This is a genomic window from Pseudomonas sp. V88_4, assembly GCF_029967985.1.
Taxonomy (GTDB): domain Bacteria; phylum Pseudomonadota; class Gammaproteobacteria; order Pseudomonadales; family Pseudomonadaceae; genus Aquipseudomonas; species Aquipseudomonas glycinae.
In genome coordinates, this window is the sequence record NZ_JASCAF010000001.1 from 229,046 (window position 1) to 286,716 (window position 57,671).

Consider the following 57,671-nt stretch of genomic DNA (forward strand, 5'->3'; position numbering starts at 1 on the left):
GGCTGATCTGGCGTTATCGGGATTTTCTGCAAACCTTCGGCGGCCGCCGCCCGCATTTGCCCGAGAGGATCAAAAGGCCCTTCCCACAACAAGCCTTCGGTCTGGATCTGCAAATGGAAAGCCTGCCCGATGACATCGCCAGCCACGCGGAACAGCTCTGGCAAACCGAGCCGCGTGCGGCGTTGGGTCTTTTGTACCGGGCACTGCTCTGTCATCTGCTGCACGATTTCAACCTGACCCTGAAACCCGCCGATACCGAAAACGAAGTGCTGGCCCGGATCGAACAGTTGCAGCGTCCGGATCTGCTCGTCTACAGCCGTCACCTCACCGGCCATTGGCAGAACATGGCCTACGGGCACCGCGTACCGGCGGCACATCTGCAACAGGAATTGTGTGATGGCTGGCGCTCCCTGTTCGGCCACGGAGCCGCCCGTTGAACCGGCGCGCGCTCTGGCTTGCGGGCGGTGCGCTGATCGTCGCCCTGCTCGCTGCGCTGGGCATTTATCTGTACCTCAAGGCCACGCCTTACCAGGCCGAGGTCGATCACGGCCCGTCTCCCGCCGCGCAAGCCAACCCTTATCTGGCGGCGGAGATATTTCTGCGCGAGCGCGGGATCGACGTCACCCATGCTGAAAGCCTCGCCGTGTTACCTGAAATCGATCCGCGCCAGCACACGTTGCTGATGTTCAACGACCGCTCGAAAATGACTCCGCGTCAGGTTGACCAGGTATTGAACTGGGCCCGGGCCGGCGGAAGGCTGGTGTTCGTCGCCGAATCGATCTGGGATGAAAAGACCGGCCAGAGCAACGACCTGCTGCTCGACCGCGTGCAACTGCGTCAATCCTTCAGCAAGGATCTCAAGGATCCGCCGCCGGATGCCGCCGAAGACCCGTTCCCGAATCTGACCAAACTCTATCTGGAAGACGAAGACGCACCCGCCTACGCCGGATTCGACACCGCGTTCCACCTCGACGACCCGAAAAACCTCGCCCAGGCCTGGGCCAACAGCGCGAAAGCCACGCACATGATGCAACTGGCTTTCGGCCTCGGCACGATCACCGTGGTCACCGATGCCGATCTGTGGAAAACCCCGGCGATTGCGCAGCACGACAATGCCTGGCTGCTCTGGTACCTCAGCGCCGACACCGCCGTGACCTTGTTGTACAACACCGAACACGACGGTCTGCTGACCCTGCTCTGGTGCTATTTCCCGCAAGCCATTGTCGCCCTGCTGGCGTTGATCGGCTTGTGGCTGTGGCATGTCGGCGTGCGTCACGGCCCGGTGCAGACGCCCGCCCCCAGCGATCGTCGGCAGTTGATGGAACACCTGCGCGCCAGTGCCGCTTTCGTCCTGCGTCACAACGGCCAGCAGACCTTGCTGCAAACTTTGCAGCAGGACCTCCTGCGCCGTGCCCGTCACCGTCATCCCGGTTTCGACCAACTGAATGTCGCCGAACAATGGCTGGTTCTGTCGCGCCTGACCCGCCAACCAACCCGTGCCATCAGCCAGGCCCTGAGCCCGGCACCGAACCGACGAATGTCCAGAGCCGAATTCTGCCGTCAGGTCGCCCACCTGCAAGCCTTGAGGAACACGCTATGACCGAACACATCGAACCCGGCTCACCCAGCCACGTGGCCCAGCAACGCCAGCGCGCCAGCCAGTTGGCCCAAGCGGTGCGCGGCGAATTGCAGAAGGCGCTGATCGGCCAGAACCCGGTGATCGACGATGTGCTGACCGCGCTGATCGCCGGCGGTCACGTGCTGCTCGAAGGCGTTCCCGGCCTCGGCAAAACCCTGCTGGTTCGCGCCCTGGCAAAATGCTTCGGTGGCGAGTTCGCGCGCATTCAGTTCACCCCGGACCTGATGCCCAGCGACGTCACCGGCCACGCGGTCTACGATCTGCAGACCGAGCAATTCAAACTGCGCAAAGGCCCGTTGTTCACCCACCTGTTGCTGGCCGACGAGATCAACCGCGCCCCGGCCAAGACGCAAGCCGCCCTGCTCGAAGCGATGCAGGAACGTCAGGTCACCCTCGAAGGCCGTGCCCTGCCGATCGCCCAACCGTTCATGGTGCTCGCCACGCAAAACCCGATCGAACAGGAAGGCACTTATCCTCTACCGGAAGCCGAACTCGACCGTTTCATGCTCAAGGTGCGCATGGATTACCCCGACGCCGACCAGGAGCTGGACATGGTGCGTCAGGTCAGCCGCTCGACCCGCGCCGACATGCTCGATGTGCAACCGCTGCGCACCGTGTTGCAGGCCAAGGACGTGCAGGCCCTGCAACGCATCGCCAGCGATCTGCCGCTGGACGATCAGGTACTCGATTACGCCGTACGCCTGGCGCGCAGCACCCGCACCTGGCCGGGGCTGACCCTCGGCGCCGGGCCACGGGCCTCAATCGCACTGGTCCGTTGCGCCCGCGCCCGCGCCCTGTTGCGCGGCGGCGAATTCGTGATTCCCGACGACATCAAGGGTTGCGCACTGGCGGTCTTGCGCCATCGTGTACGCCTTGCACCGGAGCTGGACATCGAAGGGCTGCAAGTCGATCAAGTCCTTCAGCAATTGCTCGACCAGATCCCGGCGCCGCGCCTGTGAAACCCTCGCGCCTGCTGTTAATTTGGCTGGCGCTCCTGCTGGCCATCGGCATTGTGCTGGGCGCTTTGCAGGCGCTGGACGTCGAGGTGCCTGCGAGTCTGCTGTCGATCAACTGGGGATTGTTGCTGGCGCTGTTTGCACTGAGCCTGCTGGACGCGCTGCGCCTCAGGCGCCTGCCGTCGCCTCGGGTACACCGACAAATGCCCGGCAGCCTGGCACTCGGTCGTTGGAGCGAAGTGCGGCTGGAGGTCGAACACGACTTCCCGCAACCACTGAAGATTCAAATCTTCGATCACATCCCCGATGGCCTGGACTTTGAAAACCTGCCGCTCGCCACCGAGCTGCAACCCGGCCAGCGCAGCCTGATCGGCTATCGCCTGCGCCCGCTCAAGCGCGGCCACTTCTGCTTCGAAACCTGCGAGCTCAACCTGCCGAGCCCCTTCGGCCTGTGGTCCGGCAAACGCCTGCTGAACATCCCCGACCAGACCCGCGTCTACCCCGACTTCGCCCGCCTCTACGGCGGCCAACTGCTGGCGGTCGACAACTGGCTGAACCGGCTCGGCGTGCGCCAGCGCCAACGCCGAGGCCAGGGAATGGAATTTCACCAACTACGAGAGTTTCGCGAAGGCGACAGCCTGCGCCAGATCGACTGGAAAGCCACCGCCCGCCATCGCACACCGATTGCCCGGGAGTACGAAGACGAGCGGGATCAACAGATTGTTTTCATGCTCGATTGCGGGCGGCAGATGCGCAGTCAGGATGGGGACCTGTCGCATTTCGATCATGCGTTGAATGCGTGTCTGCTGTTGAGTCATGTGGCGTTGCGGCAGGGGGATGCGGTGGGATTCATGACCTTTGCCAGTGATCAGCCGCGATTTATTGCACCGATCAAAGGTGCGGGGCAGCTCAAGGTGTTGCTCAACGGTGTTTACGATCTGGATAGCACCCGGCGTTCGGCGGATTATCCGGCGGCGGTGAATCAGTTGCTGGCGAGGCAGAAGCGGCGGGCGCTGGTGGTGTTGGTGACCAATGTGCGGGATAAGGATGATGAAGAACTGCTGAGTGCTGTCATACGTTTGAACCAGCAACACCGCGTTCTGGTTGCAAGCCTGCACGAGGAAGCACTTGAAGACGTGCGGGACAAATCCGTACAAACCTTGCCAGAAGCACTGGCGTACTGCGGGACGGTGGAATACATCAATTACCGGGCCGGGCTCCATGAGCAGTTGATTACTCATGGTGTGCCGGCGCTGGACATTCGACCATCGAAACTCGGAGCCGAATTGGTATCGCGGTATCTGGCTTGGAAAAAAAGCGGAACGCTCTAGAGCGCCGCTCAGTTATCCAGAACGGTTACAGAGACACCTTGACTGACAGACGTGCCTCCAGGGTTGTCGACCTTGATGAAAAGGGACACCTGCTCCGTGGAGGATAGCGGTTTCCATCCATACTCGAATTCTCCCTTCGAATCGGTTTTCGACTCAATGAATGGCGCCCCGTTTCTGGACACCATTATTTTCCGGTCTGGCATGGGGAGCCGGGATCTGGTTCCTACGATCCGCGCTTTCAGCGTGAGCCAATTGTTCACATAAACCGGATCGGGCACGGCGGTGACAGACTCGATATCCGCATGATCGGGAGAATCAAGTGGATCAAGAACCTCGTAATTCAAGGTTTTCGATCCGCCGAAACCTTCCTGGGCATTGACAACCAACTGATGCAGGCCCTCAACCGTAGGCGTCACCTTCATTTCTGCCAGCCCATTTTCATTGGTCATGGAGGTTTGCGACTGAAGAGTCGGGAAACGCCACTTAACCGTAACACCAGGCGCAACGCCCCCTTGTTGCTCATAGATCACTCGGGCTTGTGCTGTCATGGTCTCCCCCAGCCAAAATCTGGTTTTGTCACTGGCCAGCTCTGCAACGACCATCTCATCCGGCGGGGCTGACAGTATCAGCGACTTCACACTGCTACCGGCCAGACCGCTTCGAACCGATGCGATCAATCGGGTTTCACCTGGCACCATCCAGAACTCGATTGTCGCCTTGCCTTGAGCATCGGTGAATATCGAAGGTAATGTTTGTCCGCCCTGCCGCCAGCCCACCTCGATCCCTGACAGCGCCTTCCCGCTGAGAGCCGAAACCACGAAAACATGCGCCGACACTTTTTGACCGGGATTTCCACTCGACGCATCAACGACCAACTCTTCAATCTGGCACGGTTCGCTCATTGAATAACGAAAGTTGACTGACGCCGAATCAGCGCCGCCCGCAACAGAAGCGATGACGATACCTGGCCCCGTTATTCCGGGAACGAAGCTGATCCGAGCGACACCCCGATAGTTGGTGGAAGTCACCCTCGTTTCCTGCTCCGACAACTCCCACTGGATCGGTAAACCTCTCATGGCCTTGCCAGTCAACGCATCGGTTACGGTGACTTCAGTGATCACGGCAGCTCTCCAATCAACGACCTGAAGCAGTGTGCTAGTCGCAGCAATGTTGGCGACAAGAGCTCGACTTCCCAAAGACAGGTGCTGCACAGGAGATCGATCCAACAAACGAGAGGCAGCCACCTGGAGAGACACACTGGCGTCCTTTACATCACCATCCTTGAACTCAAAATCCAGCCCCTGCCCATCCAATGCGTGGAATTCACCCAACTCCCGATTGAATTTGAGCCCGATTTCACTCCGGCCGGGATTAACCAGCCCCAGCGCTAACTGTTGATTGAGCAACGGGCTGCCATCCCTCGCTAAAAGACGGAAACCGAAATCTTCACCGCGTCTCGGAAACAACGCCGCAACTGCCCACGGATACCCCTGTGAAGCGCTCACGAAAACCTCCAGATCCTTCCAGGGATCCGTTGCGAGGGCACTGAGCTGCGCCCCGGTTTCCGCCGTTGACCCATCGTAAGGATTCGAAGCAACAACAGTAATGGGGCTTATACCGGCCTGACTCGGCAGAACATCGTGCCGCGCCCAGCCATCGGCTTCTGTCTGTATGGAAACAGGTTCGGCACTTCCGACTCGTAACGTGAGCTCTGCATTCTCTACCGGCTGATCCGTGAACGCCGACCCCATCCGAAACTCGACCCGGGCACGCTCACCTTTGCTCATGACAGGATCAATGGCCGGACCGCGCGAGGCCAGAATCTTGAGTTTGTTATGGCCCAGCATCAATCGAGTCTGCACCGTCAGCGGCTCCCCACCGATCTCAATGGTAGCGGTCTGAATCATCTCGACACCGACAGTGCTGTCGGTAAAGTCCAGTTGCCTACGGGCGCCGCCCGCCGCCATGAAGACATCTTCACTCAGTGGTGGACTGACTTTCATTCCCGGTGCCAATGGTGTGATGGCCATTTTCACAGGCAGTCCATGCAACGCACTGACCCCTTTTGGCATAAGCGCGGATGTGTGGGAGGCCCCAAGGCAGGGGTGCACCGCGTCAGTACCCGGCTCAGCCGAAACATGATCAAGCATCACCCGGAGTTCGTTCGCGAGATCGCTGCCCAGCAGCCTGGCGGGAAGCTCGTATACTTCCGGCGAATCGGAACTGCTGAACGCCAAAGTCGAGAGTCCACTGCCGACAGTGCCTGAATCGATCGCCCACTCAAGACCCAATTCACTCATCACTCGAGCGTCACCGGCTTCCGGATCCAGCTGAAGTCCCGGTAGAGGGGGCGTATTCCCATTCCAGTCCAATGCAATCGACTTGCCGATAAAGCGGCTATTCGCGACAGGATCAATACGCAATCTGTGTACTTTGCCATGTCGGCAAATCACCCCTTGAATGACCCGGTCAATCGGTTCCCCGTCCAGAGAGACATTGACCTGCCCTTTCCATGCGCTGGTGGGCAACGCCTTGACGGCGAATGAATGCTCCTCCACAGGCGCGTCTTCGTGGCGCTGCACCCGTGCGACGATCACGTAATCACCCGCATTGGCCGGCGTGTGATCCACGCTCCCCCAGCCATCCACACCCGTGAAAGACTTGACCGTTCCGGTTGGTGTCACAAACTCTACTTCAGCGTTGCTGACAGGTCGTCCATCACTCGTTTGCACCTTCACCATGCACGTCACAACGTCGCCTTCGTCCACCACCGGCAACTTGCTCGGCCCCCAGGTGTCGCCGATCACGACTCTGTTGTAAGCCAGCGACATGGCATTGCTACGGGATAGATGCTGCAGCCTGGAACAACCAAGGGTCCAGCCAAATACGCCGTCGCGCTTGTCCTCGAAGTTCGTTGTCCAGAGAACTGTACCGCCCACAACAGGCGCTGGAGCCCCAAAATCCGGTTGAGCAGTTGCCCCCACGTCCGCTTGAGGATCACCATTTGCCCAGTTCAGGAAAAACCTGGCGGCGCTCAGAGGATGTTCCGCCGGAATATCCAGATTGACAGGGAATGGCTCACCGCGCTCCGGATAGCGAGTTTTCGCCCCCCAAAGGGCCGGGGGCCCGCCATTGAACCGAGCCTGTAAGGTTTTGAACGGATCACTCGCAAACGCTCGAACCTCGAATGTATTCGTCGCTTCGCCATTGTCGGACAAAAGACTGGCCACCGAAGCGACAATCCTGCTTACCCCCTCCTCGGTTGGCGTGTAAATAAACGTCGACCGGCCTTGAGCATCGGTAGGGCCCCGGTGCAAAACCTTCTCCCCTTTGCTGTCTTCCCGCCAGATCACCTCACTCTCCACCGGTGTGTGGGTATAGGAGGATCTGGCCTGAACCTGCAGCTCCACCGATTGGTTGTACTCGATGACCGGATCCGTCTCGGCCTGTTTGAGCGCCAGCAACTCCAGGAGATGGTGCCCCCAGGAAACCAACAGTGAATACGCTGGCGCCGAGTATTTGCTGTAAATCTTTGCTTTCAGTTCATAAGGTTCTTTGCCTGTCGGCTCCGGACAATCCAGCAGCCAGTCCAGATTGATGCTCTGAGATTTCCCCAACTCGGGCTCAGCGGTAATGGCCTCCAGCGGGTTATCGTCCAGCCACAGGCTGGCCTCGAGACTTTTCCAGACACTCTGCGGCTCAACCACAAAAGAAACCCTGTGACGTTGATCACCGGTAGCACCCAGGCAGACCGGCAAAACACTGCCCGAGCCGAATACCCTGCCATCATTGATGACTGCCTCCAACGTCAACGCCGGAAGATTCAGTTTTATTTCTATTCCGGTCAGACGGATTTCCGCAGAGCTGGGGTCACCCGCAGCCCTCGCCGGGCTGCTCATATTGATCTCCAGTTCATCACCTGCTCGTAAACCCAACGCTTCCGGCAAATCCTTCTGAATTTCGGTCAGATCAACCGCCAAAGAGTCGGCATCCCGCAACTCTGCCTTCGCCGGCAATTGGATTTCCAGCTTTTCGTCACTGCCCTTTTTATTGAGCACCAGCAGTGCGGCGGATGACAAATAGGTGTTCTCGTAGAGAACACGCAGGCTATAACGAGCCTCAGCCTGCTGTCCGATCGGCACGATCATCCTCTGCCGAACCGCCGCGCGATGGGTGAGTGTCATGATCGATACGATTTTGTCTCCCCACCTGTCGGTTCGGATAGCGACACCGCCCGGATTGAGCACATCATCCCAGGCGGTGTAGCCCTCGGTCATATTGCCGTTCTTCACTAAGTTGTGATCCGTATCGATGCTTCTCTCGCTCATGATTGCGTCCCCTTGGACTCGACCTTGCGCTCAGCCTCGTTAACCAGCTCCTGCACTTTTTTGGAAAAAGCCAGATCCCCGACCTTGGCGGTGTAAAACACCTTGATCACGATATCGGTCAGCGACAGCAGCATCGGCTCTTGCTTCAGATGCCAGGGAAATACCATCTGCCAGCGCGATACGGCACCGGTGTTTTCGAACGGCAGCGTCATGCCTTCGTCAGCGCTGAGAGAGACAATGCCCATGTCGTCCAGCCCAGAGGACAGGGAAACCTGCTGCCCGCTGCTCAGGTTGATCAGCACATCGACCGGCGCCACACCCTCTCCGGAGTGCAGATACTCCAGCGATTCGCTCGATGGTTTTGTGGCGATATAGCTGCCGACCTGTATCAGGTTCGCCACCACATTTTCGAAAGGCCCGGTGAGCACTGGCAAGGTGACTTCAACGCGAAGAATCTGACGACAGTAATGGTCGTGGTAGTCGCGGTCGAACAGCAGCTGGGTAAGCTCGAAATCCAGTGTGCCCGTCGCCAGCAAGTGATCCAGCGCTTCCGTCCAGTTGTCAAAGCCCTTCTGCCGGGTCGCAGGATCATCGAACAGCTGTTGCAGTGAAACGGTCTTGACGATCTCCTGGCGTCGCTCATTACGTTGCAGATATTCCGACCGCATTCGCAAAAGACTGGCCTGCAATGTCGCGCCAGCCGTCAAGCCGCGCCGCTGGTCGCGCCAGACATCGATGTCCAGTTGATAAGCGTCGAACTCACAGGTTTCCGCTCGCAAGGCTGCCTGAGCGCTCAGGCACAGTGCAACAGCGGCGTCATACGCCTGAAAGTGCAAGGTTTGCACTTGCCCCATCAGCCACTGGTAAAGCTCCTGATTGGTCGCTCGGGTCTGCAGGAACTCGAACAGTTTGAACGCCTGGTCATTCGCGGCAAGGGTGTGTTCCAGATTGATCCTTGCTGCATTGATGGCCCGTTCCTGGCCATTAATCTGGGCACTGAGCGCATCTTTTTCAGTAATCGCCTGATTGCGCAGCAACCGCCATTCCTCTCGGCGACGACGATAGCTTTCGGAGTTGGCTGTCTTATCAGCTTTGGCGCGCTGGACGTCCGCGCCAATCTGGAAGGCAAACCCCAGCGCACTTAACAGGTGACCTGGCTCTTGACCGCCATTGGCCGTACCCCAGATTTTGGGGAACGCATGGACAACCGCCGCCCCCATTTGAAAGCCGGTGGCCAGAGAAGCGAGGCCAGAAGCAGCCTCGAGATATTCCATGACTTGGGACTCATCAGGTGAAATGTGTTTTTCGTACAGATCGGCGTAATGCAGCTCACGCTCTTCGGCCATGGTTCTGCTGTGTTGCAGCGCCGTAAGGCTCTCGACCTCACGTGCTATGGATTCTTCCTGTGCCCGACGAGCGAATTCGCCAAGCTCAGTCAAATGGCGTTGCTGCAACGTCTCCTGCTGGACACGATCCTGATGTTCAAGCAGACGCTGCACTTCGTTCCCCAGCTCCTGCAGGTGCTGCACCATCTGCAACGCTGCATCGAACAGTACGTTCCAGCGACAGACCGCCACTCGTAACTGCCCGCCCATCGGTCGCACCGGTCCCGCGTTACCGGCTGCCAGCCGGCTCAACAACTCCCTTGGATCCATGGCGGTGAATAGAGGGATGGATGCAAGCTTGCCGTCGATTGTCCGACCATGACGAATGTTGTCGATACGCTGACCAGGCAGATCATAGAGTCTCAGCAAACGCGAACTGACCGGGAGCTTGAAAGAAGACGTGCCGATTACATTCGGACACCGAGTGCGTGCAGCCCTGACCGGCAACTCCTCCGCCCGCAACCGCAAAGTCTTTTCAAACTCCGCGAGGGCCGGTCGGGTCAACATTTCCTTCACGAGGTCACCGAGCTCTTTGGGTTCCCAGCGATTGACGCTACGTGTATCCGGACTGGCGCCCATCAGCGACCTGGCCCGGACATACTGCAGCTTGGCGGCCGTCAGGCTGTCTCGCGTCATCTGGCGAAAGAGCCAGTCGCCCCAGGCGATGCAGTTGTTTACGTAGTCGAGGAAAACCACGATCTTGTAATGCCAGGGCGATGAATAGGCAATGGCATCCGGATCCCCCGGTGCGAAGGCTTCATGGGCGATGTCGGTTTTTTTCACGTCCAGGGGCCGGCAACCCCAGTATGGCGGTTTTGCCGGGACATCACCCTCCGCCGGTTTCGCAGGCTCCTGAGGATTGAATAGGCAATGCAGCCAGCGCTGGGCCGCTTCAAAACGGTTCTCGTCACGCAGCCGGGCGGCAATCAGGTGGGGCAAGTGAAAAAACAGCTCCCAGAAAAACAGACCATTGGCGCCATCGAACGGGCCGTTCGGCTCGATTTCGTTTTCAGGCAGAGGCGATTCCTTCGGAAACTGCGTCGCCCAGTCAAGCAATGCCCAGATCGATACACTGGAACGCAGCACCAGTTCGTGCCCGATCAACGTATTGAGCCGGACGTATTTCAATTGCAAAACGGTTGCCGGTTGGTTGAAGGCCAGAAACTGGGCGCCCTTCGTATCGGTGTCATGGATATATGGCAGGGGTCCATGCTCACCGAGCGTGGCGGGGACCGTCAGGACGAGGGTTCGCTCACCGTAGTTTGCGGCACCTGTCAACGTCACGGTGATCGTGATGCTGTTGAACGTCGACCGCTTGATTTCCAGCCATTTCGTTGCCCATCCGCCGGAGGACGGGTACTTTTCAGTCAATGGCTGAGGGTCGCTACCAGTGGAAAACTTGACGGCCAGCGTGAAATCTATCCCTGTGCCATCGCCATGTGAGACGTGAGCACAATACCCCTGAACCCAGAGCGAGTGTTCGGCAGGGCTGTTACGCACGATATAAGCCTTGATCCCCAAAAACTCCACCAGCGTGCCGGAGTTGGTGATCTGGCTGTCAACAGCCGGAAACAACTGCGGCCGCATTTTTTGCTGAAGCGTACGGCGCTCGACAAACAAGTGATTGGCCAGGTAATCCATGACCGCCGTTTCGTCCTTCACTTTGCGAAACAGCGAGTCACGGGTTTCATAGATCGCGACAGACTGCGCTGACGACGTACCAACTTTGGGCTGGACATTGGTCACATGCACCGCCAGCCGGCCCTTGGGATACTCGGTATCGATCTCATCACGCAGAATCACCGCGACCAACCGGCACCCCTTCGACACGTCCTTGTCAGTCTGCAGCAGATGCAAGCGAATGGGTGGCGACCAGCTGTCGTCCAGCGCAATGAACGCCACCATGACCTCCAGCTCGTGGGGGCGTTGCATCTCACCTGTTTTATCGAAAAGACCCTCACGCCATTGGACCCAGACCATGCATGACCGGCCCTCCCAAAAGACCATCCGACAGTCCAGCACGGTGTCATCGGTGGGGATGTCGGCAGACTTCCACTCACCCCATGCCGTCGGATTGACCGATGGCGAATCGACAGCGAGGTCGATGTTCGCTTCACGCCAGAACCAGCCAAAAGGCGCAATGCGTTGTCTGCCCACCAGGTAATAACGCGCCTTCCACGGATCGGCACCGTCCAGATAACCGGTCGAGACATTCATATTGCAGGTTTCTTCAAAGCTGCGCAGGTAACGCTGCACGCCCTTGAGCACCGAATCGTCAGTGATCGAGGTCTGATTCACATAACTCTCAAGAGCCCTGAACAATCCGGTTTTTCGGATGCGCACATAAGGCGTGATGGATTCCTCAGGCATGCACACCAGCAGCGTGCTTGCCGACCACGACCCGTAACTGCGGGCGAGGTCCCACTCTTGCAGAAGGCCAGGATCGAACTCCCGCCCGTCGTACCCCGGTTCGAGTTTCTGGAACACCGCATGAATGTAAGCCTGCAAACAGCTCACGGCCTCCGCCACCCACGAGGTTTCAATCTCGTCGCTGTCCAGCGGGTCGGAGCGCAGCCATTCCCAGAGGTCATCCGCCGATTGGGTATTCATCGGAAAGGGATGATTGGCCTTCTCATGCTTTGCGTGAAGACAGAAATCAATCAACGCATTGCGACGCAGGGCTGACAGCTCACCTGAAGTTTTATTGAGCATCACCGTCTCCTGTCACTGTTTGCGTTGTTTGCGGGGCGCCGGTACTCGTCGGCGCGCGGGAAGGGCTGCGACAAACGTCACATCGCGGAACGTAACGGTCGTCGAGTTTTCAGCCGTCGCTGTAACCTTCACGGTAAGCGGCTTGGCACTGGTGAATGTCACCTCGGTGCCTCCTTGCCGGTCAGTAACAGTCTCGATCTCACCCTGAGGCAGCGGATCGAGTGTCCAGGTCACCGATGCGCCTGCGATGGGGTTGTCGTAGTCGTCCAGGACGATGGCGCGGCAGGTCACCGGCGTTCCGATCAGCACGGTGCTGTCGGGGATGGGGGAAGGGTTTCGGGCTATCAAATGGAGTGTGGCCATATCCGGCCCGATCTCGATCCTCGGTGCGGGCGTTTCCTCACCCAGATCCAGCCAGAAAACGGGGGTAACGCTGCCCATCCGACTGCCCGGGAAAAACTTCACCTTCGCCGTGCCGTCGTCGCCGGTGGTGATCATTGAAGGTTCAAACCGGCCCAGCGTGGTGGCGCAATGAACATTGACGCTCAATCGCACCTGGCCTTCGCGGTTCTCTACCGTTACGGTAAATTCGGCAAATTCGTCCGGTTTGTTGGCGATCAACCTGACGGGATCGGGCTCCGTCGTCCAGCGCACGATCACGTCCAGCTCCACGGCCATGACGTCGTCAGCATAAGTCGGTTCGGTCGTGGTCGTCAGGCTGCCTCTGACAAGGTCCGCGACGCGTTCATAGTCGGCATATTCGCTGTCCGGTGGCAGCTTCCCGAGCTCGAGGAGTGTCCTGGCACTCTGACCGGTCTTTTTGGCCAACAAACGAATACGGGTCAGCACATCAAGCTGTTGCAGGGTCACGACCAGGCCTTTCGACGGGTTCACATGAGCGGCGCAGATGCGCACTTCATCCACGCTCCAGTTGAACAGCTCGGCGAGCCACTTCGCGGCACGCTCCTGAACCAGCTCAAGACCGTGGTTGCTCAGGTTGGCCGGCAACGCGTTAATGCGGCGCAGATAGTCAACCAGTCTCGTTTCCGGCCGATCACTCATGCCCAGGGCACGTTTGTACACTGTCAGGTAATACAGTGTTGAAAGGTCGAATGCGTCGACCGAATTCAGACCGAACCATTCGCGATACCCGGTCGCGATGAAGTGATTCAGAAATTCACTGCTGAGTTCCAGCCTCGCGACCACGGCGCTACGTCTCAAGAACTCGGCCAACACCTGCAGAACAGGATCACTCGACGGGTCTTCCCGTCGCAGCACCGTACCGCTGTCCTTGAAAGTTTCCGGCAACGCGAGCACTTGAGCCAATACGAAATGCACATTGGCGCCGGACCACCCAAGCACCTGCAGAACCATATCCGGCTTCAGGCCGCTATACGCAGCCAACCCTTCCTGCACCATACTGTTCTGACTGGCGCGGCAACGCAGCACGACCGCCAGAATCAGCTCCACCAGAGCTGTATTGAGGCTCCCCGTCTCAAACACCACAGCCCGCTCCGCCATTTCCCGGGCATGGGCTTCGTAGGTCTGATCCGCTGATTCAACAAAATCACGAATCAGTCCCTGTTCGTCAACCAACGCCCTCAACGCCCGCAACCACTGGCGATTGTTCGACAAGGGCTCGATACCGGCCATTTTCAGTACATCTTCCGTCATCTGAGACACCGGGGCCTGCCGACGCCACTGATCGAACAGAGCGAGCTGTCTTTCATCGGGCCGGTTCGGTGGCCAGACTGTCGCCTGTTGCACCACCCAGTGCACCGGTAACTGCACGCTCTGAGCCCATTGCACGCCATCCATCAAGGCACGGATCACACTCAATACGTCCGGTGTATCAGCTGACTGCAGGTTGTTGATCTGTGGCACGCCGGCCAGCGTGTTCACCCAGACCTGACCTCCCGTCAGGTTCAACAACAGGACTGCCTCGATCGGAGTGATCCCCAGCAAACGGGGCAGCCTGACCATGCGATAAAAACTGGACACGATCGGCAAGTTGCATTTGAGCTCAGTCAGGCCATGAGCGGCGGCAATCAGGTTGGCGAGGTAAAAATAGGTTTCCAGATCAGTGCGCAGACCCGCGCACAATTGCTTGACCGTAAGCAGGTCGGCAGCGGTCACGGGAATCACCGGGAAGGATCGGTCATCAAGTACCAAAGGACGAGAGCTGGCGGCATCACTGTTGAAAATTCGATCGAATTGGGCACGCTCCGTACCGCGCCCGAAAATGGAAAGCAGCCCGATAAAAGCGGCGAAGTCTTCTGCGGTGCATCCGAAAACCTCCCGCAATTCCTGGAACAAGCCAACAGCTCGCAGAGTATTGGCTGTGATCCAATAGCGAGAGGGGGTCGGCTGGGGCACTTCAGCGAGCATTGCCGCAACGATCAGTCGATCGGTCTCGTGACTGTCCAACTGCAACCAGTCAGTCAGTCGTACCATACGATTGGCACGGTCAACCCGGTCGGGCTCCATATCCTCGAAACGGTTGAGCAGTTCCACGCCGGTATTGAAGACCCTGATGGGGGGGAACGTTGCCTCATTAATGAACACAGACCCATGATCCCGGCCTGTTACAGGGTATGGGCCTGCGCTTATTGGTGGCGCATTTTCGGACAGGACAGGAGCAAAACCTTGAATCGAAAGCAATGCCTCAAGCGCCGGCGTATCCAGTTTCATGCGTTCATTGAAAACGGCGACGAGCCTCAGATTACCCACCGAAATATCCTTGAGACCGAGGTATTTCCGATAGAACTCGTCCGCTCCGTCTGGAAAATGCGGCGCCTCGGTCAGGATTGTCCGCTGTGATGGACTCAACCGTGTAGCTTGAACGAGGGCGTCATCCGACTTGTCGCTCCACGGTGCCGAGCGAAGAAAGTACGGATACTGCAAATCGCACCGACGCACCACGCTGCCCACCGATTCGTCATGCCCCTTCAGTACATGATCCAGCGTGACCCAGGGCCAGTGAAAGGGCAGCTCACGGGGAAAGGCCTTCTGGCTCAACGCCTCGTCAAGGTTTGGAATGGACCCCAGCGTGGCGGTGATGAAGCGCTCCATGATGCGGCTGATCACGTCCACCGACAACACTGCGCCATGAACCGCCTTGACATCGATCAACAGTTTTTCGAGGTCCGTACGCCGGTCAACCAGCGGAAGAGCCTTGCCATCGGTCACGCCCAGCCGATGCAACGCCCAATGCAACAGGGCTGTCAGATACGCCGCAGGCGAATGAATGGCTTCGATTGCACCCGGCGGGCACAAGTCGTCGAAGTTCGGATTGAACAACAAGGCGTACGTCGGACCGTTATTGAGCCCCTTGCGCGCGACAGGCCTGGAGTCTTTCGCGGTCAACTGGTGCTCGATGAATTCCCGCAATACCGCGGTCGACAGCACATTGAGGCGCTGCTGGAACTCGCCGGCCTGTTGCCGGGTCAGGCCATACTCGTGCATCAACCCGTCGACGCCTTTCTGCGCCAGCACGACGACAGATCCCCCCTCCTTGAAAAAACGTGTCATTGCCGTCGTGGACGAGCGTTTGGGTTTACCGACCGCTTGCGTGAACATCTTCTGAGCGATCTGAGCGGGAGAGCGGTCCATGTTGATGCTCCTGGGTCCGAAACGGTTTCCAGTGAAGGAACGGCGCATTTTGCACAGTGCCTGCAAAGGATTTGGCGCCATCGCACGGGCGGCGTCTACTGTCATAACTGACAGTAAACGCGACCATTGGTCGGATCACTGGGGAGTTGGATGACGCCGTGGCGGCTCGCCAGATGGCGCTATTTCGAATCGTTTGCTGTCAGCGGGCATGGAGCGTTTTCCACCCACGACCTGCACGGCACGGGCCCATTGCGGGCCGGCAGGCAGATTTCGTTCGGATGCGCCGGCCCAACGTCCTTCGTTGGTTACGAGAGCGCTGGCATGTTTCTCCTCTGCGTCGTACCAGGCGACCACATCAACCCGCGAACTCTCCTGAGCAACGCCTGTGAACTCGGGTGTTGGTCCCTCCCACTTGCCTTCCGACGGTTCGTTGAAGGTGGGTGGGGCCGCAAGCCGCTGCACGGGTCTGGGCTCAGACCAACCCGAGTGGAACTCACCATTGCGCTGCTCGGTGAGGAGTGAAAGGTCGCTCGCAGTATCAGGAAGCTCGACCGGACAGAACCACGTTCCGTCCCCCCGAACTTCGGTCCGCCCCAGCTCCGTACCATCACGTAGGGCAACCACGACTCCATCTCCCGGGTATCCGAACCCGCAGGTCATCGAATGCTTTCCGACAGCCTCACCAATAGCTGGCGTTTCAATGAGTGCCTTGTCGGGAACGATCGTGACCAGCACATCCTCACTGGGCGGTGACTCCTGATCCTTGAAGTATTGCCTGGCTTTAAGTACGCATGGCCCCAATGGCCGTGTGAAATATTGTTTGAAATATCCATCCCCAAAATGCGGATAAACACGATGGGGAACGTCGTCGAGGTACACATCGACCTCAGGCCGGTCGAATCCTTTCCCCGCTCTGGCATAACCCTCTACCGCGAATGTCCGAGGAACTGATGTTTCTGTTTCGGGAAAGTCGATCGTTGGCGCAAACAACACCACTGTAAAAGTAACCGAAGTGCTGGGTACCGATTGCAAGTCACCCAGCACCTGTATGGCGAATACGGTGTGGGTCTGGTAGTCGAGTTCCTTGATCGGCACTGACCAAGCATCTCCTGTTGCAAGCGCCTCTCCCAACAGGTCGTGGGTCACGTAATCGAAAACCCTGATCGTGAAGCCGTCGATCCCGCCGGTGCCTTGCAATACCGGCAAATGATCCGTTTCCCCTCCCGGTGGCGGAGTGATCACCAGTACGCTCACCACTATATCGAAGGCCATGGACACCTCGCTGGAGGTTTGCCCACCGAAAGTTTGCGTGACCCTGACCGTGTGCCTGCCGGGGCGAAACGCCGTGGGGCTCTGGAAGTCCCATTGCCCGTCCTTGTCCGTATCTGTAACCCGATGGGGGGTGGAATTGTCGTCGAACTTGATCGTCAACTCCGCTCCCGGCCAGCATTGGCCAACGACCGTTGCAAACAGGCCGTTCGGGGTCACTTTTTCGATAACCGCAGGGGGAGCGGGGATTACTGCCGAAACAGGCGGCTGAACCCATTCTGATTGCAGCGTTTTGAACCACTGAGTAGCCGTTACCGAATACGTCCCAGGAGCCCAGCGTTCGGTTGCCTCGCTGGACCAGGTCGAAGTTGCTTCTACTTCAACGATCGGCACGATTGCGGTGTGGGCGTTGTTCAACCGGACCTCTACTCTGGCGGCCGGTTGCCCGGACCAGATCCTGCCCGTACCGAAGAAAGTGGGAATGCCGTCCGGACTGACGCGGAAACTCAATGTCGGAGGAGGAACAGGCACCACGACCGTGGTGCTCTCCGGCGCCCAATCCGAATAGATCGGCTGCCCTGCACTGTCGGGCACACTTTGTCGGCCACCGATCAGCGAAGTACCCGGCAACCAATCGGGAAAGAGCACTGTCCAGGGAGACGTTGTAACGGTAAAGGAGTGGAAAGGCGTGAAGTCGCCCTGGACGTGGAGATAGAACGTCGCGCCGACATGCCCTACACCTCCGAGGGTCACTTTGCCTTGGGCGTCGACCTGTACCGTCAGTTTGTTCGGTTGTGGGGGTTTTATCTTGAATGTTCGCAAAGCACCACGTCCGGAACTCTTGCCTCCGGCAAATTGTTCGACCGCCAATGAAACCAACCCCGCTCTGCCCGCCACAGGTATGGTCCAGGTACCGTCCGCTCTCACAGTGCTTTCACCGACAGCAGTGCCCGTCAGATCGTAATAAGCAACGATCCTGCTTTGAGCCAATCCATTATCGCCACTGAGGTCAAAGTTTGAGTTCTGAAGCGAATCAGCTGTGGGCAGAGTAATTCGCGGGTAACCCAGTACTTTGAAAGCAACCGACTGGGTGTAATCATAGGAGGCAGACACATCTGGATTGTCATAAAAACGAACTTTCACTTCTGCATTTCCGCTGGGCAAAACTCTGATCGATGCGCCTTGCCATACACCAGATGAATTAACCAGGTGTTGATCAGACCAGCTCTCATAAATATTCTTGGAGTTCAATGCGAACATTTTCGAATCTGGCGCACCGATGGCTTGGTAAACAAGGTCCTTCATCGGCACGATCGCCCCAGCGGTTGGGTAGGTCAGTTTTGCTCGATACATGTACACCAAAGGAGTACGAGGCGAATTCACACCATAAACTTGCTGATACGCCTGCATCCGCTGAGTGTTAACGTTGTCCGCAACAGTAACTGGCACTGACCATGCTCCGCCAGTTGGCTGAACACGCGTTGCCAAGGTTCCAGCTCCGTCATCAAGGACCATAAGTGCCCCGGCTAAACCTCCCGTACCTGTCACTTCAAATGTTGAAGTATTAAAATTTCGGGAGACAAGCGTGGGTTGAGGAGGAGGGGGAAAGTACCAAATAATAATTTCAAATTTCTCTAAAGTTTTTTCAAGCACGATCCCCGAAAGGAAATAAGAATAGACAAAGGTAAAATCTATTCGCGCTTTTTTGGTAGTGGTCGGTATAACTGCCTTCCAATCAAGATTGGACCATTGGCCGTACTGTGAAGCTCTACCAACACTTTCTGAATAACCGGAAGTGGACCCTCGAGGTTCCTGATGCAGAGAAAAGTAAAGCTTGCCATCAAGGCCAGCGTTACTGGACTTGGTGCGATATCGTGTGACCCGGCAATCAAACGAGGTACCGTCCACTTCCCATATAGTACTGACTTCAATTTCAGCCCAGTAGCCATCCTTCTCGGCCCGCAGGATTTTGGTTTCAACTAATGGATTCTGCGGGGATTCCGGATTGATCGCTTCGCCTGCAACAGATGGTTCGATATTCATGAAGCCAAACTCAACATTGCCTGTACTTTGCCCCTCCATTTCACCGTCAGGAAAATCTTTTTCATTATCGTCGTCGGTATCCATGATCTTCTCCAAGACGGTTCAGGAAAGTTGCCGGTGCATGCGAGAAATTGGCTCACTTATTAATGGCAACCTTTTGTACTTCCACACCTGACAGATCTGACAGTCCCGACAAACGGTAACTCTTCCCACAACCCGGTCCGGCAGCGTCCTGCAAGTCGTAACAGCGGGCTACGACGCCTTGTGCCATTGCCTACAAATCCCTCAGAATCCGCCGGCTTGTGCGCTTTGGCGTTGGCCCGTAACTTGATTCCCGTCGCTGCCAATCAGCGGCCGGGTTTAGTCGCCCGGGGTCTTTAGTACGTTGCGCATAAGCGTCATCCAGTCGGGTATTCCCTATCCCCGCACTCGATGGTGGCTGTTCGCAGGGCGCCCTAGGGCGCACCGGTACGTACTCCCGGTCGACTAACCTGCTTACAGCCGCCACCCCTTTCTCGTTTAGTCGCGAGCCAGATGGTGGCCTTGATGACGAGTACGAATACATGAAAAAACCAACGCCAAACCCACCGCTGGACATCGATCCAACGGACCCGACCGATCAACCCGATCCGGTCTCTCCCTACGCCTCCGTCGATTCAAAAAAACTCCACGACGCGGCCCACCGGGCCCTCGATTTCTACCTCAACCCCAAAGCTGAAAAGTCACGCAATTCCGTCGATCGCGGCATGCAGATGTTCAAGGTCGACCCGGACATCAACCCCGAGGCGATCGCCATCCAGACCTATGAGACCTTTTCCTCGGTCAGCATCCTGCTGCTCGACCTGGCCGATAGCCTGGACGACAAGCCGCGGCATCTGGCGATGGCGATCTATCAGTTGAGCGAGATGGGGTTGCTGCTGGCAGAGAGGACGCTGGATAACGAGCGGGCGATTGCTGTTGCCTAGCCTTTGGTTATGAGTTGTCTGAAATGACACCATCGCGGGCAAGCCCGCTCCCACAGGGATCAGCGCTGTCCTTGCGGGAGCGGGCTTGCCCGTGATGCTTTTGAAGGTTTTGAGTCAGGCCGAGGCCGGCAACGGCTGAAAACTGAAGTACTGCTTCAACGCCTCGACCAGTTGCCCGTATTCGGGCGGCGTGCGGTACAGGCTGAAGCCGGCGTCGTAATGTTGGGGGGTCGCGTCTTCGTGGCACCACAGGCAGCACGCCGTCAGGTCGATGACCTGCTGACAGCCATCGCCCACGGGGATTTTAAGGCGCAGGTTGAATTCGGCACCGAGCATCATCGGCAACTGGCTGATGAGCATCAAACCGTCTTCGGACACATTGCCCAGAAAGCCGATGGGTTTGTCGGTGACGCTGTTGAACACTCGCAGAAAATACGGCAGCTGATGCCGTTCGATTCGACGGTCGGTAAACATGAGCGTATCGCCATGCAGGGCCCGGTGCCTGGGGCCGCACTGTGATTCGGAACGAACCTGCCCGACAGGTCCGCTCTCCCCGCTTCCGGTGTGGCGGCGCTCGCCACGTCAATCTCAAGCCAGTCGCAGGTGTTGCGCCGGTTCACAAAGCAGGCTTCGAACCGGTGTCTCTGGACTATAGCTCACCTTGTACAGCCAGCCAGATTTTGTATGACAACCGCCATCAGAAGCGGGTCGGACGCACCACGGCCGCCGCGCTGCGGGTCGGGTAATGGCCCAGGCTCTGCAGGGTTTCCAGACGCGCGCGGGCGCGGTAGGCGTATTCGCTGTTGGGGTACGAGGCGATGATGAACTGATAGGTCTGCGCCGCATCGACGAACATCTTCTGCCGCTCCAGACACTGGCCGCGCATCATCGACACTTCCGGCCACACATACGGGCGGGCACGACTGGCGCGCTCGACCTTGGACAGTTCGAGCATCACCTGCTCGCAATTGCCCCGGTCGTAGGCGCTGTAGGCGTTGTTCAAATGATGGTTCATCGACCAACGGGTGCAGCCCGTGACGGCGAGGACGCTGAGGGCAAGGGCGGCAATGGGCACGAATCGCATGGGGGGTTCTCCTGTCTTGTGCTCTGTATCGACCCCTGGTCGGAAATCTTCAGGCGCGTTTGTCCCAAAGTTGTCGTGTTCAATAAAGAAAGTATTAAGTAGTGCAAACGAACAATGACTACACCCTTCGAGCATAGTAGCCTTCGCTGGCGCTTGAACCTGAGGAGTCTTTGCATGTCCGTCCGTCGTACCAAAATCGTCGCTACCCTTGGCCCGGCCAGTAACTCGCCGGAAGTTCTCGAACAGCTGATTCTGGCTGGCCTGGACGTCGCCCGTCTGAACTTCTCCCACGGCACCCCCGACGAGCACAAGGCTCGCGCGAAGCTGGTGCGTGACCTCGCTGCCAAGCACGGCCGCTTCGTCGCCCTGCTGGGTGACCTGCAAGGCCCGAAAATCCGTATCGCCAAATTCGCCAACAAGCGCATCGAGCTGAAGATCGGTGACAAGTTCACCTTCTCCACCAGCCATCCGCTGACCGAAGGCAATCAGCAGGTGGTCGGCATCGACTACCCGGACCTGGTCAAGGACTGCGGCGTGGGCGACGAGCTGCTGCTCGACGACGGCCGCGTGGTGATGCGCGTTGAAACCGCCACCGCCACCGAACTGAACTGTGTCGTGACCATCGGCGGCCCGCTGTCCGACCATAAAGGCATCAACCGTCGCGGTGGCGGCCTGACCGCGCCGGCCCTGACTGAAAAAGACAAGGCCGACATCAAGCTCGCCGCTGAAATGGAAGTCGACTACCTCGCCGTGTCCTTCCCGCGTGACGCTGCCGACATGAACTACGCCCGTCAACTGCGCGACGAAGCCGGCGGCACCGCCTGGCTGGTGGCGAAGATCGAACGCGCCGAAGCCGTGGCCGACGACGAAACCCTCGACGGTCTGATCAAGGCTTCCGACGCGGTGATGGTTGCCCGTGGCGACCTGGGTGTGGAAATCGGCGACGCCGAACTGGTGGGCATCCAGAAGAAAATCATTCTGCACGCACGTCGCCACAACAAGGCGGTGATCGTGGCGACCCAGATGATGGAGTCGATGATCCAGAACCCGATGCCGACCCGCGCCGAAGTGTCCGACGTGGCCAACGCCGTGCTCGACTACACCGACGCCGTGATGCTGTCTGCCGAATCCGCTGCCGGCGCTTATCCGCTGGAAGCCGTGCAGGCGATGGCGCGCATCTGTGTCGGCGCTGAAAAGCACCCGACCAGCAAGACCTCCAGCCACCGCATCGGCAAGGAATTCGAGCGCTGCGACGAGAGCATCGCACTGGCGACCATGTACACCGCCAACCACTTCCCGGGCGTCAAGGCGATCATCGCGCTGACCGAAAGCGGCTACACCCCGCTGATCATGTCGCGTATCCGTTCGTCGGTGCCGATCTACTGCTTCACCCCGCACCGCGAAGCCCAGGCCCGCGCGGCGATGTTCCGTGGCGTGTACACCGTGCCGTTCGACCCGGCTTCGCTGGCCCCGAACGAAGTCAGCCAGAAAGCCATCGACGAGCTGGTCAAGCGCGGCGTGGTGGAGAAAGGTGACTGGGTCATCCTGACCAAGGGCGACAGCTACCACACCACCGGCGGCACCAACGGCATGAAAATCCTGCACGTGGGCGACCCGCAGGTCTGAGTGACCGGTTGCTGAAAACGAAAAGCCCTGCCATGTGAATGGCGGGGCTTTTTCGTTAATGGCGTTTGATGAACCCGGTCAACGCCGCCAGCGCCTCCGGCGACCTCAGCCGCTGAGTGAACAGCGCGCCCTCCTCCTCGATCACTTTGCGAATCAACTCGCGATCCGGCGCGCGCATCAACTGTTTGCTGATGCGCACCGCCTCGGCCGGCAGCTCGTCAAACCGCAACGCCATCTCCCGTGCCTTGGCCAGTGCCGCTTCGCCACTACCCAGCGCCTCGGTCGCGATCCCCCATTGCGCCGCCTGCTCACCGGTAAACCCCTCCCCCAGCAGCAACAACTCGGACGCTTTGGCCTGCCCGAGCAAGCGCGGCAGGATCAGGCTGGAACCGAACTCAGGGCACAAACCGAGGTTGACGAACGGCATGCGCAACCGCGCATCCCGCGCCACGTACACCAGATCGCAATGCAACAGCAGCGTCGTACCAATCCCCACCGCCGCCCCGGCCACGGCAGCGATCACTGGTTTGCGGCATTCCAGCAGATTGAGCATGAAGTGAAACACCGGGCTGTCGAGGTCGCTCGGCGGTTGCTGGATGAAGTCGGCGATGTCGTTGCCGGCGGTGAAGCACTCGGCGCTGCCGGTGATCAGCACGGCGTTGATTTCAGGGTCGCTATCAGCCTGTTTCAGCGCATCGGCCAACTGGCTGTACATGGCGCGGGTCAGGGCGTTTTTCTTGTCGGGGCGGTTGAGGCGCAGGGTCAGCAAACCGCGTTCGCGTTGCAGCAGGATGGCGTCGGGCATGGCGTGTCTCGCGTCTGAGAAATCAGCGCTCAACCACGGCTCAGGAAAACATCGGCCAGCAGTTGATTGCGCGGCAGTCCGGCCAGGAACAGACGCTTGGCAAACGCGTCGACGCTGGCCGTCGAGCCGCAGACTAAGGCCAGGGTTTGTCGGGAGACAAGGCGCAGTTGCGCCAAAGCGCCCGGCAACTCGGCCGCGGTCCACCGTTCGACGCTGAGGTTTTGCCGCTGCGCGGCCAGCGCTTCAAGGGGTTTGGCCAGGTAATGCCCGTCGGCGTCATGAGCCAGGTGAATGACGCGAATGGCGCCCCGATGATCATGACGCAAGGCCTCGCGCAACACGCCGAACAACGGGCCGAGTCCGGTACCGGCGGCCAGCAGCCACAGCGGCCGGTCGTGCCAGTCCGGGTCGTAATGCAGCGCGCCGCCGCGCAGTTCACCGAGACGGATCGGATCACCGATCTGCAAGCGGCGCGCGGCATCGCTGAATTCGCCGGGCTGGCGGCAATCGAGGTGAAATTCAAGAAAGCGGTCTTCTTCCGGCAGGCTGGCCAGCGAATACGGCCGCGCAATCTGGCCGGCCCACAGCACCAGATGCTGGCCGGCGCTGTAGCGCAGCGGCCGCTGGGGTGTCAGGCGCAGGCGCAACACGCTGTCGCCGAGCCAGTCCAGCGCTTCGACCGTGGCCGGGCGCCCATCGGTGACGGGATCGAAGGTGTGCACCTGCAAGTCTTCTATCACCTGGCACTGGCAGGCCAGCCGCCAACCCTGATCACGCTGTTCGGCGCTCAGGGCATCCGGGCGACTGTCGGCGGGCAAGCCCTGCACGCATTGCACCAGACACGCATGGCAACTGCCGGCGCGGCAGCTGTAAGGCACCGCCACACCGTTCCGGTTGAGGGCATCAAGCAGGTTGCTGCCCGCCGCCACCGACCACTGTCGATCACCGACCCGCAGTTCAGGCATCGACGTTCTCCCATGCCGCCGCGCAACGATTGCGTCCGTCACGCTTGGCCCGATAGAGCGCCTGATCGGCACGCTGCAAGGCGTCGTCCAGATCATCGCCCAGTTCCAGCAGGGTCATGCCGGCGGACAGGCTGAGGTTTTTCACATTCAGGCCTACCAGTGCAACGTCGGTGAAGGCGATGCGCAGGCGTTCGCAACAGGCGGTCAGGCGCTCGGCGTTGCAATCGGGCAGCAGCACCACGAATTCTTCACCACCATAACGCGCCAGGACATCGCCTTCGCGCAGACAGGCCCCGGCCACCCCGGCGAAAGCCTGCAACACCTGATCGCCAGCGGCGTGGCCGTGAATATCGTTGATGCGTTTGAAGTGGTCGAGGTCGATCAGCGCCAGACCATGCATCACGTCGGCCTCCATCGCATTCAGCTCGCGGGTGGCCAGCCGCAGGAAATGCCGGCGATTGAACAGCCCGGTCAGTTCGTCGGTGGCCACCAGGTCTTCGAGCTGGCGCATCATCCCGCGCAGGGTGTCCTGATGCGCCTGCAAGGCGAACCGGCGCTGACGCATGCGTTGGCGCGAGGTCTGGACGAAGCGCGCATAAATCACCAGCCACGCCAGCACGATCAACAGGATGCAAGCCTGCAACGCGGAAAGCGCTGGATCGTGCAGATGCAAGTGGTAACCGTCCCACAGCGTGATGGCGCAAAAACTGAAAAACACCAGCATCGCGCAGCGTACGAACGCCCGCTGTGACAGATGGAACAGACCGAACAGCAGGATCAGCACATAGAAGACCAGGAACTCGCCGCGGGCTTCTTCCAGATGCGCGATCAGCCACGTCTGCCAACCGAGGCCGAGCAGCACTTGTGCTTCGGTCAGGCTCGGGTCGGAAAAGCGCAGATTGCAGCCTGAGAAAAACACCGCGAACAGGATCGCCTGGCTGATGACCACCAGGGCGCTGCCGACGGCGACGCCAGCCAGCGAATCTTCGTAATGTCCGGTGAAATACGCCAGCCACAGCAGCAGCAAAGCCAATCCATAGGTGGCTGCAGCGAGGGCGAAGCGTTTGAGCAAAAGACGTTGAATGGCGTTATGGGTCAATCGTTGACTCACCGTGCGATAAGAGGCTGACCGAGTGTCCTACTCTACAGACCGGCTGCCACTTTAGTGGCGCAGGCGATAAATGACCATTGATTTTCGGGCCGGGTATTTGGCGTCAAAAACCTGCAGTCATGCGACCAACGAATGACTCCCGGCAGATGTGCCCGTCACCGAGGCGCGGTATACTGCCGCGCCTTTTTAGCGTCGCGCCAGCAGCCCGGCGTGCCGACCCTGAAGGGCAGCTTCGAGCTCCGAGCTTCGAGCGGCAAATTCAAAGCAGTACACACTGCTTCAGCTTGCCGCTCGAAGCTCGCGACTTTCAGCTGCCCTTAAAGAATGTTCCCGTCTTTTAGAGGAGCGCGACTCATGACCGTGATCAAGCAAGACGACCTGATTCAGAGCGTTGCCGACGCCCTGCAGTTCATTTCCTACTACCACCCCGTGGACTTCATCCAGGCGATGCACGAAGCCTACCTGCGCGAAGAATCGCCAGCGGCCCGTGACTCGATGGCGCAGATCCTGATCAACTCGCGCATGTGCGCCACCGGCCACCGGCCGATCTGCCAGGACACCGGCATCGTGACCGTGTTCGTGCGTGTGGGCATGGACGTGCGTTGGGATGGCGCGACCATGAGCCTGGACGACATGATCAACGAAGGCGTGCGTCGCGCCTACAACCTGCCGGAAAACGTCCTGCGTGCTTCGATCCTGGCCGACCCGGCCGGTGCGCGCAAGAACACCAAGGACAACACCCCGGCAGTCATCCACTACTCCATCGTTCCGGGTAACACCGTGGAAGTGGACGTGGCGGCCAAGGGCGGCGGTTCCGAGAACAAGTCGAAAATGGCCATGCTCAACCCGTCCGACTCGATCGTCGACTGGGTACTCAAGACCGTTCCGACCATGGGCGCCGGCTGGTGCCCGCCGGGCATGCTGGGCATCGGCATCGGCGGTACCGCCGAGAAAGCCGCTGTCATGGCCAAGGAAGTGTTGATGGAGTCCATCGACATTCACGAGCTCAAGGCCCGTGGCCCGCAGAACCGCATCGAAGAAATGCGTCTGGAGCTGTTCGAGAAGGTCAACCAGCTGGGCATCGGCGCCCAGGGCCTCGGTGGCCTGACCACTGTGCTCGACGTGAAGATCATGGATTACCCGACCCACGCCGCTTCCTTGCCGGTGTGCATGATCCCGAACTGCGCCGCCACCCGCCACGCGCACTTCGTGCTCGATGGTTCCGGCCCGGCCTCGCTGGAAGCGCCACCGCTGGACGCCTACCCGGAAATCGTCTGGGAAGCCGGCCCGTCGGCCCGCCGCGTCAACCTTGACACCCTGACCCCGGAAGACGTGCAGAGCTGGAAGCCGGGCGAAACCGTCCTGCTCAACGGCAAGATGCTCACCGGTCGCGACGCTGCGCACAAACGCATGGTCGAGATGCTGAACAAGGGCGAAACCCTGCCGGTCGACCTCAAGGGCCGCTTCATCTACTACGTCGGCCCGGTTGATCCGGTCGGTGACGAAGTGGTTGGCCCCGCTGGCCCGACCACCGCCACGCGGATGGACAAGTTCACCCGTCAGATCCTCGAGCAGACCGGCCTGTTGGGCATGATCGGCAAGTCCGAGCGCGGCCCGACCGCCATTGACGCAATCAAGGACAACAAGGCCGTGTACCTGATGGCCGTCGGCGGCGCCGCTTACCTGGTGGCGCAAGCGATCAAGAAGTCCAAGGTTCTGGCGTTTGCCGAGCTGGGCATGGAAGCGATCTACGAGTTCGAGGTCAAAGACATGCCGGTCACCGTTGCGGTGGACAGCAAAGGTGAATCGGTGCACATCACCGGCCCTGCGATCTGGCAACAGAAGATCAGCGAAAGCCTGGCGGTGGAAGTGCAGTAAGCGCTTCTGCTGTTTGAAAAAAACCGGGGGGTCAGCGATGACCGCCCGGTTTTTTTTCGCCTGCCGTCAGTCGGCACCTGTCAGATCTGACAGGTGCCGACCCCCGACGCCCTCTGTTAGCGTGGAATCTCGGCGTTCACAGGTTGCGTTGCCATGGCCCTTGATGCAGATGCGCTTGTCACTCCTCCCTCTATTGCCAAGACCGCGTCCATTGCTACGAACGGGCGCAGTTGGGGAGAGATCGGTGCGACCGGGCAGCGGTCTTACACCTTGCCACTGCCGATCCTGAACGCCCGTACGCTCAATCCCGAGTTGCAGCTGGTTTATGACGGCAATGCGGGCAACGGCAAATGCGGACTTGGCTGGGATCTGTCGGTGGCTTCCATTTCGCGCAAGACCAGCAACGGCGTGCCGAAATATGCAGCCGACGATGTCATGCAGGCTGACGGAACCGACCTGCGGCCCGAACGGACAACAAGCGGCAGGATCAAGGCAAAAAAGCGTACGCGCGGTAAAGGCAGGAGCGCCAGAACCTATTCAGTGGTGCTCTACATTCCACGTCTGGAAACGACATTCACCCGCTACGAACTCTGGACTCCCACCGATGGCGGTCATCCGTTCTGGGTGGTCTCTGGAGCCGATGGCACTCGATATTGCTATGGCAACACCCCCGATTCCTGCATCCATGAGCCGGCAGCCCCGACGCATATCGCTGTGTGGTTGCTGAGGGAAGTCAGGAACCCCGTGGGCGAAAACATCTTTTACCAGTACAAGACCGACGACAATGCCACTGACGCCCGTTTTGACTACAGTGCTCAACGCTACCTACGCCAGGTCTGCTACTGCAACAAGACCGCCAGTGCCGATCTGTACTGTCTTGATCACGCTCAACCCGAATTACTCGACTGGCTGTTCCGACTGATCATTGACTACGGCGAACGCGTCTCCGGGCATGACGATGTTCCACCGTACCCCGCCAATGAAGATGCCTGGACGGTGCGTTCCGATCCGTTTCGTATGCATCGCCATGGCTTTGAAGTCGGCACTCGGCGCCTGTGCCGACAGTTCCTCCTGTTCAATGCCATCGGCCCTGCTCCGGTGCTGGTCAATCGCCTGTTGCTGGAGCACGAATCCACATCGCATCGATACAATCATCTGAAAGCAGCGCACTACATGAGTTACGACGCTACAGGTCACGTCAAACACATGCCGCCCCTCGACTATTTTTATGAGGCGCTGATACTCGACACCACCCCCAGACCCTTTCTGCAACTTGATCACATGCCCGGTCTCAACGACGGCCAGCCCTACCATTGTGTCGATCTTTACAGTGAAGGCTTGCCCGGTTTTCTCTGCCAGCTCGACGGGGCCTGGTATTTCCGCGAACCCTTGCGCGGCACACCCGGCACAGACGAAATCGTCTACGGCCCCTGGACCCTGCTGCCGCTGATTCCGAACGCCGACAGCAGCAAACCGGTAGTGCAGATTCTTACCGACCTCACCGGTGACGGCTGCCTGGACTGGGTCGTCGCGCAGCCCGGTGGCAGCGGGTGTTACACGCTCAAGCCGGATGGCACCTGGTCGCCTTTCAAATCGTTCGACCAGTTTCCCGTGGAGTTTTTCCATCAACTGGCACAACTGGGCGACCTGCGCGGCGATGGCCTGGACTCCATGGCCCTGATCGGCCCGAACAGCGTGCGGGTGTATGCCAACCTGCGGGAAAAAGGATTTGCTCCCGGCCAGAATGTGCCCCATACCCCGGACAGATTGCCGCTGTTCGGCAATGCCCGCAGCGAACTGGTGTCATTCAGTGGCATGGGCGCCAGCGGCATGGAGCTGTGCCGGATCCGTCACGATGAAATCCGCTGCTGGGCCAGCCTCGGGCATGGCCGGTTTGGAGAGGGTTTCAAACTGAGCGACTTGCAGTTCGACTATGGCAAATTCGATGCGGACCGGGTACGCATCGCCGATCTGGACGGCTCCGGCGCCCCGGCCTTCATTTACCTGTCCTCGGATTACTTCGAGATCTGGTTCAACCAGGGTGGCAACGGCCTGGCCTCGACACCCGTGCGTGTCCCGTGGCCTGCCGGCATTCGCTACGACAACCTCTGCCAGGTGACCTTCGCCGATCTGCAGGGCATTGGCTGCGCCAGCCTGCTGTTGACCAAACCCCACATGAAACCGCAGCACTGGGTGTATCACTTCGTCAGTAAACGGCCCTACCTGCTTACCGGCTGCAACAACAACATGGGCTACAGCGCCACGCTGCAACATCGCAGCAGTGCGCAATTCTGGCTGGACGAAAAACGCCGGGAACTGATGGCTCGCAGGCATCCGGTCAGCCGGTTGCCGTTTCCTCAGATGGTGCTCCACTGGCTGGAACAACTCGATGAAATCACCGGCAACTGCCTGAAGCAGTCATTCGACTATCTTGACGGCTACTACGACGGGAAAGATCGCGAGTTCCGTGGCTTCGGCCGGGTCTGTCAGATCGACAGTGAACTGGAAACGGGAAAAGCCGAAGACGGCCATACGGCGCCGATGAAGGTGACGCACTGGTTTCATACCGGTCAATGCACTGACCCCGTTTTGAAAGGTATCTGCGAACTCGACCCTGAAATCACACCGATGGGCCCCACGGTCTTTTCAGCGTTCGATGCCAAACGCCGTAAAGAGCGCATTCGCACGCGACGCAAAGCCGAGGATGATCGCGAAACCGCCTACGCCCTTGCCGGTCACCTGCTTCGCACCGAAATCTGCCAGGCAGACGACCCCGCCCCCGTGCGCCTGTTCTCTCTGAGCGAAACGCGCTATCTGGTGCGAGAGGTGAACAAAAATCCCTTGAGTCTGCTGGTACAGGAACTGGAAAACCGCAGCCATCAATACGAACGCTTCATGGACGATCCACGCGTTGAACATAAGGTCAATCTGGCGTGGGACGAATTCGGTCATCTGACACAAGGTTTTACCGTCGCTTGTGCTCGTCGCCGCACGGAGAATGACGAACCGCCCTTCGATCAGGAAGATCAACGACGCGCCTGGCTGGACAGCCACGATGAGCAACAGCAATGCTTTTATCTGACGGAAGCTCTCGCCGAATTCACTCACGTGACCAGTGACGGCCACTGGCTGCTCGGTTTGCCCTGCCGCCAGCGTGGTAATGCGATGAGGCTGCCCAAAGGCTCTCTGCCGGACGGTTTGCGCGCAGCGGACATCAGTTTCGAAAATTTCGATCGGCATAACGACAGCGCCGAATGGAAAGCCGCGCGCGAACTGACCTCGCTTTCGCAGCAGACCTATCTGGAGTCCGCCGGGAAAATGCTTTACCCACCGTTGGCAGGCCCGACGAAACAGGCCGTGTTCGACAAGACAGCATTGGCAGCCTACGACGACGTACCGATTGTCATTCGGGACGAGCTGGCCAAGATCGGCTATGAGCCGATGAATCTGTTTCTCCCCGAAGATTCGGAAGAGGACAAACTGGAGAACCTGTGGTCAGCCCTGAGCGGTTTTTACACCTACGCCGGTGCCAGCCAATTTTTCCACATCACCGATGTGCAGCAGACCGCCAGCCATGGCGTGACGCACATCGCCTGGGACCCGAACCATCTGGTGACCGAGACCCTCACCCTGCCGGACGGCTGCGTCACAACCATGACATACGACTGGCACACCCTTCTGCCGCGCAGTGTCAGGGATCCCAACGAGAACATTCAGGAAGTGCTGTACGAAGCAGGCGGGCAACCTATCGCCCACAGTTCTTATGGCACCGAAGACGGCGTTCCGGCCGGTTTCGCTCCCCTGTCCGCTTACCCGCCACAGCCTGACCTGAGTGTCGAATACGCCCTCGCCAATCCGAAAACCGCCCTGGCATCCGCTGCCAGCGTGGTGCGCACCGACCTGCAAAGCTGGATGCCGGTACTCCCGCTCAAAACGCTGCCCATCAAAAGAAAGGAATGGATCGACAAGGGGCTGATTCTGCCCGACGGCCACATCCGCGCCTCGGCCCTGCGCTGGCTGAACCAGCTGAAAAAACGCAGCACCAGCGAACAGGCCCTGTTCAAGTTCATCCGGACCACCCTCAGGCAGCCGGTACACAGCCTCAACCTGGTTGCCGACCGCTACCACACCGACCCGCTGCAACAGATTCAGATGACGATCCGCTACGTCGACGGCTTCGGCCGCGCGCTGCAAAGCAAACAGCTCGCCCCGCCAGGCGATGCCTTTGTCGCCACCCCTGAGGATGATCTCGTGACCGGCGCCGATGGCAAACCGATCGAAATGCCGGCCACCCGGCGCTGGCGGGTGCAGAGTCGCGTGGAATACAACCACAAGGGCGAGCCCATCCGGATCTACCGCGCCTACTTCCTCAATACCCATCGCTGCATCAACGACAGCGCCATGCGTAAGCACGGTTACCACGACCAGAAGTTCTACGACGCCGTGGGGCGGCCAATCCAGACAATCAATGCGCTGGGCCATCTGGCGTACGACATCCTGCATGCGTGGTTCACGCTCTTCTACGACTTCAACGACACGGAAGAATTGCCACCCGGCAAGCCTGTGAAGAAGCCGACGCCTGCAAAACCGGTAAAGCCCGTAAAAAAGGTCAAGCCATGAACGCCAGCGTGCATCGGAACACACCTTCGTTGTCGGTTTACGACAGCCGAGGTCTGGTGATTCGTGAGGTGGCCTATCTGCGCTCGGTTGCCGGTGCAACCGCCGAGCCCCTGATCACACGCCAGCAACGCGACGCGCTCGGGCGCGTGGTGGAACAGTGGGACCCGCGCCTTGCCAGACCCGCCATGATCAGCGTTTTCAATCTGATCGCAGAGCTGCTTGAAACCGACAGTGTGGACGCCGGGAGAAGTTGGCGTCTGCCAGGATTGTCAGGCGAGACCTCGCAACGCTGGGATGCGCGGGGCAGCCATTGGCAGCACACGTTCGATGAGCAACTGCGCCTGCTGGGCATCGCGCAGGACGCCGGACCGGATATCGAAACCTGTGTCTATGCCGATGCCTCGGCCGACGCCGGGTACAACCGGCGCGGGCAAATGGTCGGGATGAGCGACCCTTCGGGCAGCGTCGAATTTCACAGCTTTTCTCTCATGGGCTCCACGTTGCACGAAACCCGTACCTTTCACGATGGATTGTTCTTTTCCAGCCAACAGAATCTCAGCCCCCTTGGTGCTCCACTGACGCAAACCGATGCCGGCGGCCACCAGCGGCATTTGGCTTACGATATGGCTGGCCAACTCATACAGGTGCACCTCAAGGCTTACGGACAGCCTGACTGGCAGCCGGTTTTGCTGGATGCACAATACAACGCCGCCGGGCAGATCATCCTGCAACGAACCGGCAATGAGGTGAGCAGTCACTGGCACTATCGGGCCGCCGACGGTCGCCTGCTTCGACAATACGCACAAAAGGCGACAGGGGAATCGGTTCAGGATTTAGCGTATGAGTTTGACCGGATGGGCAACATCACCCGTATCCTGGATCACAACTACACGCCGACGTATTTTCGCAACCAGCGCGTCGATGGCCACCGCACCTACGGCTATGACTCGCTGTACCGGTTGATCCACGCCAGCGGATACGACGAGGTCCCCCCCACGGATTACGCGGGCCGGCCAAAACCGACCAGCTCCGATGACCGGCGCAATTACACGGAATTCTACAAGTACGACCATGGCGGCAATCTCGTCAAAACCACCCGAGTCCGCGACGGTGCCAACCATACCTTTGAGGTATATATCGATCCGGACAGCAACCGGGGGGTGCGCTGGAAAACGGGGGCTCCAATACCGGTTTTCCCCAGCGAGTTCGACGCTGCCGGCAACCAGCTGAACACGCCGCGCGGCCCATTAAAGTGGAACAGCCGCAATCAGCTGGATTCCGTGATCCTCGCCAGACATCCCACAGGACCAAACGATACGGAGCAGTATCACTACAGCCGGGATGTGCGCGTACATAAAAGACTTGAGACCCACAGCCCGACTGCCAGCCATTTCCACGATGTCCGCTACTTGCGCGATCTGGAAATCCGCACCAAAGACAACGGCGAAGAACTGCACCTCATCAAACTGGACATTGGCGCAAGCGACGTAACATACCTCCACTGGGTGAAGAAAAAACCCAGGGGCATCGATCAGAATCAGATTCGCTATATCCACAAGGATCACTTGGGATCGTCCCTGAAAGAACTGGATCAACTGGCGCGATTGATCAGTGCCGAGACCTACTTCCCGTTTGGCAGCACCTCGACGCTGGCAGCCCGATCGCTGATCGAAGTGGACTACAAGTTCATCCGCTACAGTGGCAAGGAAACTGATGAAAGTGGCTTGATCCACTACAAACAACGCTATTACGCCCCTTGGCTGGGACGCTGGACCCAGGCGGATAAAGGGGGAACCAGGGATGGATTGAACCTGTACCAGATGACGGCCAACAACGTGATCAATTTCATTGACGAACAAGGGATGACAAAGACGCCGGCAATGGCAACGGCTGCACAGACTTCCATCGAGATAGATGAATCGCCCTCGTCGTCACGCCACAGCTCGATCGCCGGCAGCGAGGTGCAATCCAGCGATCTACCCGCGAAGGTCAATGACCCGGCCAACCATCCTCCCGGTACGTTGCCCCCCAAGCCCGAACAATCCTGGGGCGAATGGGGCAAGCAAGCCGCGCTGACGGTGGTCAATTCGAGAGTCGGATTGGCATTGCTGCCCGTCGGGACCTCGTCTCCGGCCAACGCAGCTGTCGTTTCCACATTACTCACCACCACCGCCCAGTTCATTTTGCACGCCACGCTGTTCAACCCGGGCTGGTCCCCGCCCAACAGCTGGGACCCTGGTGGGGACGGTGCCATACCACCCGTCGATGTCACGCAAGATGCCAACCGGTTTTTCACCATGAGCACACTGGGTGTCACAGCGGCTGCAACTGTGGTTGGCATGGTATTGGGTCCGATCGTAGGGGGCTACGTCGACGAGCTGAGAGGCACCAAGGACAAGGCGGACAAGAAGGCTCAGGCAGGAAAATGGCTGGACACGGTCGACAGGCTCATCGCCGAACTGAGCCTGCAGGACGAGGTGTCAGAGAAAGCCCAGAAATCGCTGCGTCAGCAAGTACTGGGTGCCGAAGAGTTGGACGGAATTTCCTGGCAAAGCATGACAATGCTCGAAAAAATCACCCGCCTGCGGCCGCCAGCCCCGAGTGAAAGCAACACATCGTCACATCGCGGTTCAGTGAGCTCTCAACGTTCTGGTACGAGTGTGTTTCGTAGAACCAGAGCATCTCGCATCCCTGTACGCCAATCCAACACGCGCCTCTGACAGCGCGAGTCTGGCAGAACTTCTGCCCCTCTTGTCAGTTCGGGCCGACACCATGCTATGGTGCCGGCCCGACTTCCTACCTCTATGCGCCCAGCATGCTGCCGACTTCCCGTACCCTGCGTCTGTCGTTGTACACCCTGCTGATCATCGCCGGTGCCGCCCTCGCCGCGACGCTTGCGATCCGCCACGCCGAGCGCCAGGCGCTGGTGGAAGACGCCGCGCGGGCCAATCAGCAACTGGCGCTGTATGCCAACTCGCTGCACACCCTGATCGACCGCTATCGCGCCCTGCCTGCCGTGCTGGCGCTGGACCCTCAACTGCGTGCGGCGCTGGCCGGTCCCGTGAGCGCCGAACAGCAAACGGCGCTCAATCTGAAACTGGAAAAGATCAACGGCGCTGCACAATCCTCGACCCTTGAATTGCTCGACCACACCGGCCTCGCGGTGGCGGCCAGCAACTGGCGCCTGCCCAGCAGTTACGTCGGTCACAACTACGGCTTTCGCCCCTATTTCCATCAGACCCGCACCCAGGGCACCGGGCGTTTCTACGCGGTCGGCGTGACCAGCGGGATTCCCGGTTACTTCCTGTCCAGCGCGGTGCTCGGCGAGAACGGCGAGTTCCTCGGGGCGATGGTGGTCAAACTGGAGTTTCCGGAGCTTGAGCGCGAATGGAGTCACGGCAGCGACACCCTGCTGGTCAGCGATGCACGCGGGATCATTTTCATCGCCAACCAGCCCGGCTGGCGCTATCGCTTGCTGCACCCGCTGAGCCCGGCCGATTACCGCGAGATCAAGGCCACCCGCCAATACGACAAACAGTCGCTGGTGCCGCTGACGCATCTGGCGCTGCGCAGCTTCGATGACAACAGTGATCTGCGCCGCGTCGAAGGCCCGCAAGGTACGGCCGATTATCTGTGGGAATCGCTGCCGCTGAATGCCGAAGGCTGGACGCTGCACCTGCTACGGCGTCCGCAAGTGTCCTTCGAGGATCAGCGTAATGCCGGGCTCGCCGCCGCCGGCGTGTGGCTGGCGCTGGTGTTCCTGCTGCTGTTCCTCAACCAGCGCTGGCGTCTGGCGAAGATGCGCCAGCGCAGCCGCGAAGAGCTTGAGCAACTGGTAGAAGAACGCACCCGGGATTTGCGCACCGCCCAGGACGGTCTGGTGCAGTCGGCCAAACTCGCCGCACTGGGGCAGATGTCCGCCGCGCTGGCCCACGAAATCAATCAGCCGCTGACCGCCCAGCGCATGCAGCTTGCAACTCTGAGGCTGCTGCTCGATCACGGTCGGGTCGATGAAGCCTGCAAGGCACTCAAACCGGTGGATGACATGCTCACGCGCATGGCTGCCCTCACCGGCCACCTGAAAACTTTTGCCCGCAAGAGCCCCAGCGGCCTGCGCGAACGGCTGGATCTGGCGACGGTGGTCGATCAGGCCCTGCAATTGCTCGATGCGCGTCTGCGCGATGAACAGGTCAGTCTGGTGCTGCACCTGACCCGTCCGGCGTGGGTGCGTGGCGATGCGATCCGTCTGGAGCAGGTGCTGATCAACCTGCTGCGCAATGCCCTCGATGCCATGCAGGGCAAGCCCTGCAAGCGTCTGGAAATCCGCCTGGAAGCCGACGAGCAACTGTGGCGCCTGAGCGTCATCGACAATGGCGGCGGCATCGCCGAAGAACATCTGGGCCAGGTGTTCGATCCGTTCTTCACCACCAAGCCTGTGGGTGACGGACTGGGCCTGGGACTGGCGGTATCCTTCGCCATCGTCCATGAATCCGGCGGGCGTCTGTGCGTCGAAAATGGTGACAATGGCGCAGTGTTCAGCCTGACCTTGCCGATCGATCTGGAGGCACACATCTGATGCTCAATTCGGTGATGGTGGTCGATGACGAAAGCAGTATTCGCAATGCCGTCGAACAATGGCTGAGCCTGTCCGGGTTCGAGGTACAGCTGTTCAGCCGCGCCGAGGAATGCCTGGCGGTGCTGCCGAAACACTTTGCCGGGGTGATTCTCAGCGATGTGCGCATGCCGGGGCTCAGCGGTCTTGAGCTGCTGGCCGAAGTGCAGCGCCGGGATGCCGACCTGCCGGTGATTCTGCTCACCGGCCACGGCGACGTGCCGATGGCGGTCGAAGCGATGCGCGACGGCGCCTACGATTTTCTGGAAAAACCGTTCAGCCCCGAGACCCTGCTCGGCAGCCTGCGCCGGGCGCTGGACAAGCGTCGGCTGGTGCTGGAAAACCGTGCCCTGCACGAACAGGCCGACAACCGTGCCAGACTCGATGCGACGCTGCTCGGCGTGTCCCGTGGCTTGCAGACCTTGCGCCGGCAAGTGCTTGACCTGGCGACGCTGCCGGTCAATGTGCTGATCCGTGGAGAAACCGGCAGCGGCAAGGAGCTGGTCGCCCGCTGCCTGCACGACTTCGGCCCGCGCGCCGACAAGCCGTTCGTGGCGCTGAACTGCGCGGCGATCCCCGAGCAGTTGTTCGAAGCCGAGTTATTCGGGCATGAGAGCGGCGCGTTCACCGGCGCCTCGGGCAAGCGCATCGGCAAGCTGGAATACGCCGATGGCGGCACGCTGTTTCTCGATGAAATCGAAAGCATGCCGCTGGCCCAGCAGGTGAAACTGCTGCGGGTTTTGCAGGAGCAGAAGCTTGAGCGGCTGGGGTCGAACCAGAGCATTCGGGTGGACTTGCGGATTGTCGCGGCGACCAAACCCGATTTGCTGGACGAAGCGCGGGCCGGACGTTTTCGTGAAGACCTGGCGTATCGGCTGAACGTCGCAGAGCTGCGATTGCCGCCGCTGCGTGATCGTCGCGAAGACATTCCGTTGTTGTTCGAATCCTTCGCCCAGAGCGCCGCCCAACGCTTGGGCCGGACCTTTCCACCGCTCAGTGGCGCGCAGTTGAGCCACCTGCTCAGTCACGACTGGCCGGGCAATGTGCGCGAGTTGGCGAACGTGGCCGAGCGGCAGGTGCTGGGGCTGGATGAACCGGTGCAGGGTATCGATCCGGGGCAGTCGCTGGCGGCGCAGCAAGAGGCGTTTGAGGCGCAATGTTTGCGGGCTGCTTTGACCCGGCACAAGGGCGATGTGAAAGCGGTGCTTGAGGAGCTGCAACTGCCGCGTCGCACGTTTAATGAAAAGATGCAGCGCCATGGTTTGACCCGGGAAATGTTTGTCCCTGAATGAGCGGAAATCCGCTCATTCATTGCTGCTCATCGGCAAAATACCGCTCAACCCATCTCCCCACCCCCTCTAAACCGGCCCTCTCCCCGTTGGCACAGGTCCTGCTATAGCCCTCGCAGGCTGCGTTTCAACGCGCTCCACAAAAACAATTAAACGAAGGATCCTTCAATGGATAACTCCAACGCCCTGCCTATTGGGTCGGCTGCCGTGCCGGCCAAAGCACGAACCACCGCCAGTCGCATCAAGTCGATCTTCAGCGGTTCCGTCGGCAACATGGTCGAGTGGTACGACTGGTACGTCTATGCCGCCTTCTCGCTGTACTTCGCCAAGACCTTCTTCCCTGCCGGTTCTACCACCGCCCAGTTGATGAACACCGCCGCGATTTTCGCCGTGGGCTTTCTGATGCGTCCGATCGGTGGCTGGCTGATGGGCCTGTACGCCGACAAGGTCGGCCGTAAAAAGGCGCTGATGGCCTCGGTGTACCTGATGTGCTTCGGCTCGCTGCTGATTGCCCTGAGTCCGAACTACGAGACCATCGGCATCGGCGCGCCGATCCTGCTGGTCTTCGCCCGCTTGCTGCAAGGCCTGTCGGTCGGTGGCGAGTACGGTACCTCCGCCACTTACCTGTCGGAGATGGCGACCAGGGAACGTCGCGGCTTCTTCTCCAGCTTCCAGTACGTGACCCTGATCTCCGGCCAGCTCATCGCGTTGGGCGTGTTGATCGTGCTGCAGAACATGCTGACCACCGAACAGCTTTACGCGTGGGGCTGGCGTATTCCGTTCGCCATCGGCGCGCTGTGCGCAATCGTCGCGCTGTACCTGCGTCGTGGCATGGAAGAAACCGAATCGTTCACCAAGAAAGAGAAGTCCAAGGAAAGCGCCATGCGCACCTTGCTTCGTCATCCGAAGGAACTGCTGACCGTGGTCGGCCTGACCATGGGCGGTACGCTGGCGTTCTACACCTACACCACCTACATGCAGAAATACCTGGTGAACACCGTCGGCATGAGCATCTCCGACTCCACCACCATCTCTGCCGCCACGCTGTTCCTGTTCATGTGCCTGCAACCGATCATCGGCGGCCTGTCCGATAAAATCGGTCGTCGTCCGATCCTGATCGCCTTCGGCGTGCTGGGTACGATCTTCACCGTGCCGATCCTGATGACCCTGCACACCATCCAGACCTGGTGGGGCGCGTTCTTCCTGATCATGGCGGCGCTGATCATCGTCAGCGGCTACACCTCGATCAACGCCGTGGTGAAAGCCGAGCTGTTCCCGACCGAAATCCGCGCTCTGGGCGTCGGCCTGCCGTACGCACTGACCGTGTCGATCTTCGGCGGCACCGCCGAATACATCGCGCTGTGGTTCAAGAGCATCGGCATGGAAACCGGTTACTACTGGTACGTGACCGCGTGCATCGCAGTGTCCCTGCTGGTGTACATCACCATGAAAGACACGCAGAAACACTCGCGCATCGTCACTGACTGACCGCAAAAAAAACGCGCGAAGGTGCAAGACCTTCGCGCGTTTTCTTTCCTGTCCGATTTCCCGATCAGGACAACTCGGCAACGCCCTGTTTGCTGCCATAGCGCTTCTGCGCATAAGACGCGCCCACGATCATCACCAGCAGAATCCCCGCCAGCACCGCCGACGAACCGATGGTGCCGAAATCCAGACCGCCCTTCTCATGGGACTTGGTCATCAAGTCACCCAAGGTTGCGCCAAACGGCCGGGTCAGCACGAACGCCACCCAGAACAGCGCCACCGACGAAATCTTCGTGAAGTACTTGAGCAGCACGACCACGCCAATCGCCGAGCCGATCAACAGCGCGCCACCGGCAAAGCCCAGGCCGGAGTCGTCCGCCAGGTAATCGCCGAGCGCGGTGCCCAGGGTGTTGGAGAACAGAATCGCCATCCAGTAGAACATCTCGCCGCGAAAGCTCTGCACCTTGGTGACGTTGAGCGAATCGCCGCTCAGGCGCCATGCCGCGAAGATCGCCAGCAGGATCGCGATCAGGATCATGGAACCGGTGGCGTAACCCAGCTCCAGCGTGCGGTCCATGAAGTCGGACATGGTGGTGCCGGCGGTGCTGGTCGACAGGATCACGATCCAGTACAGCAGCGGCTTGTAGGTCTTGGACATCAATTGCGTGATCAGGGTCAGGACAAACACGCTGATCAGGATCAGCGAGCTGATGGCATAGCCGACGTTAAGGGTCATCGACAGCAAATCCCCCGCGGTTTCCCCCAGGGTCGTCGCGCAGATTTTCATGACCCAGAAAGCCAGGGTGATTTGAGGCAGTTTATTCATCGCAGGCAACGCTCCAGTGTGTGACGGCCGTTTTTTGGCTTTATGGCCGTGGGCAGACTGGCGTTGCGCGGGTGAAAAACCGGTCGGGAATGTATGAAAAATCTGTCACACAAGCCAAAAACGGCGATTAATCACCGGTTAATGCCCCCGCCGCATCCTTCCCCTACCTGATCGATGACCCGCGCGACGCTCGCTCCGACGACGAAAGCGAATTGAATGCGCCGCCCTTAATATCAATTTAATCGATTGTTTTTAGCATTAATTTGCGCTTTTTAATCAATTTAGCTGGCGTAGCATGAACCCCATGCGAAACACATCGCCAACGAATTTCGAATCTGGAGAACGACCATGAAAACCAAACTGATCCTCGCCCTGACCCTGTCCGTCCTGGCCGCCAACACCTTCGCCGCCGACGGTTCGGACAAAACCAAATCCGCCGACTTCATTTCCGGCGCCAGCGCTGCCCTCGAAACCAGCCACACCGGCACCTACGCTGCCGACGGCTTCGACAAGACCAACGTCGGCAAAGCCGTTGCTGCTGATGGTTTCGATAAAACCGGTACCGCCAACGCTATCGCTGCCGATGGTTTCGACAAAACCGGCACTGCCAACGCTATCGCCGCCGACGGCTTTGATAAAACCGGCACCGCCGCTGCCATCAGCTGAATATCCGCACCGCCTTCACAGCCCGGCCTCGGCCGGGCTTAGTCATTTCTGGGGGATGACAATTACTTGAATTCACACCAAACCCTGTAGGAGCTGGCTTGCCAGCGATGACATTTTTCCATTCAAAGTCATTGTCGACTGACAGGCCGCCATCGCTGGCAAGCCAGCTCCCACAAGGTTCTCACTGGGTGGAATATCGGTGTCTGGCTGGAAATATGCGTCGTGTGCTTGCACTATTGGCCACTTGATCCCGCCCTCTTCAGGACCACCCGCCATGCCCGATGACATTCATTTCTACGAACCGGCCAACGGCCACGGCCTGCCTCACGATCCGTTCAACGCCATCGTCGGCCCGCGTCCCATCGGCTGGATTTCGTCGCAGGATGCCGAGGGACGGCTGAACCTGGCGCCCTACAGTTTTTTCAACGCGTTCAACTACATTCCGCCGATCATTGGCTTTTCCAGCGTCGGTCGCAAAGACAGCCTGAACAACATCGAGCAGACCGGTGAATTCGTCTGGAACCTCGCCACCCGCCCGCTGGCCGAGCAGATGAACCAGAGCTGCGCGATGGTCGGACCGGAAGTCAACGAGTTCGAACTCGCAGGGCTGACGCCGGTGGCGTCGAAGGTGATCGCCGTACCGCGCGTGGCCGAAAGCCCGGTGTCCTTCGAGTGCAAGGTCACCCAGATCATTCAGTTGCAGCGCGCCGACGGCGAGACCGTGCCGAGCTGGCTGGTGCTCGGCGAAGTAGTCGCCGTGCACATTGCCAAATGGCTATTGAAGGACGGGATCTACGACACCGCCGCCGCCGAACCGATACTGCGGGGCGGCGGGCCGGCGGACTATTTCCAGCTGGGGCCGGAGGCGTTGTTCAAGATGTGGCGCCCGGGGGCGACGAAGTAAGCGCTTACCAGATCAGCTCGGCGTCGTCGGTGACGCCCTTGAGCTTGTCCAGTTCATTGATCGCGGCTTCATCGGCGGCGATGGCGCCGGGGAAAACCTGATCGTTCAGCAGTTTGTGAAAGCGCGGTGCACCGCCGTCGACCAGGGCCTTGACGGCAATCGCCGCGTGATAACCCTTGTTGCCGCCCAACTCGACGGGGACTACAGCGGAAACCGCTTCGAAGTGTTCGAACTCTTTACGTGCCATATCGCAGGTCCTGGCTCAGTCAGATAAGCCGGACATTAAACATTCAACCGGCGAGTTTGTGTATCGGCGCAGTGCATTGCCCTACGGTCTGTGCAGCCGAGACTTCCTTGAACGTGTGGAAATCCAGGCTGTTGACCACCAGGTCCTGCACCAGCTCGGCAAAAACTTCCATCGACGGGCTGCTGAAATACGCGGTCATCGATTGCTGGTTGCTCCAGAAACCGGAAACCAGCCACAAATCCGGATCACACTGCGAATGCTGCAAGGCGAAGCTCAGGCAACCGGGGGCGGCGCGGGACGGCTCGATCAGGGCGCTCAAGCGCATGCCGAGTTCCGCCGAGCGTCCGGCACGCGCTCGAACGAAGGCCATATGACTGACGGGAATCTGCTTGGACATGTTCAACCCTCCCAGGGAGTCGCGTGGCAGCCGGGAACGGGCTGCGACAGGATCCAAGGTTAAGGGCCGGGCACGGCTCACCGTTAGTCGATTCCTGCCGTCGCGTTGCACAATCCTGCGAGACTGTCTTGCAGACCTGTAACAAGTCGTGAATTCCTGTCACCGTCCTGTCACACCGGTTTCGGGCAATTCTGCCGACCTGCGTCCTGCTATGGCTGGACGATTCAACAAACCCATGCAGGATCAGGCAAGCATTTGACAGGATGTGTCTACCGCTCGCGCTTGCACAAACTTATGCTCTGCTCCCATTCCATCCCTTGCCGAGGAGGCTGTGCATGACGTCATTCGATCGTTTTCAGGCGCCGCCCGATGCCGACATGGAAAAGCAGCGCGCGGAACTGGCGGCCATCATCCGCCGCAACACGTCCGAAGATGGCAGTTATGCCACTGCCGTCGGCTCGCTGGTCATGTCGCGCCACACCCAGTCCCATGACTTCGCCCCGGTGCTCGCGCAACCGGCGCTGTGCATCATGGCTCAGGGTCGCAAAGAGGTACGGCTGGCGGACGAGTTCTTCAATTACGATCCGCTGAATTACCTGGTGGTCTCGGTTTCGATGCCGTTGAGCGGTCGAGTCGTGAACGTCTCGCCCGAAGAGCCGATCCTCGCCATACGCCTTGATATTGATCCTGCCGAAATCACCGCGCTGATCGCCGACGCCGGTCCGATGGGCGTACCGACCCGGCCGACCGGGCGTGGTCTGTACGTGGAGAAAATCGACAGCGCCATGCTCGATGCGGTGCTGCGTCTGGCGCGTCTGCTCGACGCGCCGAAAGACATCGCCATGCTCGCGCCGCTGATCCGCCGGGAAATTCTCTATCGTCTGCTGCGCAGTCCTCAGGGCCATCGGCTGTACGAAATCGCCATCGCCAACAGCCAGAGCCACCGCATCAGCCAGGCGATCAAATGGCTCAACGGCAACTTCGAACAGCCGCTGCGCATTGATGATCTGGCGAAGGAAGTGAACCTCAGCGTCTCGACCCTGCATCACCGCTTCAAGGCGATGACGGCGATGAGCCCGTTGCAGTATCAGAAGCAGCTGCGCCTGCAAGAGGCGCGGCGGTTGATGTTGGCTGAGGGGCTGGAGGCTTCGGCGGCGGGGTATCGGGTGGGGTATGAAAGTCCGTCGCAGTTCAGCCGCGAGTACAGCCGGTTGTTTGGCGCGCCGCCGTTGCGGGATCTGGCGCGCCTGCGATTGAGTGTCTGATCACGCGCCGAGTACCCGACACGCCTCACTCGGCAATGTCACCGACACCGGATGCCCGATCCCCAACCCAATCCCCTGACACGGCGTGCTCAGCGCCGTGAAGGTCACGCCGGAACACTCCACCGTAGTCTCGATCGTCGCGCCGATATCCCGCACGAACGTCACCTTGCCCAGCAGACGATTGCCCGCCGTTGCCTGGGGCGGTGACAGTTGCAGGTCTTCGGGGCGGATCAGCATCTTCACTTTCTGCCCGACCACGATGCTGCTGCAGATCGGCACTTGCAGGGCATCGCCGCCCGGCAGCACAACCTTGCCATCGCCCAGCGCGGTGGCCGGAAAAATATTCCCCGAGCCGATAAAATCCGCGACGAATTCGTTGGCCGGATGCCGATAGATTTCAATCGGCGTCCCCACCTGCTGCACCCGATGCTCGCCCAGCACCACCACGATATCGGCCATGGTCATGGCCTCGCGCTGATCGTGGGTCACCATGATGGTGGTGATGTTCAGGCGTTGTTGCAGCTGGCGGATTTCCACCTGCATCGACTCGCGCAACTTGGCGTCCAGCGCCGACAGCGGTTCGTCGAGCAAAAGGATTTTCGGATGCGAGGCAATCGCCCGGGCAATCGCCACCCGCTGACGCTGACCGCCGGAGAGTTTCGCCACCGGGCGATCGATCATCGGTTGCAGCTGGATCAACTCAAGCAACTCAACGACTCGCGCCTGCTGATCGGCCTTGCTCACACCGCGCAGTTTCAACGGATAGGCGATGTTCTCGCCCACGGTCATGTGCGGGAACAATGCCAGCGACTGGAACACCATGCCGAAGTTGCGCAGGTGCGCCGGGGTGCGGCCGATGTCCTCGCCGTCCAGGCGGATCTCGCCGCCAGTGAGCGTTTCCAGCCCGGCGATCATTCGCAGCAACGTGGTTTTGCCGCAACCCGAGGGGCCGAGGAAACACACCAGTTTGCCCTCGGGCAAATGCAGGTTGACGTCTTTTACCGCACAGGCCGAGCCGTAGTGTTTCTCGACGTTTTCCAGAATCAGTCCAGTCATATTGCACCTCACAATCAAAAGGAAACGCCACCCTCACCGACCAGCTTCTCCAGCGCCCAGATCAGGACGAAGTCGATCAGCACGATCAGCACGGCAAACGAGAACACGGTAGGGTCGAGCGATGACACGGTGCGGCTGTACATCCAGATCGGCACGGTCATGACGTCGATGGTGTAGAGGAAATAGGTCACGGTGAATTCGTTGAACGAGACGATGAACGCCAGCAGCATCCCCGCCAGAATCCCCGATTTCATCAACGGCACCACCACGTCGACAATGGCCCGCAGCGGCGAAGCGCCGAGCATCTGCGCGGCCTCTTCGACTTCGCTGCCGATGGAAAGCATGGCCGCCGTGCAGTTCTTCACCACGAACGGCAGCGCCAGAATCACGTGAGCAATCACCAGCCTCGAGGTGGTCATGTGGAACGGCAGGCTGTCGAATACCAGCAGCAAGGCCAGCCCCAGCACCACCATCGGGAACACCAGCGGCAGCGACATCAATTGCAGCGCCAAACCCTTGCCACGGAACTCGCAGCGGGTCAGCGCGTAAGCCGCCGGCACCGCGATCAGCGTGGCGAAAATCATCGTCAGGCACGACACCAGCAAACTGGTGCCCATGGCCTGGCCGAGGCTCAGCACATCGCTGGCATCGGGCGAGACGAAGGTGTGCCACGCCGCCTTGTACCACTGCAGGCTGTAGCTGCTTGGCGGGAAGTCGAGGTTGGACGCGCCGCTGAACGACATCACGATCATGGTCAGGATCGGCAACACGGCCAGGAACAAAATGATCCCGGACAGGATGCCGGCGAACTTGCCGGTGTCGCCCGGCAACAGCGACTGACGCTTCTTGATCAGGGCACTCATTGCGAAGCCTCCAGCAGACGGCGACGGCGGCCGGTGATGTATTCGGACAAGGTCATGATGGCGAGCGTGGTGACGATCAGCACCACCCCGGCGGCGGACGCGGCGGGCCAGTTCATCAGCGGGGCGATCTGGTCATGCACCATCACCGCGAGCATCGGCACGCGCCGACCGCCAAGCAACAGCGGCACCACGAAGCTGCTGGCGTTATAGGCGAACACCAGGGTCGCGCCGGTGATGATCCCCGGCAGACTCATCGGTAGCACCACCTGACGGAATACCTGAAAACGACTGGCGCCGAGGGTCGCGGCAGCTTCTTCGTAGCTGCGTGCGACACCGCGCATGGCGCTGGCAATCGGCAGCACGGCGAGCGGAAACGCGGTCTGCACCAGGCCCATCAACACGCCGTTCTGGTTGTACAGCAGCATGATCGGACGCTTGATCAGACCGAGGCCCATCAGGGTCTGGTTGAGCATGCCGCCGGGACCGAGGATCACCAGCCAGCCGTAGCTCTGCAGCAGCAGGTTGACCAGCAGCGGCAACAGCACCGCCGCCAGAAAAATCCGCCGCACGAACGGCGACGTCAGGCGTGACATGGTGTACGCCACCGGAATCGCCAGCACCACCGCGATCACCGCGCTGATCAGCGCCAGACGCAAGGTCAGCAGCAACGATTTGAGGTAGTAGGGTTCGAGCAACTGGGCGTAGCTGGCCAGGCTGAAACCGCTCCACTCCGCGCCCTTGGTGCCGACGCTCATGCGCAGCACCAGCAGGCTGGCAGCAATCAGCACGCCGAGAAACAGCATCGACGGCGTGAGGAAAAACCACGCCCGCGCGGTCGGCGAAACACCGCGCGCCGAGCGCACGTCACCCGCGCCGACCGGTTGGGTCAGGGATTGATGTTCCATAGCAATGATCTCGTCAATGGAAAAACAACTGACAGACACTACCTTCAAACTCACCGAGAAACCTGTGGGAGCTGGCTTGCCAGCGATGACGGCCTACCTGTCGACAATGATGTCACTGACAGATTGCTATCGCTGGCAAGCCAGCTCCCACAGGGATTTGCGGTGTTCTGAAGGTTTGTGTTTGCGTCAGGAAGAAAAGATTTCCGTGTAGCGACGAATCCACTGGTCATGCACGGTCGCCAGGAAGGCGTTGTCGTGCATGATCGCCTTCTCCGCGATCTGCTCCGGCGTGAGGATGAACGGGCTCTTACGCGCTTCGGCGGAGATGATCGCCTTGGCGTTGACCGGGCCGTTGAAGATGTCTTCGGCCATCTTGCCCTGCACCAGCGGGTCGAGGGAGTGATCGATGAAAGCGTAGGCCAGGTCGGTGTCGCCCGGACGGTTCTTCGGCATCACCGAGAGCATCAGATCGGTGTAGAAACCTTCCTTCATGCCGAACGTGGCGCCCAGGCCATAGTTCGGGTCGCGGATCTGCTTGGGAAAAAACGCCGGGGCGTAGAGGCCGCCCATGTCCAGGGAGCCGGTGCGGAACAGCTCGGCGATCTGGTTGGGGTTTTCGCCCAGGGTCACCACGCGGTCTTTCAGCTCCGCGAGTTTCTTGAAGCCCGGTTCGATGTTGTGCTCGTCACCACCGGCCAGTTTGGCGGCGATGATGATCAGGTCCATCGCTTCGGTCCAGTTCGGCGGCGGAAGGAAAATGTTCGGTGCCAGATCGGCGTCCCACAGTGCCGCGTAACTGTCCGGCGCGGTGCTCTGGGTGCGAGTGCTGTAGACCAGACTGTTGCACCACAGCAGGTAGCCGATGCCGTGACCGTTGGCCCCGGTGCGGTATTTTTCCGGTACGTCCACCAGGTTGGGAATGCGGTTGAGGTCGGGTTTTTCCAGCAGCCCGGCAGCGGCCAGACCTTCGGCGCCGACGCCAGCCAGGGTGATGATGTCGTACTGCGGACGATCACCGCCGGCCTTGAGTTTGGCGACCATTTCCGAGGTGCTGCCGGTGCGGTCGGCAATCACTTTGGCGCCGGTCTTGGCTTCGAACGTTGCGGCGATATTGCGCAGCGCGGCCAGGCCTGTGTCATCGGACCAGGTCAGCAGGCGCAGGGTCTTGCCGGCAAAGCGGGTGTCGCTGGCACTGGCCCGGATGAAGGGCATGCTCATGGCCGCCGCAGCCACCGAGGCCACGCCGACGGTTTTGATGAATTGACGCCTGTTCAGATCGTGCTCGCCCATTTAGGACTCCCATTTTTTTTGTAAGTATGAGACTGATCGCAACCCTTGCATCTGCCTGACCGACATGGCTCAAGCGCCCGGTTTCAAAGGGCTTGAGCGTGGTCTGCGGGTTCATCCTGAGGTCGTGCAAAACACCTGACTATCGATAAAAACTCATTGAAGCCATGACGTCGGCGCATGCCTCGTTGCGAGGCATGCGCTGACCTTTTTCGGGCATTCAGAGCGCGCGGATCACGTGCTTGATTTCCTGAAATGCCGCCAGACCCCACGGCCCCAATTCGCGGCCGATGCTGCTCTGTTTGTAGCCGCCCCACGCCGTCTGCGGAAAGATCACCTGCGGCGCGTTGAGCCACACCAGCCCCGCCTGCAAGGCGTTGGCGACCCGATCCGCGGTCTCGGCATTGCGCGTGACCACGCTGGCGACCAGGCCGAACTGACTGTCGTTGGCGAGCGCAATTGCCTCGGCTTCCGTAGCGAAACTGCGCACGCAGATCACCGGGCCGAAGATCTCTTCACACCACAGCGCACTGTCGAGGGGCACTTCGGTGAAGATCGTCGGCTGCAAGAAATAGCCGCGCGGCAGATCGGCGGGACGATTGCCGCCACAGATCAACTTGGCACCGGCGCTCAGACCACGGTCGATATGACCGAGCACACGCTGGTACTGCGCCTGATTGACCAGCGCGCCCATCTCGACCTCAGGATCGAACGGATCGGCGACACGGATTTTTTCCGCGCGGGCCTTCAGACGAATCAGGAATTCATCGGCGATTTCATCGGCCACCAGCACCCGGCTGGTGGCCGAACACATCTGCCCGGCGTTGAAGAAACCGCCACCGCAGGCCAGTTCCACCGCCAGATCAAGGTCGGCATCTTCCAGAATCAGCAGCGAGGATTTGCCGCCCAGTTCCAGGCTCACGCCCTTCACGGTTTCAGCGGCGCGCTGCATCACTTGCACACCGACGGCGTTGCTGCCGGTGAAGGAAATCTTGGCGATACGCGGGTCCGCCGACAGCGGTGCACCGACCGCCAGACCGGTGCCGCACACCAGGTTGAACACGCCTTTGGGCAGACCGGATTCGGCAATGATGGTCGCCAGTTCCAGCTCCGGCAGCGGTGTGACTTCCGACGGTTTGAGCACTACGCAGCAACCCGCGGCCAGGGCCGGGGCGAGTTTCCATGCGGTGGTGACCATCGGGAAATTCCACGGCACGATCAGCCCGACAACACCGCACGGTTCGCGGCGCAGACGTGCGCTGAAGTCGTCGCTGGGCAGCGGCACGTTGCTGTCCTGTTTCGCATCGAGGCCTTCGGCGAGTTCGGCGTAGTACTCGAACGTGGCGATCACGTCGTCGACATCAATGCCCGCTTCGAACTGCGGTTTGCCATTGTTGCTCGACTGCAAGTTCATCAAATGTTCGCGGCCGTTGCGCACGCCATTGGCGATGTTGCGCAGGATCGCGGCGCGCTCGGCGCCGGTGGTTTTCGACCAGCCTTTGAAGGCTTCAGTCGCTGCCGCTACCGCTTGGTGGACGGCGCTTTCGTCACCGCCATTGACCGTGGTCAGCAGCGCTTCAGTGGCCGGGTTGATCACCCGCAGGTGTTCGCGGCCGGCGGACCATTGGCCGTTGATGTACAGGCCGTCGAGTGTGGTCGGAAAATTCATCATTTGGCCACCGCCTTCATCCATTGGGTCTGGTCGATTTCGATCAGGGTCGGGCCCTGACGATCGGTGGCGGCGCGCAGTGCAGCGCGCAGGTGTTCGGCGGAGCTGATCGCTTGCGCCGCGCACCCCAGGGCCTTGGCCACACCAATGAAGTCCGGGGTGTAGATGTCGACACCCACCGGCTCGATGGCGCGGTTGACCATGTATTTCTTGATCTCTTCGTAACCCTGGTTATTCCACAGCAGGATGATCACCGGCGTGCGCGCCTCCACGGCGCTGGCCAGTTCCGGCAGGGTGAATTGCAGACCGCCGTCACCGATCAGGCACACCACCGGCGGACGCGCGCCGTGTTCGAGGTTGCCGCCAAGCCACGCGCCAATCGCCGCCGGCAAGGCGTAACCGAGGGTGCCGTAACCGGTGGACGAGTTGAACCAGCGGCGCGGACGCTCCGGGTTGAAGGTCAGGTTGCCGGTGTACACCGGTTGCGTGGAGTCACCGACGAACACTGCGTTCGGCAACTCGTGCAGCACGGTTTCGAGGAAACGAGTCTGGGCCAGGGTCGGTGCATCCCAGGTTGCGGCCAGGTCTTCACGCAGGCGCGCGGCGCGTACCTGACCCCAATCGTTGCGGCGCTCGGCCAGCGGTTTGTGCGACAGCGCGCTCAGCAATGCTTGCGCAGCGTTGCGCGAGTCGGCCACTAGCGCCACGTGAGGCGGGTAGTTGCGCACGGTCTGGTCGGGATCGATATCCACACGCAGCAGCTTGCCGGGGATTTCGAAACCGCCGGCGAAGGTGACGTCGTAGTCGGTTTCCGCCAGTTCTGTGCCGATCGCCAGGATCACGTCGGCGTCGGCCACCAGGGCGCGGGTCGCTACCAGGCTCTGTGTCGAACCGATCAACAGCGGGTGGCTGGACGGCAGCATGCCTTTGGCGTTGATGGTCAGAGCCATTGGTGCATCAAGCAGCTCAGCCAGTTCAGTGAGTTCGGCAGCGGCGTCGATGGCGCCGCCACCGGCGAGGATCAGCGGACGCCGGGCGCCGGCCAGCAGTTCAGTCATGCGGCTCACGGCGGCCGGCGCTGCACCGGCGCGGTCGATGTTGACCGGCACGCTGGCCAGCAGTTCGTCGGCTTCTTCGACCAGCACGTCCAGCGGAATTTCGATGTGCACCGGACGCGGACGCCCGGCCTGGAACAGCGCAAACGCACGGGCCAATACGCCCGGCAATTCGGACGCTGACATCAGGGTGTGGGAGAACGCCGCCACGCCGCCGACCAGTGCGCTCTGGTTCGGCAGTTCATGCAGCTTGCCGCGACCGCCGCCCAATTGGCTGCGCGACTGCACGCTGGAGATCACCAGCATCGGGATCGAATCGGCGTACGCCTGGCCCATGGCGGTGGTGATGTTGGTCATGCCTGGACCTGTGATGATGAAGCACACACCCGGTTTCCCGCTGGTGCGGGCGTAGCCGTCGGCCATGAAGCCTGCGCCCTGTTCATGGCGCGGCGTGACGTGGTTGATGCTCGAACGGGCCAGCCCGCGATACAGCTCCACGGTATGCACCCCGGGGATGCCGAACACCTGCTCGACCCCATAATCTTCGAGTAACTTGACCAGTACTTCGCCACACGTCGCCATGTCTTTGCCCTTCTTGTTCGTTGAGGCACCGGGCTTTAAAGGAACCGGTGATTGGCCTCATTGAAACGGGCGACCCGTAGCCGCAACAATCGATAAAAGCTCATACTAGCCATGTCCTCACGTCATACCTTGGATCCACATGAAACGACTGCCTCCCCTGCCCGCCCTGCACACGTTTCTGATCACCGCGCAGTGCTGCAACTTCACCCGGGCCGCCGAGCAGTTGCACATCACTCAGGGTGCGGTGAGCCGGCAGATCGCCGGGCTTGAGGAACATCTGGGTTATGAGTTGTTCATTCGCCTGGCTAGAGGCCTGGAACTGACGGCCGAAGGTCGCGAATGGCTGCCACGGGTGCAGCAGGTGTTCAGCCTGATCGGCGACTCGGTGGAACAGATCGGCGCCAAGCGCGAAACCCTGCAACTCAAGGCGCCGAGCTGCGTGATGCGCTGGTTGTTGCCGCGCCTGCTGCAATGGCAGCGCGAGCGCCCGGACGTGCCGGTGAAACTCACGGCGTCGTTGCAACACGGTGTGGATTTTCATCGCGAGCAGTTCGATGCGGCGGTGATCTACGGCACAGCGCCCCACGACTCCCCTGCAACCCTGCATCTGTTCGATGAACAACTGACGCCGGTCTGCTCGCCGACCCTGCTCAACGGTGGGCCGGCCCTGCACACACCGGCAGATCTGCAACAGCATCTGCTGCTGCATCCGACTCATACGGATGACGACTGGACGCTCTGGCTCAAAGCCGCCGAACTGCACTTGAACAATATTGCCAGCGGTCAGCATTTCGAGACCCTGGATCAGGCGATGTCGATGGCGTCCCACGGGACGGGGGTGGCGATCGGCGACTGGTCACTGATCGGCGACGACTTGAACGCCGGGCGACTGGTGATGCCGTTCGATCTGAAGGTGAAGACGGGATTGGGCTACTACATCGTCGCGCCGGCGTCGGAGCCGTCGGCGAAATTGCAGGAATTGATGGGGTGGCTGGTGGAGCAGGCTCATACCCGTTGAGCCCGCCCTCACCCTGAACGGTCAGTAACCGACCGTAAACCGCTGACGCGAATGCTTAGGCGTTTCCACTTCGTCGATCAGCGCAATCGCATAGTCGGCAAAGGTGATCGAGCTCTGCCCTTCAGCACTCACCAGCAAGTCATCCTTGCCGACGCGAAACTTGCCGGTACGCTCGCCTTCGACAAACAGCGCCGACGGCGACAGGAACGTCCAGTCCAGCTCCTTCTCCTGACGCAGCGCATCGAGGAACGCCGCACCGGCGCTGGCCTCAGCCTTGTACTCGGCCGGGAAACCGGCGCCGTCGATCACGCGGGTGCCGTCCGGCAGCAACAGCGAACCGGCACCGCCGACCACCAGCAGACGTTTCACCCCGGCCTGTTTCACCGGACCGATCAGCGCGCTGGCCGGCACCGTGGCGAAATGCGCAGCGCTGATGACCACATCGTGGCCGGCTACCGCGTCCTGCAACGCGGCGGCATCCAGCACGTCGACATTCTTGCTGACCACACCGGCACGGGCGCCGATCTTCGAGGTATCCCGGGCGATGGCGGTGACGCTATGGCCGCGACGCAGGGCTTCTTCCAGCAGTTGGCTGCCGGCACGGCCGGTGGCACCAATGATTGCGATATTGCTCATGACATTCTCCAGTTGGCTTGAGAGTGCTGCGTTTTTCAGATTCGGGTTACCACTTCATCTCGCCCTTGGCGACTTTGGCGCTCAGCTCCAGCGAGCTTTCTTCGCCCAGTGTCGGGTAGCGTTTTTTCATCGCGGCGATCAGCGCGGCAGAGTCCTTGGCCTTGGCCGTTTCGGCATCGAACGCCTTGATGTACTCGGCGGTGAACTTCACCGCTGCCAGCGAACGGGCGCTGTCACCCAGATAGTGACCCGGCACCACGGTTTTCGGTTTCAGGGTTTCGATCGAGTGTAGAGTTTGCAGCCAGTCAGCGTGGGATTGCGCGGTCTGGGTGTCGGCCATCCACACATGGATGTTCTCGGCGACAACCACACCACCGACCACGGCTTTCAGCGAAGGAATCCACACGAAGCTGCGATCCGGTTGCTTGCCGTCCAGGCCGATCACCTGCAGTTTCTGCCCTTCAAGCATGAGGGTGTCGCCTTTGAGCACGCCCGGCACGATGGTTTTGGCCGGCACGTCGGCGCCCATTTTCGGGCCCCAGAACGCGAGTTTGCCGTCGACGGTTTGCTTGATGTGATCAACGGTCGGCTGCGAGGCCAGCACCTTGGCATTCGGGAAGGCTTTGGTCAGGGTGTCGAGCCCGAAGTAGTAATCCGGGTCACCGTGGCTGATGTAGATGGTGGTCAGTTGCTTGCCGCTGGCGCGGATCTTTTCCACCACTTGCTCGGCCTGGGATTTGCCGAACTGAGCGTCCACCAGGATCGCGTCCTTCTCGCCGCTGACCAGTACCGAAGTCACCGGGAAGATCGCATCGGTGCCCGGATTGTAGACATCGAGGGTCAGGTTCGCGGCCGCTGCGTGGGCAGCAAAGCCGAGGGTGGCGGTGGCGAGTAAAACGCGCTTGAGGGTGGTGAAGCCGATCATGGGGTGCTCCGCTGTTCGAATGCCGTGCTTGGCGATGGGGACAGAGCTTAGTTGCCAGACTCGTTACAAAAAATGCGATGCTTGAATATAGTTTGTTTCTGAAAGCGGGCAAATCATGGATCGTCTCCAAGCAATGCGGGTGTTTGTCACGGTGGTGGATCTGGGCAGCCAGTCGGCGGCGGCCGATCACCTGGACCTGTCGCGACCAGTGGTGTCGCGGTATCTGGCGGAACTGGAAGACTGGGTCGGCGCGCGCCTGATGCATCGCACCACGCGCAAGTTGAGCCTGACCGCCGCCGGCAACGAAATCCTGCCGCGCTGCCGGCAGATGCTGGAGTTGTCCGGCGACATGCAGGCCTCCGTCAGCGAACCCGCCGATGCACCACGGGGGTTGCTGCGGATCAGCGTCAGCACCTCGTTCGGCCAGGCGCAACTGGCCGATGCCATGGCGGCGTTCGTCAAAGCCTATCCGGGGGTGAACATCGACCTGCAAATGCTCGATCGCACGGTGAACCTGGTGGACGAGCGCATCGACCTGGCGATCCGCACCAGCAACGACCTCGACCCCAATCTGATCGCCCGGCGCCTGACGGTGTGCCGCTCGGTGGTCTGCGCCGCACCCGCCTATCTGCAGGAGCATCCGCAACCGCAGCACGTAGAAGATCTGAGCCGGCACAACTGCCTGACCCATTCCTACTTCGGCAAGAGCCTGTGGCATTTCGAAGAGGACGGCGAACCGGTCTCGGTGCCGGTGCAGGGCAACATCAGCGCCAACGAGGCCAGCACCCTGCTGCGCGCGACCCTGGCCGGTGCAGGCGTGGCGATGCTGCCGACCTATCTGGCCGGGGCACATATTCACAGCGGCGAACTGGTGCGCCTGCTGCCCCACGCCGAGCCCCGGCAGATGAACATCTACGCCGTGTACGCCTCGCGCAAGCACATGCCGGCGGCGCTGCGCTGCATGCTGGATTTTCTGGTGCAGCGTTTTCCCGAAAACCCGCAATGGGATCAGCTATAAAGCTGCAAGCTGCAAGCTGCAAGCGGAGAGTCTGCTTCATTCTTGAAGCTCAAAGCTCAAAGCTCAAAGCTTGCAGCTGCTCTGCCGTGGCCTATGCTGAAAGTAGTACCCAAGGGTATTCGTTCAGAGGTCTACGCCATGAACACCAGAACAAGAAGATACCTCGCGATTTTCATCACCTGCGCGGCCACGCTGGCGCTGTACGGCACCGCGGCATGGCGCGTGGAGCAGTTGCGACAACTGCCCCGTGAGTACGCGAGCTGCAACTTCGAGCGCTGCATTCCTCACAACGCCACCCTCAACGCCCTGCGCTGATACAGGACGTCAGGCGTCGTCGTTCTGCTCGGCCTTCAAGCGGTCGCGGAACGCCTTTGGCGAAATCCCCACCCGGCGCCGGAACAGGCGCGTGAAGTTGGTCGGATCGGAAAACCCCAACACTTCGGACATCTCGTAAATGGTCATGCTGGTGTAAGTCAGCAAGCGCTTGGCTTCGAGCAACTGACGCTCGTGCATGATCTGCAACGCCGGCTGCCCCGCCAGTTCACGGCAAGTGCCGTTGAGGTGCGAGACGGAAATCCCCAGCCGATGGGCCAGGTCTTCGACCTTGACGTGCTGGCGGTAGGTTTCTTCCACCAGCTGAATGAATCCGTTGAGGTATTCGCGTTGACGCTGCGGGCGTTGCGTGGCGTTGTGACGACGGATCGCCTGACGGCTGACCCAGACCATGATCACGCTAACCAGCGAATGCATGAGCATTTCCCGCGCCGGTTGATGGCCGTTGTACTCGGCCTGCAACGCGGCAAACAGGCTGTTGAGGTACTCCGCGTCCTTACCCGCCGGATAACTCTCGGCCTGGGCCAGGGCCTGCACCGCGCTGCCCAGTTGCGCCTGCAAATGGTTGATCAACGGTGTGGCGAGGGTGACGACAAATCCTTCGACGTCCTCGGAAAAACGGAATCCATGCACCGATAACGGCGGCAGGATCTGGATCCCGGTTTCGTTCAGTTGCGTGCGCTGGCCTTCGATTTCAAGCTCTGCCTGACCTTTGAATACGAAGAGCAACTGGCACAAATCGGCGTGGCGGTGGGGTTTGATTTCCCATTGGTGTTCGCGGCTGCGTTTGGAAATGGTTTCACAGTGCAGCAAGTCAGGGGTCGGCCAGTCCAGGCTTTCACCGTAGAGCTTGAACACCGGAATCGAAGGCAGGTCAGGCTTGTTCATCACTTCAATCCAGGCCTCGAGGTTTGCGGGCGATAATCGCACCGATTGGCAGAATGTACAGGTATCGGCTCAGTTTTCACCTTCAATTGACAGACCCGCAAGGGAAAAATGCAAGCACTCGAATCCTGAAAATCATTCACCGGCGTTTGTCGCGTGAAGCTTGCGAGTCATAAAAACAATGAAAACGCTGAAAACCCAAGTCGCCATCATCGGCGCCGGTCCGTCCGGATTATTGCTCGGCCAACTGCTGCACAACGCCGGCATCGACACCCTGATTCTGGAGCGCCAGACACCTGACTATGTACTCGGCCGAATCCGCGCCGGCGTGCTTGAACAAGGCATGGTAGAGCTGTTGCGCGAGGCTGGCGTGGGTCGGCGGATGGACGCCGAAGGCTTGGTGCACGGTGGATTCGAACTGGCCCTCGACGGGCGCCGGATCCACATTGATCTGGAAGCTCTGACCGGTGGAAAAACCGTGATGGTCTACGGTCAGACCGAAGTCACCCGCGACCTGATGGCCGCTCGTCGGGAGACCGGCGGCCAGACCATCTACGAAGCCCGCCATGTCGTTCCCTGTGACGTGAAAAGCGACGAAGCCTATGTCACGTTTGAAAAGGACGGCGAAACCTGGCGCGTCGATTGTGACTACATCGCCGGTTGCGACGGTTTCCACGGCGTAGCCCGGCAGTCGATTCCCGAAGATAGCCTGAAAGTCTTCGAACGGGTTTATCCATTTGGCTGGCTGGGGATTCTCGCCGACACGCCACCGATCCACGATGAACTGGTCTACGCCCGCCACGAGCGTGGCTTCGCCCTGTGCAGCATGCGCTCGGCGACTCGCACCCGTTATTACCTGCAAGTGCCGGCCGAGGAGAACGTCGACGACTGGTCGGATCAGCGCTTCTGGGATGAGCTGCGCAAGCGTCTGCCGGAGGATCTGGCGCAGAAACTGGTGACCGGTCCGTCGATTGAAAAGAGCATCGCGCCGCTGCGCAGTTTTGTGGTCGAGCCGATGCAGTACGGGCGGATGTTTCTCGTTGGGGACGCGGCGCACATCGTTCCGCCGACCGGTGCCAAGGGGCTGAATCTGGCGGCCAGCGATGTCAGCACGCTGTTCAGGATTCTGCTGAAAGTGTACCGCGAAGGTCGCACTGACTTGCTGGAGAAATACTCGGAAATCTGCCTGCGCCGGGTGTGGAAAGCCGAGCGGTTTTCATGGTGGATGACCTCGATGCTGCACCGCTTCGATGAGCATGATGATTTCAGTCAGCGGATCTGCGCTTCGGAACTGGACTACTTTGTCAGCTCGGAAGCCGGTCAAAAAACCATTGCAGAAAATTACGTCGGGCTTCCTTATGAGGCTATCGAATAGCTTCCTACCGACTTACACTGGCGAGCATCCCCGCTCGCCTGGCG

General features: G+C 60.0%; 40 protein-coding genes (1 of these 40 cut by a window edge). 19 read left to right on the plus strand and 21 right to left on the minus strand.

Going from position 1 to position 57,671, the window contains the following annotated elements; translation table 11 throughout:
* The 4 genes in view from QLG12_RS01095 to QLG12_RS01110 are tightly spaced (each overlapping or abutting the next) and all read left to right on the plus strand, a layout consistent with a single transcriptional unit that may run on beyond the window.
* A protein-coding gene (locus QLG12_RS01095) for a DUF4129 domain-containing protein (protein WP_282473740.1) crosses the window boundary here: on the plus strand, nucleotides 1-437 show its final stretch. The gene continues 1,108 nt to the left of window position 1, outside the view; 437 of the gene's 1,545 nt are visible here — the last part of the coding sequence; the start codon falls outside the window, past its left edge; its stop codon occupies nucleotides 435-437.
* A complete protein-coding gene (locus QLG12_RS01100; protein ID WP_282473741.1) occupies nucleotides 434-1,600 on the plus strand; it encodes a DUF4350 domain-containing protein in 1,167 nt (388 codons plus the stop codon). The genes QLG12_RS01095 and QLG12_RS01100 overlap by 4 nt, the downstream gene beginning before the upstream one ends.
* Nucleotides 1,597-2,598 carry a MoxR family ATPase gene (locus QLG12_RS01105; protein ID WP_197870351.1) on the plus strand — a complete coding sequence of 334 codons (1,002 nt, stop codon included), beginning with the start codon at nucleotides 1,597-1,599 and terminating at the stop codon, nucleotides 2,596-2,598. The genes QLG12_RS01100 and QLG12_RS01105 overlap by 4 nt, the downstream gene beginning before the upstream one ends.
* Nucleotides 2,595-3,926 carry a DUF58 domain-containing protein gene (locus QLG12_RS01110; RefSeq protein ID WP_197870349.1) on the plus strand — a complete coding sequence of 444 codons (1,332 nt, stop codon included), beginning with the start codon at nucleotides 2,595-2,597 and terminating at the stop codon, nucleotides 3,924-3,926. Before QLG12_RS01105 ends, QLG12_RS01110 begins: the two co-directional genes overlap by 4 nt.
* An 8-nt stretch (nucleotides 3,927-3,934) precedes the next feature.
* On the opposite strand, the gene QLG12_RS01115 is transcribed toward QLG12_RS01110, so the two are convergent.
* The 4 genes from QLG12_RS01115 to QLG12_RS01130 form a co-directional block, all read right to left on the minus strand.
* The gene (locus tag QLG12_RS01115) at nucleotides 3,935-8,254 is read right to left on the minus strand and encodes a hypothetical protein (RefSeq protein ID WP_282473742.1); all 4,320 of its coding nucleotides are present in this window, start codon (nucleotides 8,252-8,254) and stop codon (nucleotides 3,935-3,937) included.
* Complete coding sequence (locus QLG12_RS01120; RefSeq protein ID WP_197870345.1) at nucleotides 8,251-12,351, minus strand: neuraminidase-like domain-containing protein; 4,101 nt, start codon at nucleotides 12,349-12,351, stop codon at nucleotides 8,251-8,253. The genes QLG12_RS01115 and QLG12_RS01120 overlap by 4 nt, the downstream gene beginning before the upstream one ends.
* Nucleotides 12,352-12,363: 12 nt before the next feature.
* A complete protein-coding gene (locus tag QLG12_RS01125) occupies nucleotides 12,364-15,963 on the minus strand; it encodes a Tc toxin subunit A (RefSeq protein ID WP_282473743.1) in 3,600 nt (1,199 codons plus the stop codon).
* Between the two features lie 135 nt (nucleotides 15,964-16,098).
* Nucleotides 16,099-19,359: a hypothetical protein gene (locus tag QLG12_RS01130; RefSeq protein WP_282473744.1), complete on the minus strand. Its 3,261-nt coding sequence runs from the start codon at nucleotides 19,357-19,359 to the stop codon at nucleotides 16,099-16,101.
* A gap of 479 nt (nucleotides 19,360-19,838) precedes the next feature.
* Here QLG12_RS01130 and QLG12_RS01135 point away from each other — a divergent pair, with 479 nt between their 5' ends.
* Nucleotides 19,839-20,240, plus strand: a complete 402-nt coding sequence (locus QLG12_RS01135) for a DUF6124 family protein (protein ID WP_108563105.1) — start codon at nucleotides 19,839-19,841, stop codon at nucleotides 20,238-20,240.
* 114 nt (nucleotides 20,241-20,354) lie between these two features.
* Here the strand turns inward: QLG12_RS01135 and QLG12_RS01140 are convergent, their stop codons facing one another.
* Nucleotides 20,355-20,714, minus strand: a complete 360-nt coding sequence (locus tag QLG12_RS01140) for a PilZ domain-containing protein (protein WP_197870339.1) — start codon at nucleotides 20,712-20,714, stop codon at nucleotides 20,355-20,357.
* 223 nt (nucleotides 20,715-20,937) lie between these two features.
* Nucleotides 20,938-21,324 (minus strand): hypothetical protein, encoded by a 387-nt coding sequence (locus QLG12_RS01145; protein WP_007951249.1) that lies wholly within the window; start codon nucleotides 21,322-21,324, stop codon nucleotides 20,938-20,940.
* A 174-nt stretch (nucleotides 21,325-21,498) separates the two neighbouring features.
* Here QLG12_RS01145 and pyk point away from each other — a divergent pair, with 174 nt between their 5' ends.
* Nucleotides 21,499-22,950 (plus strand): pyruvate kinase, encoded by a 1,452-nt coding sequence (gene pyk / locus QLG12_RS01150; protein WP_085697206.1) that lies wholly within the window; start codon nucleotides 21,499-21,501, stop codon nucleotides 22,948-22,950.
* A 55-nt stretch (nucleotides 22,951-23,005) separates the two neighbouring features.
* On the opposite strand, the gene QLG12_RS01155 is transcribed toward pyk, so the two are convergent.
* Genes QLG12_RS01155 through QLG12_RS01165 form a run of 3 tightly spaced genes read right to left on the minus strand, consistent with a single transcriptional unit; the run spans nucleotide 23,006 to nucleotide 25,819 of the window.
* Complete coding sequence (locus QLG12_RS01155; protein WP_282473745.1) at nucleotides 23,006-23,755, minus strand: enoyl-CoA hydratase-related protein; 750 nt, start codon at nucleotides 23,753-23,755, stop codon at nucleotides 23,006-23,008.
* A 29-nt stretch (nucleotides 23,756-23,784) separates the two neighbouring features.
* On the minus strand, nucleotides 23,785-24,720 hold the full coding sequence (locus tag QLG12_RS01160; RefSeq protein WP_197870335.1) for an iron-sulfur-binding ferredoxin reductase: 936 nt from the start codon (nucleotides 24,718-24,720) through the stop codon (nucleotides 23,785-23,787).
* A complete protein-coding gene (locus QLG12_RS01165; RefSeq protein ID WP_282473746.1) occupies nucleotides 24,713-25,819 on the minus strand; it encodes a GGDEF domain-containing protein in 1,107 nt (368 codons plus the stop codon). The genes QLG12_RS01160 and QLG12_RS01165 overlap by 8 nt, the downstream gene beginning before the upstream one ends.
* Nucleotides 25,820-26,185: 366 nt before the next feature.
* On the opposite strand from QLG12_RS01165, the gene QLG12_RS01170 reads away from it, so the two are divergent.
* The 6 genes from QLG12_RS01170 (at nucleotide 26,186) to QLG12_RS01195 (ending at nucleotide 39,718) form a co-directional block, all read left to right on the plus strand.
* Nucleotides 26,186-27,709 carry a fumarate hydratase gene (locus tag QLG12_RS01170; RefSeq protein WP_007960181.1) on the plus strand — a complete coding sequence of 508 codons (1,524 nt, stop codon included), beginning with the start codon at nucleotides 26,186-26,188 and terminating at the stop codon, nucleotides 27,707-27,709.
* 153 nt (nucleotides 27,710-27,862) lie between these two features.
* Nucleotides 27,863-32,329, plus strand: a complete 4,467-nt coding sequence (locus QLG12_RS01175; RefSeq protein ID WP_197868566.1) for a SpvB/TcaC N-terminal domain-containing protein — start codon at nucleotides 27,863-27,865, stop codon at nucleotides 32,327-32,329.
* Entirely contained in the window at nucleotides 32,326-35,049 is a 2,724-nt protein-coding gene (locus QLG12_RS01180) for an RHS repeat-associated core domain-containing protein (RefSeq protein ID WP_282473747.1), read from the plus strand. Before QLG12_RS01175 ends, QLG12_RS01180 begins: the two co-directional genes overlap by 4 nt.
* A gap of 95 nt (nucleotides 35,050-35,144) precedes the next feature.
* Complete coding sequence (locus QLG12_RS01185) at nucleotides 35,145-36,905, plus strand: ATP-binding protein (protein ID WP_282473748.1); 1,761 nt, start codon at nucleotides 35,145-35,147, stop codon at nucleotides 36,903-36,905.
* A complete protein-coding gene (locus QLG12_RS01190; protein WP_197868563.1) occupies nucleotides 36,905-38,233 on the plus strand; it encodes a sigma-54 dependent transcriptional regulator in 1,329 nt (442 codons plus the stop codon). Before QLG12_RS01185 ends, QLG12_RS01190 begins: the two co-directional genes overlap by 1 nt.
* Nucleotides 38,234-38,398: 165 nt before the next feature.
* The gene (locus QLG12_RS01195) at nucleotides 38,399-39,718 is read left to right on the plus strand and encodes an MFS transporter (RefSeq protein WP_197868562.1); all 1,320 of its coding nucleotides are present in this window, start codon (nucleotides 38,399-38,401) and stop codon (nucleotides 39,716-39,718) included.
* A gap of 64 nt (nucleotides 39,719-39,782) precedes the next feature.
* Here the strand turns inward: QLG12_RS01195 and QLG12_RS01200 are convergent, their stop codons facing one another.
* Nucleotides 39,783-40,541, minus strand: coding sequence for a hypothetical protein (locus tag QLG12_RS01200; protein ID WP_201816310.1), 759 nt, complete (start codon nucleotides 40,539-40,541; stop codon nucleotides 39,783-39,785).
* Nucleotides 40,542-40,889: 348 nt separating this feature from the next.
* Between QLG12_RS01200 and QLG12_RS01205 the strand changes: the two genes are divergently transcribed.
* Entirely contained in the window at nucleotides 40,890-41,207 is a 318-nt protein-coding gene (locus QLG12_RS01205) for a hypothetical protein (RefSeq protein WP_197868560.1), read from the plus strand.
* Between the two features lie 274 nt (nucleotides 41,208-41,481).
* Nucleotides 41,482-42,111 carry a flavin reductase family protein gene (locus QLG12_RS01210; RefSeq protein WP_011335689.1) on the plus strand — a complete coding sequence of 210 codons (630 nt, stop codon included), beginning with the start codon at nucleotides 41,482-41,484 and terminating at the stop codon, nucleotides 42,109-42,111.
* 4 nt (nucleotides 42,112-42,115) lie between these two features.
* On the opposite strand, the gene QLG12_RS01215 is transcribed toward QLG12_RS01210, so the two are convergent.
* Both QLG12_RS01215 and QLG12_RS01220 read right to left on the minus strand, forming a co-directional pair.
* Nucleotides 42,116-42,358: a hypothetical protein gene (locus QLG12_RS01215; RefSeq protein WP_007960172.1), complete on the minus strand. Its 243-nt coding sequence runs from the start codon at nucleotides 42,356-42,358 to the stop codon at nucleotides 42,116-42,118.
* Between the two features lie 43 nt (nucleotides 42,359-42,401).
* Nucleotides 42,402-42,755, minus strand: coding sequence for an antibiotic biosynthesis monooxygenase family protein (locus tag QLG12_RS01220; protein WP_197868559.1), 354 nt, complete (start codon nucleotides 42,753-42,755; stop codon nucleotides 42,402-42,404).
* A 335-nt stretch (nucleotides 42,756-43,090) separates the two neighbouring features.
* Here QLG12_RS01220 and QLG12_RS01225 point away from each other — a divergent pair, with 335 nt between their 5' ends.
* Nucleotides 43,091-44,020, plus strand: a complete 930-nt coding sequence (locus QLG12_RS01225) for an AraC family transcriptional regulator (protein WP_197868558.1) — start codon at nucleotides 43,091-43,093, stop codon at nucleotides 44,018-44,020.
* On the opposite strand, the gene QLG12_RS01230 is transcribed toward QLG12_RS01225, so the two are convergent.
* The 6 genes from QLG12_RS01230 to QLG12_RS01255 form a co-directional block, all read right to left on the minus strand.
* Nucleotides 44,021-45,076 carry an ABC transporter ATP-binding protein gene (locus tag QLG12_RS01230; protein ID WP_236193598.1) on the minus strand — a complete coding sequence of 352 codons (1,056 nt, stop codon included), beginning with the start codon at nucleotides 45,074-45,076 and terminating at the stop codon, nucleotides 44,021-44,023.
* A gap of 14 nt (nucleotides 45,077-45,090) precedes the next feature.
* Nucleotides 45,091-45,939, minus strand: coding sequence for an ABC transporter permease (locus QLG12_RS01235; RefSeq protein ID WP_197868556.1), 849 nt, complete (start codon nucleotides 45,937-45,939; stop codon nucleotides 45,091-45,093).
* Entirely contained in the window at nucleotides 45,936-46,844 is a 909-nt protein-coding gene (locus QLG12_RS01240; protein WP_207866748.1) for an ABC transporter permease, read from the minus strand. Before QLG12_RS01240 ends, QLG12_RS01235 begins: the two co-directional genes overlap by 4 nt.
* A gap of 186 nt (nucleotides 46,845-47,030) precedes the next feature.
* Nucleotides 47,031-48,134 carry an extracellular solute-binding protein gene (locus QLG12_RS01245; RefSeq protein ID WP_064383797.1) on the minus strand — a complete coding sequence of 368 codons (1,104 nt, stop codon included), beginning with the start codon at nucleotides 48,132-48,134 and terminating at the stop codon, nucleotides 47,031-47,033.
* Between the two features lie 217 nt (nucleotides 48,135-48,351).
* Nucleotides 48,352-49,800 carry an aldehyde dehydrogenase family protein gene (locus QLG12_RS01250; protein ID WP_197868579.1) on the minus strand — a complete coding sequence of 483 codons (1,449 nt, stop codon included), beginning with the start codon at nucleotides 49,798-49,800 and terminating at the stop codon, nucleotides 48,352-48,354.
* Nucleotides 49,800-51,437, minus strand: coding sequence for a 5-guanidino-2-oxopentanoate decarboxylase (locus QLG12_RS01255; RefSeq protein ID WP_197868554.1), 1,638 nt, complete (start codon nucleotides 51,435-51,437; stop codon nucleotides 49,800-49,802). Before QLG12_RS01255 ends, QLG12_RS01250 begins: the two co-directional genes overlap by 1 nt.
* A 139-nt stretch (nucleotides 51,438-51,576) precedes the next feature.
* Between QLG12_RS01255 and QLG12_RS01260 the strand changes: the two genes are divergently transcribed.
* A complete protein-coding gene (locus QLG12_RS01260; RefSeq protein ID WP_197868553.1) occupies nucleotides 51,577-52,455 on the plus strand; it encodes a LysR substrate-binding domain-containing protein in 879 nt (292 codons plus the stop codon).
* Between the two features lie 21 nt (nucleotides 52,456-52,476).
* On the opposite strand, the gene QLG12_RS01265 is transcribed toward QLG12_RS01260, so the two are convergent.
* Together QLG12_RS01265 and QLG12_RS01270 are read right to left on the minus strand one after the other, a co-directional pair.
* Nucleotides 52,477-53,091, minus strand: coding sequence for an NAD(P)-dependent oxidoreductase (locus QLG12_RS01265; RefSeq protein ID WP_282473749.1), 615 nt, complete (start codon nucleotides 53,089-53,091; stop codon nucleotides 52,477-52,479).
* A gap of 46 nt (nucleotides 53,092-53,137) precedes the next feature.
* Entirely contained in the window at nucleotides 53,138-54,016 is an 879-nt protein-coding gene (locus tag QLG12_RS01270; protein WP_282473750.1) for an MBL fold metallo-hydrolase, read from the minus strand.
* A gap of 115 nt (nucleotides 54,017-54,131) precedes the next feature.
* Here QLG12_RS01270 and QLG12_RS01275 point away from each other — a divergent pair, with 115 nt between their 5' ends.
* The gene (locus QLG12_RS01275) at nucleotides 54,132-55,034 is read left to right on the plus strand and encodes a LysR family transcriptional regulator (protein ID WP_232253710.1); all 903 of its coding nucleotides are present in this window, start codon (nucleotides 54,132-54,134) and stop codon (nucleotides 55,032-55,034) included.
* Nucleotides 55,035-55,172: 138 nt separating this feature from the next.
* On the plus strand, nucleotides 55,173-55,349 hold the full coding sequence (locus tag QLG12_RS01280; protein WP_007953274.1) for a hypothetical protein: 177 nt from the start codon (nucleotides 55,173-55,175) through the stop codon (nucleotides 55,347-55,349).
* A gap of 9 nt (nucleotides 55,350-55,358) precedes the next feature.
* Here QLG12_RS01280 and QLG12_RS01285 read toward each other — a convergent pair whose 3' ends face one another.
* The gene (locus tag QLG12_RS01285) at nucleotides 55,359-56,255 is read right to left on the minus strand and encodes a helix-turn-helix domain-containing protein (protein WP_282473751.1); all 897 of its coding nucleotides are present in this window, start codon (nucleotides 56,253-56,255) and stop codon (nucleotides 55,359-55,361) included.
* 187 nt (nucleotides 56,256-56,442) lie between these two features.
* Here QLG12_RS01285 and pobA point away from each other — a divergent pair, with 187 nt between their 5' ends.
* Nucleotides 56,443-57,627 carry a 4-hydroxybenzoate 3-monooxygenase gene (gene pobA / locus QLG12_RS01290; protein ID WP_282473818.1) on the plus strand — a complete coding sequence of 395 codons (1,185 nt, stop codon included), beginning with the start codon at nucleotides 56,443-56,445 and terminating at the stop codon, nucleotides 57,625-57,627.
* The last annotated feature ends 44 nt before the right edge of the window (nucleotides 57,628-57,671 follow it).

What these genes read in the sequence shown, in the direction of transcription:
- pyk (WP_085697206.1), top strand. Translation starts at nt 21,499, where the DNA reads ATGTCCGTCCGTCGTACCAAAATCGTCGCTACCCTTGGCCCGGCCAGT.
- QLG12_RS01160 (WP_197870335.1), bottom strand. Translation starts at nt 24,720, where the DNA reads ATGCCTGAACTGCGGGTCGGTGATCGACAGTGGTCGGTGGCGGCGGGC.
- QLG12_RS01285 (WP_282473751.1), bottom strand. Translation starts at nt 56,255, where the DNA reads ATGAACAAGCCTGACCTGCCTTCGATTCCGGTGTTCAAGCTCTACGGT.
- QLG12_RS01190 (WP_197868563.1), top strand. Translation starts at nt 36,905, where the DNA reads ATGCTCAATTCGGTGATGGTGGTCGATGACGAAAGCAGTATTCGCAAT.
- QLG12_RS01210 (WP_011335689.1), top strand. Translation starts at nt 41,482, where the DNA reads ATGCCCGATGACATTCATTTCTACGAACCGGCCAACGGCCACGGCCTG.
- QLG12_RS01235 (WP_197868556.1), bottom strand. Translation starts at nt 45,939, where the DNA reads ATGAGTGCCCTGATCAAGAAGCGTCAGTCGCTGTTGCCGGGCGACACC.
- QLG12_RS01205 (WP_197868560.1), top strand. Translation starts at nt 40,890, where the DNA reads ATGAAAACCAAACTGATCCTCGCCCTGACCCTGTCCGTCCTGGCCGCC.
- QLG12_RS01255 (WP_197868554.1), bottom strand. Translation starts at nt 51,437, where the DNA reads ATGGCGACGTGTGGCGAAGTACTGGTCAAGTTACTCGAAGATTATGGG.
- QLG12_RS01280 (WP_007953274.1), top strand. Translation starts at nt 55,173, where the DNA reads ATGAACACCAGAACAAGAAGATACCTCGCGATTTTCATCACCTGCGCG.
- QLG12_RS01175 (WP_197868566.1), top strand. Translation starts at nt 27,863, where the DNA reads ATGGCCCTTGATGCAGATGCGCTTGTCACTCCTCCCTCTATTGCCAAG.
- QLG12_RS01180 (WP_282473747.1), top strand. Translation starts at nt 32,326, where the DNA reads ATGAACGCCAGCGTGCATCGGAACACACCTTCGTTGTCGGTTTACGAC.
- QLG12_RS01140 (WP_197870339.1), bottom strand. Translation starts at nt 20,714, where the DNA reads ATGTTTACCGACCGTCGAATCGAACGGCATCAGCTGCCGTATTTTCTG.
- QLG12_RS01135 (WP_108563105.1), top strand. Translation starts at nt 19,839, where the DNA reads ATGAAAAAACCAACGCCAAACCCACCGCTGGACATCGATCCAACGGAC.
- QLG12_RS01130 (WP_282473744.1), bottom strand. Translation starts at nt 19,359, where the DNA reads ATGGATACCGACGACGATAATGAAAAAGATTTTCCTGACGGTGAAATG.
- QLG12_RS01170 (WP_007960181.1), top strand. Translation starts at nt 26,186, where the DNA reads ATGACCGTGATCAAGCAAGACGACCTGATTCAGAGCGTTGCCGACGCC.
- QLG12_RS01265 (WP_282473749.1), bottom strand. Translation starts at nt 53,091, where the DNA reads ATGAGCAATATCGCAATCATTGGTGCCACCGGCCGTGCCGGCAGCCAA.
- QLG12_RS01115 (WP_282473742.1), bottom strand. Translation starts at nt 8,254, where the DNA reads ATGAGCGAGAGAAGCATCGATACGGATCACAACTTAGTGAAGAACGGC.
- QLG12_RS01215 (WP_007960172.1), bottom strand. Translation starts at nt 42,358, where the DNA reads ATGGCACGTAAAGAGTTCGAACACTTCGAAGCGGTTTCCGCTGTAGTC.
- QLG12_RS01245 (WP_064383797.1), bottom strand. Translation starts at nt 48,134, where the DNA reads ATGGGCGAGCACGATCTGAACAGGCGTCAATTCATCAAAACCGTCGGC.
- QLG12_RS01105 (WP_197870351.1), top strand. Translation starts at nt 1,597, where the DNA reads ATGACCGAACACATCGAACCCGGCTCACCCAGCCACGTGGCCCAGCAA.
- QLG12_RS01275 (WP_232253710.1), top strand. Translation starts at nt 54,132, where the DNA reads ATGGATCGTCTCCAAGCAATGCGGGTGTTTGTCACGGTGGTGGATCTG.
- QLG12_RS01195 (WP_197868562.1), top strand. Translation starts at nt 38,399, where the DNA reads ATGGATAACTCCAACGCCCTGCCTATTGGGTCGGCTGCCGTGCCGGCC.
- QLG12_RS01230 (WP_236193598.1), bottom strand. Translation starts at nt 45,076, where the DNA reads ATGACTGGACTGATTCTGGAAAACGTCGAGAAACACTACGGCTCGGCC.
- QLG12_RS01145 (WP_007951249.1), bottom strand. Translation starts at nt 21,324, where the DNA reads ATGCGATTCGTGCCCATTGCCGCCCTTGCCCTCAGCGTCCTCGCCGTC.
- QLG12_RS01225 (WP_197868558.1), top strand. Translation starts at nt 43,091, where the DNA reads ATGACGTCATTCGATCGTTTTCAGGCGCCGCCCGATGCCGACATGGAA.
- QLG12_RS01240 (WP_207866748.1), bottom strand. Translation starts at nt 46,844, where the DNA reads ATGGAACATCAATCCCTGACCCAACCGGTCGGCGCGGGTGACGTGCGC.
- QLG12_RS01125 (WP_282473743.1), bottom strand. Translation starts at nt 15,963, where the DNA reads ATGGACCGCTCTCCCGCTCAGATCGCTCAGAAGATGTTCACGCAAGCG.
- QLG12_RS01120 (WP_197870345.1), bottom strand. Translation starts at nt 12,351, where the DNA reads ATGCTCAATAAAACTTCAGGTGAGCTGTCAGCCCTGCGTCGCAATGCG.
- QLG12_RS01250 (WP_197868579.1), bottom strand. Translation starts at nt 49,800, where the DNA reads ATGAATTTTCCGACCACACTCGACGGCCTGTACATCAACGGCCAATGG.
- QLG12_RS01220 (WP_197868559.1), bottom strand. Translation starts at nt 42,755, where the DNA reads ATGTCCAAGCAGATTCCCGTCAGTCATATGGCCTTCGTTCGAGCGCGT.
- QLG12_RS01270 (WP_282473750.1), bottom strand. Translation starts at nt 54,016, where the DNA reads ATGATCGGCTTCACCACCCTCAAGCGCGTTTTACTCGCCACCGCCACC.
- QLG12_RS01155 (WP_282473745.1), bottom strand. Translation starts at nt 23,755, where the DNA reads ATGCCCGACGCCATCCTGCTGCAACGCGAACGCGGTTTGCTGACCCTG.
- QLG12_RS01200 (WP_201816310.1), bottom strand. Translation starts at nt 40,541, where the DNA reads ATGAATAAACTGCCTCAAATCACCCTGGCTTTCTGGGTCATGAAAATC.
- QLG12_RS01260 (WP_197868553.1), top strand. Translation starts at nt 51,577, where the DNA reads ATGAAACGACTGCCTCCCCTGCCCGCCCTGCACACGTTTCTGATCACC.
- QLG12_RS01185 (WP_282473748.1), top strand. Translation starts at nt 35,145, where the DNA reads ATGCTGCCGACTTCCCGTACCCTGCGTCTGTCGTTGTACACCCTGCTG.